Annotated in this window: 51 protein-coding genes and 1 rRNA gene; 18 read left to right on the top strand and 34 right to left on the bottom strand. The window is 72.4% G+C overall.

The features are described 5' to 3' along the window. Positions 1-33 precede the first annotated feature (33 nt). Both AB0G50_RS30165 and AB0G50_RS30170 read left to right on the top strand, forming a co-directional pair. A complete protein-coding gene (locus AB0G50_RS30165; protein ID WP_360115259.1) occupies positions 34-1,089 on the top strand; it encodes a dihydrodipicolinate synthase family protein in 1,056 nt (351 codons plus the stop codon). A gap of 38 nt (positions 1,090-1,127) precedes the next feature. Then, on the top strand, positions 1,128-1,583 hold the full coding sequence (locus tag AB0G50_RS30170; protein ID WP_360115262.1) for an SRPBCC family protein: 456 nt from the start codon (positions 1,128-1,130) through the stop codon (positions 1,581-1,583). Here the strand turns inward: AB0G50_RS30170 and AB0G50_RS30175 are convergent. Next, entirely contained in the window at positions 1,580-2,203 is a 624-nt protein-coding gene (locus AB0G50_RS30175; RefSeq protein WP_360115265.1) for a TetR/AcrR family transcriptional regulator, read from the bottom strand. The genes AB0G50_RS30170 and AB0G50_RS30175 overlap by 4 nt on opposite strands. 120 nt (positions 2,204-2,323) lie before the next feature. On the opposite strand from AB0G50_RS30175, the gene AB0G50_RS30180 reads away from it, so the two are divergent. After that, a complete protein-coding gene (locus AB0G50_RS30180; protein ID WP_360115267.1) occupies positions 2,324-3,346 on the top strand; it encodes a PHP domain-containing protein in 1,023 nt (340 codons plus the stop codon). On the opposite strand, the gene AB0G50_RS30185 is transcribed toward AB0G50_RS30180, so the two are convergent. After that, positions 3,270-4,283, bottom strand: coding sequence for a radical SAM protein (locus tag AB0G50_RS30185; RefSeq protein ID WP_360115270.1), 1,014 nt, complete (start codon positions 4,281-4,283; stop codon positions 3,270-3,272). The two genes, AB0G50_RS30180 and AB0G50_RS30185, sit on opposite strands and share 77 nt — an antisense overlap. 247 nt (positions 4,284-4,530) lie before the next feature. Between AB0G50_RS30185 and AB0G50_RS30190 the strand changes: the two genes are divergently transcribed. The 6 genes from AB0G50_RS30190 (at position 4,531) to AB0G50_RS30215 (ending at position 8,656) form a co-directional block, all read left to right on the top strand. Beyond that, the gene (locus AB0G50_RS30190) at positions 4,531-5,184 is read left to right on the top strand and encodes a response regulator transcription factor (protein ID WP_360115273.1); all 654 of its coding nucleotides are present in this window, start codon (positions 4,531-4,533) and stop codon (positions 5,182-5,184) included. 141 nt (positions 5,185-5,325) lie between these two features. Further along, on the top strand, positions 5,326-6,168 hold the full coding sequence (locus AB0G50_RS30195; protein WP_360115276.1) for a helix-turn-helix transcriptional regulator: 843 nt from the start codon (positions 5,326-5,328) through the stop codon (positions 6,166-6,168). Positions 6,169-6,172: 4 nt separating this feature from the next. After that, positions 6,173-6,346: a DUF397 domain-containing protein gene (locus AB0G50_RS30200; protein WP_360115279.1), complete on the top strand. Its 174-nt coding sequence runs from the start codon at positions 6,173-6,175 to the stop codon at positions 6,344-6,346. Positions 6,347-6,484: 138 nt separating this feature from the next. Then, a complete protein-coding gene (locus AB0G50_RS30205) occupies positions 6,485-6,844 on the top strand; it encodes an ATP-binding protein (RefSeq protein WP_360115282.1) in 360 nt (119 codons plus the stop codon). Then, a complete protein-coding gene (locus AB0G50_RS30210; RefSeq protein ID WP_360115285.1) occupies positions 6,841-7,569 on the top strand; it encodes a SigB/SigF/SigG family RNA polymerase sigma factor in 729 nt (242 codons plus the stop codon). Before AB0G50_RS30205 ends, AB0G50_RS30210 begins: the two co-directional genes overlap by 4 nt. Positions 7,570-7,729: 160 nt before the next feature. Further along, on the top strand, positions 7,730-8,656 hold the full coding sequence (locus AB0G50_RS30215; protein ID WP_360115288.1) for a hypothetical protein: 927 nt from the start codon (positions 7,730-7,732) through the stop codon (positions 8,654-8,656). A 25-nt stretch (positions 8,657-8,681) separates the two neighbouring features. Here the strand turns inward: AB0G50_RS30215 and AB0G50_RS30220 are convergent, their stop codons facing one another. Next, complete coding sequence (locus AB0G50_RS30220; protein WP_360115291.1) at positions 8,682-9,671, bottom strand: DNA topoisomerase IB; 990 nt, start codon at positions 9,669-9,671, stop codon at positions 8,682-8,684. 74 nt (positions 9,672-9,745) lie between these two features. Between AB0G50_RS30220 and AB0G50_RS30225 the strand changes: the two genes are divergently transcribed. Both AB0G50_RS30225 and AB0G50_RS30230 read left to right on the top strand, forming a co-directional pair. After that, entirely contained in the window at positions 9,746-10,831 is a 1,086-nt protein-coding gene (locus tag AB0G50_RS30225) for a glutamate--cysteine ligase (protein ID WP_360115294.1), read from the top strand. Between the two features lie 115 nt (positions 10,832-10,946). Beyond that, the gene (locus tag AB0G50_RS30230) at positions 10,947-11,303 is read left to right on the top strand and encodes an STAS domain-containing protein (protein WP_360115297.1); all 357 of its coding nucleotides are present in this window, start codon (positions 10,947-10,949) and stop codon (positions 11,301-11,303) included. Between the two features lie 257 nt (positions 11,304-11,560). Here the strand turns inward: AB0G50_RS30230 and AB0G50_RS30235 are convergent, their stop codons facing one another. Continuing rightward, positions 11,561-14,173 (bottom strand): CHAT domain-containing protein, encoded by a 2,613-nt coding sequence (locus tag AB0G50_RS30235; protein WP_360115300.1) that lies wholly within the window; start codon positions 14,171-14,173, stop codon positions 11,561-11,563. A gap of 74 nt (positions 14,174-14,247) precedes the next feature. Here AB0G50_RS30235 and AB0G50_RS30240 point away from each other — a divergent pair, with 74 nt between their 5' ends. The 4 genes from AB0G50_RS30240 to AB0G50_RS30255 all read left to right on the top strand — a co-directional run bounded on the left by AB0G50_RS30240 (position 14,248) and on the right by AB0G50_RS30255 (position 18,634). After that, positions 14,248-15,453, top strand: a complete 1,206-nt coding sequence (locus AB0G50_RS30240) for a S8 family serine peptidase (protein WP_360115303.1) — start codon at positions 14,248-14,250, stop codon at positions 15,451-15,453. A gap of 108 nt (positions 15,454-15,561) precedes the next feature. Beyond that, positions 15,562-16,179 (top strand): sigma-70 family RNA polymerase sigma factor, encoded by a 618-nt coding sequence (locus tag AB0G50_RS30245; protein ID WP_360115306.1) that lies wholly within the window; start codon positions 15,562-15,564, stop codon positions 16,177-16,179. After that, a complete protein-coding gene (locus AB0G50_RS30250; RefSeq protein ID WP_360115309.1) occupies positions 16,151-16,609 on the top strand; it encodes a hypothetical protein in 459 nt (152 codons plus the stop codon). Before AB0G50_RS30245 ends, AB0G50_RS30250 begins: the two co-directional genes overlap by 29 nt. A 135-nt stretch (positions 16,610-16,744) precedes the next feature. Next, the gene (locus tag AB0G50_RS30255) at positions 16,745-18,634 is read left to right on the top strand and encodes a diguanylate cyclase (RefSeq protein WP_360115312.1); all 1,890 of its coding nucleotides are present in this window, start codon (positions 16,745-16,747) and stop codon (positions 18,632-18,634) included. A gap of 67 nt (positions 18,635-18,701) precedes the next feature. On the opposite strand, the gene AB0G50_RS30260 is transcribed toward AB0G50_RS30255, so the two are convergent. From AB0G50_RS30260 to AB0G50_RS30275, 4 genes are all read right to left on the bottom strand, one after another. Beyond that, on the bottom strand, positions 18,702-19,283 hold the full coding sequence (locus tag AB0G50_RS30260; protein ID WP_360115315.1) for an ATP/GTP-binding protein: 582 nt from the start codon (positions 19,281-19,283) through the stop codon (positions 18,702-18,704). Positions 19,284-19,317: 34 nt separating this feature from the next. Further along, entirely contained in the window at positions 19,318-19,740 is a 423-nt protein-coding gene (locus tag AB0G50_RS30265; RefSeq protein WP_360115318.1) for a roadblock/LC7 domain-containing protein, read from the bottom strand. Further along, positions 19,737-22,718 carry a nitrate- and nitrite sensing domain-containing protein gene (locus tag AB0G50_RS30270; RefSeq protein WP_360115321.1) on the bottom strand — a complete coding sequence of 994 codons (2,982 nt, stop codon included), beginning with the start codon at positions 22,716-22,718 and terminating at the stop codon, positions 19,737-19,739. The genes AB0G50_RS30265 and AB0G50_RS30270 overlap by 4 nt, the downstream gene beginning before the upstream one ends. A gap of 416 nt (positions 22,719-23,134) precedes the next feature. After that, the gene (locus tag AB0G50_RS30275; protein ID WP_360115324.1) at positions 23,135-24,115 is read right to left on the bottom strand and encodes an ABC transporter substrate-binding protein; all 981 of its coding nucleotides are present in this window, start codon (positions 24,113-24,115) and stop codon (positions 23,135-23,137) included. A 186-nt stretch (positions 24,116-24,301) separates the two neighbouring features. Here AB0G50_RS30275 and AB0G50_RS30280 point away from each other — a divergent pair, with 186 nt between their 5' ends. Continuing rightward, positions 24,302-25,546: a 4-hydroxybenzoate 3-monooxygenase gene (locus AB0G50_RS30280; protein WP_360115327.1), complete on the top strand. Its 1,245-nt coding sequence runs from the start codon at positions 24,302-24,304 to the stop codon at positions 25,544-25,546. A gap of 87 nt (positions 25,547-25,633) precedes the next feature. Here AB0G50_RS30280 and AB0G50_RS30285 read toward each other — a convergent pair whose 3' ends face one another. The 11 genes from AB0G50_RS30285 to xerD all read right to left on the bottom strand — a co-directional run bounded on the left by AB0G50_RS30285 (position 25,634) and on the right by xerD (position 37,008). After that, positions 25,634-26,518, bottom strand: coding sequence for an ABC transporter ATP-binding protein (locus AB0G50_RS30285; RefSeq protein ID WP_360115399.1), 885 nt, complete (start codon positions 26,516-26,518; stop codon positions 25,634-25,636). A gap of 5 nt (positions 26,519-26,523) precedes the next feature. Further along, positions 26,524-27,321, bottom strand: coding sequence for an ABC transporter permease (locus AB0G50_RS30290; RefSeq protein ID WP_360115330.1), 798 nt, complete (start codon positions 27,319-27,321; stop codon positions 26,524-26,526). After that, the gene (locus tag AB0G50_RS30295) at positions 27,318-28,085 is read right to left on the bottom strand and encodes an ABC transporter permease subunit (protein ID WP_360115402.1); all 768 of its coding nucleotides are present in this window, start codon (positions 28,083-28,085) and stop codon (positions 27,318-27,320) included. Before AB0G50_RS30295 ends, AB0G50_RS30290 begins: the two co-directional genes overlap by 4 nt. Before the next feature lie 190 nt (positions 28,086-28,275). Further along, a complete protein-coding gene (locus tag AB0G50_RS30300) occupies positions 28,276-31,920 on the bottom strand; it encodes a hypothetical protein (protein ID WP_360115333.1) in 3,645 nt (1,214 codons plus the stop codon). Between the two features lie 168 nt (positions 31,921-32,088). After that, positions 32,089-32,829 carry a pseudouridine synthase gene (locus tag AB0G50_RS30305; protein WP_360115336.1) on the bottom strand — a complete coding sequence of 247 codons (741 nt, stop codon included), beginning with the start codon at positions 32,827-32,829 and terminating at the stop codon, positions 32,089-32,091. After that, entirely contained in the window at positions 32,822-33,424 is a 603-nt protein-coding gene (gene scpB, locus AB0G50_RS30310; RefSeq protein ID WP_360115405.1) for an SMC-Scp complex subunit ScpB, read from the bottom strand. The genes AB0G50_RS30305 and scpB overlap by 8 nt, the downstream gene beginning before the upstream one ends. A gap of 11 nt (positions 33,425-33,435) precedes the next feature. Next, the gene (locus tag AB0G50_RS30315; protein WP_360115339.1) at positions 33,436-34,275 is read right to left on the bottom strand and encodes a segregation/condensation protein A; all 840 of its coding nucleotides are present in this window, start codon (positions 34,273-34,275) and stop codon (positions 33,436-33,438) included. Next, complete coding sequence (locus AB0G50_RS30320; RefSeq protein ID WP_360115341.1) at positions 34,272-34,580, bottom strand: hypothetical protein; 309 nt, start codon at positions 34,578-34,580, stop codon at positions 34,272-34,274. The genes AB0G50_RS30315 and AB0G50_RS30320 overlap by 4 nt, the downstream gene beginning before the upstream one ends. After that, positions 34,577-35,551, bottom strand: coding sequence for a ParA family protein (locus tag AB0G50_RS30325; protein WP_360115344.1), 975 nt, complete (start codon positions 35,549-35,551; stop codon positions 34,577-34,579). The genes AB0G50_RS30320 and AB0G50_RS30325 overlap by 4 nt, the downstream gene beginning before the upstream one ends. Positions 35,552-35,684: 133 nt before the next feature. Beyond that, complete coding sequence (locus AB0G50_RS30330; protein ID WP_360115347.1) at positions 35,685-36,005, bottom strand: metalloregulator ArsR/SmtB family transcription factor; 321 nt, start codon at positions 36,003-36,005, stop codon at positions 35,685-35,687. A gap of 82 nt (positions 36,006-36,087) precedes the next feature. Continuing rightward, positions 36,088-37,008, bottom strand: a complete 921-nt coding sequence (gene xerD / locus AB0G50_RS30335) for a site-specific tyrosine recombinase XerD (protein ID WP_360115350.1) — start codon at positions 37,006-37,008, stop codon at positions 36,088-36,090. A 101-nt stretch (positions 37,009-37,109) separates the two neighbouring features. On the opposite strand from xerD, the gene AB0G50_RS30340 reads away from it, so the two are divergent. Then, entirely contained in the window at positions 37,110-37,715 is a 606-nt protein-coding gene (locus tag AB0G50_RS30340; RefSeq protein ID WP_360115353.1) for a DUF1707 domain-containing protein, read from the top strand. Here AB0G50_RS30340 and AB0G50_RS30345 read toward each other — a convergent pair whose 3' ends face one another. The 14 genes from AB0G50_RS30345 to AB0G50_RS30410 all read right to left on the bottom strand — a co-directional run bounded on the left by AB0G50_RS30345 (position 37,716) and on the right by AB0G50_RS30410 (position 50,222). Continuing rightward, on the bottom strand, positions 37,716-38,093 hold the full coding sequence (locus AB0G50_RS30345; protein ID WP_360115356.1) for a DUF2752 domain-containing protein: 378 nt from the start codon (positions 38,091-38,093) through the stop codon (positions 37,716-37,718). It lies immediately after the preceding gene. Between the two features lie 87 nt (positions 38,094-38,180). Further along, positions 38,181-38,798 (bottom strand): NUDIX hydrolase, encoded by a 618-nt coding sequence (locus tag AB0G50_RS30350; protein WP_360115359.1) that lies wholly within the window; start codon positions 38,796-38,798, stop codon positions 38,181-38,183. After that, positions 38,795-40,480 (bottom strand): CTP synthase, encoded by a 1,686-nt coding sequence (locus tag AB0G50_RS30355; protein WP_360115362.1) that lies wholly within the window; start codon positions 40,478-40,480, stop codon positions 38,795-38,797. The genes AB0G50_RS30350 and AB0G50_RS30355 overlap by 4 nt, the downstream gene beginning before the upstream one ends. 191 nt (positions 40,481-40,671) lie before the next feature. Continuing rightward, the gene (locus AB0G50_RS30360) at positions 40,672-41,607 is read right to left on the bottom strand and encodes a copper transporter (protein ID WP_360115364.1); all 936 of its coding nucleotides are present in this window, start codon (positions 41,605-41,607) and stop codon (positions 40,672-40,674) included. Next, positions 41,604-42,788: a putative cytokinetic ring protein SteA gene (steA, locus tag AB0G50_RS30365; protein WP_360115367.1), complete on the bottom strand. Its 1,185-nt coding sequence runs from the start codon at positions 42,786-42,788 to the stop codon at positions 41,604-41,606. Before steA ends, AB0G50_RS30360 begins: the two co-directional genes overlap by 4 nt. A gap of 73 nt (positions 42,789-42,861) precedes the next feature. Then, positions 42,862-43,533: a hypothetical protein gene (locus tag AB0G50_RS30370; RefSeq protein ID WP_360115370.1), complete on the bottom strand. Its 672-nt coding sequence runs from the start codon at positions 43,531-43,533 to the stop codon at positions 42,862-42,864. Next, a complete protein-coding gene (locus AB0G50_RS30375) occupies positions 43,530-44,303 on the bottom strand; it encodes a hypothetical protein (RefSeq protein WP_360115373.1) in 774 nt (257 codons plus the stop codon). Before AB0G50_RS30375 ends, AB0G50_RS30370 begins: the two co-directional genes overlap by 4 nt. Next, positions 44,300-44,902, bottom strand: coding sequence for a hypothetical protein (locus AB0G50_RS30380; protein WP_360115376.1), 603 nt, complete (start codon positions 44,900-44,902; stop codon positions 44,300-44,302). The genes AB0G50_RS30375 and AB0G50_RS30380 overlap by 4 nt, the downstream gene beginning before the upstream one ends. Beyond that, positions 44,899-46,680, bottom strand: coding sequence for a DNA repair protein RecN (gene recN / locus AB0G50_RS30385; protein ID WP_360115379.1), 1,782 nt, complete (start codon positions 46,678-46,680; stop codon positions 44,899-44,901). Before recN ends, AB0G50_RS30380 begins: the two co-directional genes overlap by 4 nt. A gap of 77 nt (positions 46,681-46,757) precedes the next feature. Beyond that, the gene (locus tag AB0G50_RS30390; protein WP_360115382.1) at positions 46,758-47,672 is read right to left on the bottom strand and encodes an NAD kinase; all 915 of its coding nucleotides are present in this window, start codon (positions 47,670-47,672) and stop codon (positions 46,758-46,760) included. Continuing rightward, a complete protein-coding gene (locus AB0G50_RS30395; protein WP_360115384.1) occupies positions 47,669-48,475 on the bottom strand; it encodes a TlyA family RNA methyltransferase in 807 nt (268 codons plus the stop codon). Before AB0G50_RS30395 ends, AB0G50_RS30390 begins: the two co-directional genes overlap by 4 nt. A 4-nt stretch (positions 48,476-48,479) precedes the next feature. Next, entirely contained in the window at positions 48,480-48,653 is a 174-nt protein-coding gene (locus tag AB0G50_RS30400; RefSeq protein WP_360115387.1) for a hypothetical protein, read from the bottom strand. Then, entirely contained in the window at positions 48,650-49,444 is a 795-nt protein-coding gene (locus AB0G50_RS30405; RefSeq protein ID WP_360115390.1) for an HAD-IIA family hydrolase, read from the bottom strand. Before AB0G50_RS30405 ends, AB0G50_RS30400 begins: the two co-directional genes overlap by 4 nt. Positions 49,445-49,592: 148 nt before the next feature. Next, positions 49,593-50,222, bottom strand: coding sequence for a hypothetical protein (locus AB0G50_RS30410; RefSeq protein ID WP_360115393.1), 630 nt, complete (start codon positions 50,220-50,222; stop codon positions 49,593-49,595). Between AB0G50_RS30410 and AB0G50_RS30415 the strand changes: the two genes are divergently transcribed. Continuing rightward, positions 50,151-51,989: a hypothetical protein gene (locus AB0G50_RS30415; RefSeq protein WP_360115396.1), complete on the top strand. Its 1,839-nt coding sequence runs from the start codon at positions 50,151-50,153 to the stop codon at positions 51,987-51,989. The two genes, AB0G50_RS30410 and AB0G50_RS30415, sit on opposite strands and share 72 nt — an antisense overlap. A 49-nt stretch (positions 51,990-52,038) precedes the next feature. Here AB0G50_RS30415 and rrf read toward each other — a convergent pair. Continuing rightward, a 5S ribosomal RNA gene (gene rrf / locus AB0G50_RS30420) occupies positions 52,039-52,127 on the bottom strand; the annotation flags it as partial.

The raw sequence follows: 52,127 nt of genomic DNA on the forward strand, positions 1-52,127 counted from the left end.
GCCGTTTCGTAGTTTGGCCGGCGGTAGCGCTGAATGTGCCCCCTTGACACATGCGGTTGGGCTGCGCCCAGGCCATACGGGGAGAACACGAGGCCCCAGCCTTGGGCTTGCGCGCCCTGCGGCGCTTCTGGGGCTGGGCCGGTTGGGGGATGTGGGGGTCGTTGCGGGAGTTGGATCTTCTGGTCTGCGGGGTGGCGGCTTAACGTGCTCGGGGTGCGGCGACGGGATCGGTTTGGGCGGTTGGGTGGGGTTGTGGGGGTGGTGGTGACTCCGTTTTCGGGGTCTGGGCGGGTGGATGGGGGTGGGGTTGGGGCGGTGGTCGAGCGGTTGGTTTCCGGTGGGGTGTCCGTTGTGGTGGCGGGTGGGGATTTTGGGGAGTTCTCCGGGCTTTCCGGTGGGGAGGTTCGTCAGGTTGTCGATGTTGCCGTCGACGTCGCGCGGGGGCGGGCGGTGGTGTTCGGGGCGGTGGGGGGTGATCTCGAGTCTGCGGTGGCGGCTGCTCGGTATGCCGGGTTTCGGGGGGTGGACGGGGTTTTCGTGCATCCGCCGGTCGGGGCTGTCGGGGAGGGGTGGGTGGTGTACCACCGGGTGCTTGCCGACTCCGTTCCTTCGGTCGGGGTTGTGGTGCGGGCGGATTTCGTCTCGGCTCGGGAGGTTTCGGCGTTGGTGGACGCGTGTCCCAACGTCGTCGGGGTGGTGGTCGGAGGTGGGGATCCGGTTCGGGCGGGGGTGGTGGCTCGGGACGTCGGGTTGGAGCGGGTCGTGTGGTTGAGCGGGGGTGGGGAGTTGGGGGTTCCGGGGCATTCGGTGTACGGGGTTTCCGGGTTTCTTTCCACTGTTGCCGTGGTGTTGCCCGAGTTGTCCTTGCGGTTGCACGCGGCGTTGGGGAAGGGGGACCTGCCTGGCGCGATGGCGGTGTGGGACGTGGTGCGGCCGTTGGTGGAGTTGCCCCATCCCGTTGCCGTGGTGAAGGAGGCGTTGGCGTTGTTGGGGGTGTGCGGGGCCGGTGTTCGGGCGCCCTCTCCCGTGCTGTCGGTCGAGGGGCGGGCTGTGGTGGCCTCGGTGTTGACCCGGTGGGGGTTGCGGTGAGATCCACCGTCCCTTGTGGACGTTAGTACGATGGGGTGATGATCGAGGTCGTGCGCAGTGGCTTGGTCGACGCCTCGCCGGAGCGGGTGTGGCACGTGGTGTCGCGGGGCGATCGGGTGGTCGAGTGGCTCGCGTTCGCCGACCGGGTCGAGGTGGTCGGCGGGGGTGGGTGCGGGGAGCGGCGGACGGTGTTCGGGCGGTGGCGGGGGCGGGTGTCCGAGGTCGACCAGGAGGTGGTCGAGTACCGGCGGCCCGCGGTGGTGGCGTGGCGGCACGTGGGTGAGCGGTGGGACGGGAAGGACGCGCCCCGGTTGGCGGCGCGGACCGAGTTCCGGGTGGAGTTGGAGGCGTCCGGTGATGGGACGCTCGTGCGGCTGCGGTCGCTCCAGGAGCCCGCGTCGGCCGGGAAGGGCTTGCTGATCAAGCTCTTCGGCGCGCGGGCGGTCGCGCGGGGGATGGAGAGGTCGTTGCGGGCGCTCGGGGCGCTGTTCTAGCGGCCGTACACCGAGTTCAGCCACACCCACGTCAGGGTGTCGACGAGGTCGCGGTCCTTTCGCGCCGAGCGGCGCGCGGTCGTCCTGGCCAGGAAGGCCTGTTCGTTCATGGACACCAGGACGGCGGCCAGCGAGCGCGGGTCCGGGCCGTCGGGGGCGGTGCCCTCGGCGCGTTCCAGGGCGATCTGCTGCGCGGTCGCGTCCACGAACTTCTTGCCCACGCCCGCCCAGAACGCGCGCATGCCGTCGTCCACCGCACGTGCGGCTGCACGCAGCACCGGACCGTGCGCGCGCCAGACGGCCAGGCTCGCGCCCAGCGCGCGGCGGATCGCGTCCTCCGGTGGCTCGCTGCCCCGGCGCAGCCAGGACGACGCGGCCTCGTAGAGCTCGTCCAGCACGGACGTGGCCAGCGCGTGCAGCACCGCCTCGCGCGAGGCGAAGTGGAAGTAGAAGGTGGAGCGGGAGATCCCGGCTCCCGAGGCGAGTTCGTCCACGGCGATGTCTTCCAGTGCCCGGGTGCGCAACAACCGCGTCGCGGTGTCCAGGATGGCGCGCGAGGTCAGGTCGCCTTTGCTGGGCCGCCGCCGAGACCCGACGCCGACCGGCGTGCGTGGGGACATGGCGCACATCCTGGGTTCCGCGACCACGCCTCCGCAAGACCCGGAAGTCCGATGACACCGGGTCGGCGCAGTGGCACGTCCACAGTGGACGGGGCGGGACGCCTCGGGTAGACAGGACGGGTGGACCCGGTGTGGGCGTTGCGACAGGTGGCGTTCCAATTGGAGCGCGCGGGCGAGCCCACCTACCGCGTCCGGGCGTTCCGCTCCGCCGCCGCGGTGCTCGCGGAGCTGACGGCCGACCAGATCGCCGCGCGGGCCGCGAACGGGACGCTCACCGACCTGCCCGGCATCGGCAAGTCCACCGCGGGTGTCGTGGTCGACGCGCTGGCCGGGCGCGAGCCGTCCTACCTGGCGAAGGTGCGCGCGCCGGTGTTCGGCGGGCAGGCGATGCGGGCGCGGCTCAAGGGCGACTGCCACACCCACTCGGACTGGTCGGACGGCGGCAGCCCGATCCGCGAGATGGCCGAGGCCGCGCGGTCGCTGGGGCACGAGTGGGTGGTGCTCACCGACCACTCCCCCAGGCTCACCGTGGCGAACGGGCTGTCCGCCGATCGGCTGCGCGCGCAGTGGGACGTGGTGGCCGAGCTGAACGTGGAACTGGCCCCTTTCCTGGTGCTGACGGGCATCGAGGTCGACATCCTGGACGACGGCTCGCTGGACCAGGACCCGGACCTGCTGGCGCGGCTGGACCTCGTGGTGGCGAGCGTGCACTCGAAGCTGCGGATGCCGGAGAGGGAGATGACCGAGCGGCTGCTGACCGCGGTGTCCAACCCTCGGGTGGACGTGCTGGGCCACTGCACGGGCCGGCTGGTGGTGGGCAAGGGGCGGCCGGAGTCGACGTTCGACGCGAAGGCGGTGTTCGAGGCGTGCCGGGAGCACGGCACCGCGGTGGAGATCAACTCCCGGCCGGAGCGGCGCGACCCGCCGACCAGGCTGCTGACGCTCGCGGACGAGCTGGGGTGCGAGTTCGCCATCGACAGCGACGCGCACGCGCCCGGTCAGCTGGAGTGGGTGTCCTACGGCTGCGAACGGGCCGAGGAGCTGGGCATCGGGCCCGAGCGGGTGATCAACACGAGGAGCGCGGCCGAGGTGGTGGCGCGTCGGCGCGGGACGCCCGGACCAGGTGGCCGTACCACGGGATGAGCGGTCCGGTGCGGCCGTTCACCAGGCGTTCCCAGGTGCCCCGGCACAGCGTGAGGAACGGGTCGGGGTCCCAGTCGGCGGCCAGGTCGGCCAGCGGGCGGTCGTGCACGTTGCCCAGCCAGAAGCGGCGGTCGAACCCGTAGGACACCGGCACCACCGCGCCGTTCGCCTCGACCACGAGCGGGGTCAGCCACCGGCCGAGCGGGGTGTCCGGCTCGACGGGCGCGGCCATGAACGCGCCGGGGCGGCGGGTCAGCACGGTCCGGGGCACGGCGTCCAGCTGCACGGCCAGTCCGTGCTCCTCGGCGATCCGGCCGAGTTCGACCGCCGCGTAGGCGAGTTCGACGGCGTCTGGGCGTTCACCCGGCATCAGCCGGTTCGCCGCGCCCTCGGGCTCCAGCGGGTGCACCTGGAGCAGCAGCGCGCCGGAGTCGGCCGCGGCCAGCGCCACGTCGCCGAGCTGGGTGGCGTTGCCCTGGGTCAGCGTGGTGACCACGCCGACCGGGATGCCGACCTCGACCAGCCGGCGGATGCCGGTCAGCGCCTTGTCGAAGCTCCCGGTCCGGTCCCGGATGCGGTCGTGGGTGGCCGCGTCGCCGTCCAGCGACACCGCGACCAGGTCGACCAGCCCGCGCACCAGGCCGATCCGGCGCTGGTTGAGCGCCACCGCGTTGGTCGTCACGGTGGTGCGCAGGCCCGCGTCCCGGGCGGCGCGCAGCAGCGCGGGCAGCTCGGGGTAGAGGAACGGCTCGCCGCCGGACACGTTGACCACGTCGTAGCCGAGGTCGACGGCGTCGCGCACCACCTGGCGCAGCACCGCGATGGGTATCGACTCCGCCACGTCCGGCCCGGAGCTGGAGTAGCAGTGCAGGCACCGGAGGTTGCACAGCCTGGTCGGGTGGACCTGGAGCACGGCCCGACCACCTGTCTGCCTCATACGTCCACCCTCCCGTGGCATCCGCTAACCGTATGGAGCAAAGAACGAGCGAGTTGATACGTCGTTGCGTCACCGTGTTTCCGATCGATTCCCCCTGAAGTGGGATTTCGACCGAATCGCCGAAACGGGTCGGGCGTGCGGCGCGACTTGACCTGCGGGGGTGCCTCCCGGTCGGGAGCCCCTTCCCGCCGACCTGGGGAGGCGACGTGGGCCGGAATTCGGGCGGGCGCGCGGCGTCGGGGGCGCGATGAGGGCGCTGGTCGCCGACGACCACGCGATCTTCCGCCACGGGCTGGTCGCGACGCTCCTGGAGGCGCCGGGCATCGAGCTGGTCGGCGAGGCGTGCGGAGGCGAGCAGGCCGTGGCGCTGGCCGCGGAGCTGCGCCCGGACGTGGTGGTGCTGGTGCTGAACCTGCCGGGCGCGGACGGGGTCGCGGCCGCCGCGCGGATCGTCGCGGCGCGGCCGGGCACCGGGGTGCTCGTGCTGACCACGTTCGAGGACGACGAGTCGATCTTCGCCGCGCTGCGGGCGGGCGCGCTCGGCTACCTGCTCAAGGGGTCGCGGCCGGCGCAGGTCGTGCGCGCGGTGCGGGCGGTGGGCGACGGCGAGGCGGTCCTGGGTCCGACGATCGCGGCGCGGGTGCTGGGTCGGCTCGGCGCGCCGCCGGACCGGTCCGGGGCGTTGCCGGACCTCACCGGGCGGGAGCGCCAGGTGCTCGCGCTGATGGTCGCCGGTCGTGGCGACCACGCGATCGCCCGCGCGCTCGGGTTGAGCCCGAAGACGGTGCGCAACCACGTCACCGCGATCCTGCGCAAACTGCGCGTGGCGAGCCGCGCGCAGGCCGTCGAACGGGCGGTGGGCGCCGGTGCGGTACCGCCGGGAGACCACTACGCCCGGTAGCCGCCCGCGGCAATCGGCAATTTGCATTCCGGATTTTTCGACAAAGAGAGCAATCGACACATTGAGACATTGCCGACACGTTATGCGAATAGCCCAAAGGTGTCATTGCCACCACCTATTGGGTGCCGCGAATATGTCGCCATGCCAGGGAACGCGTACACGTCGGTCCGGTCCCGCACGGTCGCGAACGCGCTGCGGCTGTACCGGGAGGAACGCAAACTCAGTTGCGAGGACGTCGGCGAGGTCCTCGGCGTGTCGGCGAGCAAGATCAGCCGCATGGAAACCGGCAAGAGCGGTCTCCAGTTCGAGGACGTGAACGCGCTGCTCGGCTACTACCGGGTCTCGCCCGCGCGCCGCAAGGAACTGCTCGACCTGGTCCGCCGGGGCGAGGACATGGGCTGGTGGGAGCGCCAGGCCGGGCTGCCGAGGTTGTGGCGCACGCTGATCGACCTCGAGGACAAGGCGACCCGCATCCAGAGCTACGAGACGATGATGGTCCCGGGGCTGCTGCAAACCGCCGAGTACTGCCAGGCGCTGCTGCGCGCGGTCGACCCCGACCTGTCCGACCGGGACGTCGACGCGCTGGTGTCCGCGCGGATGGCCAGGCAGACCATCCTCACCCGGTCCTCCGCCCCGCAGTTCCTGGCCGTGCTGCACGAGTCCGCGCTGCGCATCCGGGTCGGCGGCGAGGGCCCGATGCGCAGACAGCTCAGACAACTCGTGGACCTGGGCGAACGACCGAACATCACGGTGCTCGTGGTGCCCACCAGCGCCGGTCCGCACGTGGGCGTGCGCGGGTCGTTCACCCTGCTGGACTTCCGCCACGAGCCCACGACCGCCTTCGTGGAGAACCAGCACACCGGCCGGTTCTTCGACGACGCCGCCGACCTGGACGGCTTCCGCGGCGCACTGCGCACCATTGTCGAGGTCGCCCTGCCCCCGGAGGGCTCGGCGAACCTGATCTCGGCGCTCACGAGGGAGTGACCCCATGGTCGAACCGTGCTGGCGCAAGAGCACCCGCAGCAGCAACGTGGCCAATTGCGTGGAGGTGGCGCGGGTCGACCGCGCGGTGGCGTTCCGCGACTCGAAGAACCCCACCGGCCCGGTGCTGTCCATCCCGCTGGACACCGCGCGCACCTTCCTGACGACCCTGAAAACCTGACCGCCGGGCAATCGCCGAAAGGTCGCGGCTTTCTCGATTCGGGGCGTCCGTCCTCTGTGGACGGGGTGTAGTGCGACCACCGTTCGGGTACCTCGGGGACCCCAGCAGGCCGCGAAACCCGAGGAGCGATCACCGCACATGGATTGTTCCGAGGTGGAGTTGCGACTGGCGGCCGGGCCCGCCCACCTCTCGACGGTCCGGGCGGTGGCCGCGCAGATCGCCAGGTCCACCCCGGAACTCGCCATCGACCTCGTGATCGCCGTCGACGAGGCGTGCACCGTCCTGGTCTCCCGTGCCGCCGCGCACGCCGTACTCGCCTGCCGGTTCACCCGAGAAGGTGAATCGGTTCGGTTTCGCGCAGAGGTCCGGTCGTCGGCGGTCACCGTGCCGGACCATCAGTCGTTGTACTGGCGGGTCGTCAGCGCGGTGACCGACGCGGTCGCCACGTGGGTCGACGGGAACGGCCTACTGCACGTCGAACTGAGGTGCCGGGCATGAGCGCGCTCGACTACCAGCCACTGTTCCACGAACTCGCGGCGGCCGAGAAGGACGGCCGGCACTACCAGCGCCTGCGCGACCAGCTGGTGACCGAGCACCTGCCCCTGGCGCGGCACATCGCGGACCGCTTCGCCGAACGCGGCGAGTCGGTCGAGGACCTGCGGCAGGTCGCCGCCCTGGGGTTGATCCACGCGGTCGACCGGTTCGACGTCGCGCGGGGCATCGACTTCCTGGCCTACGCGGTGCCCACGATCACCGGCGAGGTCCGCCGCCACCTGCGCGACCAGGGCTGGGCGGTCCGGGTGCCGCGCCGGCTCAAGGAGTTGTGCGGTTCGATCGACGTGGCCCGGGTCGAGCTGTCGCGGCGCACCGGCCGCGCGCCGACGCCCAGCGAGGTCGCGAAGCACCTCGGGCTGAGCCTGGACGAGGTCTACGAGGGGCTGCACGCGGCGTCCGCGCACCGGCTGGTGTCGTTGGACGAGGAGGACCTGACCGACGTGCTGGTGGCCGAGGACCAGGCGTTGGAGGTCGTGGAGCTGCACCACGCGCTGGACCCGATGCTGCGGGGGCTGCCCAAGCGGGAGCGGCGGATCGTGGTGCTGCGCTTCTTCCGGAACATGACGCAGAGCCAGATCGCGGACTCGGTCGGGGTGTCGCAGATGCACGTGTCGCGGCTGTTGAGCCGGTCGCTGGCGCGGATGCGGGATCTGTTGGTGGAGGGGTGAAGGCCGTGGTGGGGCTGCGGTGAGGGCCGCTTCGTCGTGGGGTGACCCGCTGTTGTGCGGGGTGACTCGCGGATCGTCTTGTGGGTGGCCCGGTGTCGACGCGCGGTTCCGGTGACCGCACAGCGGGTAACCACCGGGGACAGCTACCGGGAGGACTTGAATGCGCACCTGCGGCCTGCACCGGGTGGCCGAAGCGGACGGACCGTTCGTCTCGGTGTACTTCGACGTGACCCAGCACGCACTGCTGCGCTGGCGGGCGATGCGCGACCAGTTGGAGGCGCACGGCGCCGGCGAGGAGTTGTTGCGGCCGGTGGACGAGTCGGTGTTCGCCGACGACGCGCCGCCGCGCGGGTTGGCCGGGCGGGCGCTGGTCGTGTGCCGGGAGGGCATCCTGGTCGACCGCTACCTGCCCGTGCCGCCGACCGGGTACACCGCGCGGTTGGGCGCGCTGCCGTACCTGCTGCCGCTGGTCGAGCTGTCCGAACCGCTCGTGCCGCACGTCGTGGTGCGGGTGGACGAGCACGGTGCGGACCTGCGGGGCGTCGACAGCACCGGGCGGCCGGTCGCGGTCGCCACGGTCGGCGCGCGGCGGCCCGAGCAGCGGCTGGACCCGGTGGAGTTGGCCGACGTGGCGCGCGAGGCGACCTCGCTGGTGGACCGGCTCGGCGCGCCGTTGCTGGTGCTGGCCGGGCCGCTGTCGTGCCGGCGGTCGCTGCGGGTCGCGCTGCCCGACCGGTACCACCACCTGGTCGTCGAGGTCGACGGCTCGCCGGACCGGGAGGTGCCGCACCTCGCGGGGCGGGCGGACCGGGAGGGGCGGCGGGCGGTCGTGCGGCGGTTCCGGGACGAGACGACGCGGATGGCGGGCGGCGCCGTGCACGGGGTCGCGGACGTGCTGGCGGCGTTGGAGGAGGGGCGGGTGGAGACCGTGCTGCTGAGCGAGCCCCTCGTGGGCGGGCGCGAGGTGGACGGGGTGCGGGTGGACGAGTTGGTGCCGTTGCGGGCCGTGGAGCAGCGGGCCGACGTGGTGCTGGTCGGTGGGGCCGTGCGGTTGCACGAGGATGTGGGGGCGTTGCTCGTGCCCTGAGGGTGCGGGTGGGGTGGCCCGGTCTTCACCCGTCTTGGGAGAGCAGGCGGATCACCTCGCGTTCCGCCTTGGTGCGGTCGGTGCACTTCTTGAGGGTGCGGCCGGTGCACTTCTTGATCACCTCGCCGCGGTGGAACGCCTCGACCACCCGAGGGTCCACATAGGACTTCCGGGCGACGGCCGGTGTGTTGCCGAGCAGTTCGGACACCTCGCGGATCACCTCGGCCTCCAGGCGTTTGCGCGCCCGGGCCGAGCTCGGGCGGTCCGCCCGGGCGAACGCGACCGCCGCCGAGACCGTCGCGTGCCAGGTGCGCAGGTCCTTCACCGTGTGCTCGTCGCCGACCAGTTCCTTGAAGCGGGCGTTGACCTCGTCCGACGCGACCTCGTGGCCGGTCGAGTCGGTGAGCAGGCGCTCGTCCGGGTGGCCGGCGCGCTTGAGGGCGGCGACCGCGCGGGCCAGGTCGGGGTGCTCCAGCGTGGTGGTGAACTCGATGCCGCCCTTGGCCGGGTAGCGGAAGTCCACCTCGGACCCATGCACGGTGACGTGCGAGCACAGCAGCGTCGCGACGCCGTGGGTGCCGTTGTCCTCGGCGTAGGAGTCGCCGCCGACCCGGAACACGCCGCGGTCCAGAGTGGCCAGTGCGACCGCGAGCACGCGGGCCCGGCCCCTCCCCCGGCGGCGCAGGTCGGCGGTGATCGCGCGGCGGAACGCGGGCAGCGCGGGCGCCAGGGTCAGCACCCGGTCGTGCTTCTCCTCGTCCCGGTTCTGCCGCCAGCGCTCGTGGTAGAGGTACTGGCGGCGGCCGGCCGCGTCGGTGCCCACGGCCTGGATGTGGCCGTTGGGGTGCGGCGACACCCACACGTCGCGCCACGCGGGCGGGATCACCAGCGCCTTGATCCGGGCCACCGCGTCGGGTGGCAGGGGCGCGCCGTCGGCGTCGGTGTAGCCGAAGCCCCGGCCGCGGGCCCGACGCCGCCATCCGGGTGACGCGGGGTCGCTTCGTCGCAGTCTCACCAGGCCGGGGTGCCCGGTTCGAAAAGTGGTCAACCCGAGGGTTGAACCGAGCACCCATCGGGTATGAGAGCGCCATGACGAAGCCGTGGACCGTCGGGGTGGAGCAGGAGTTCCTCCTGGTCGACCCCGAGACACGCCGTCCGGTCCCGGCGGCGGAGTCGGTCGCGCAGCACGCCGGGTCGGAACTCGACGTGCAGCGGGAGTTGACGCCGTTCCAGATCGAGGTCGCGACGCCGGTGTGCGCCACCCACGAGGAGTTGGTCGAGCAGGTGCGGCTGGGGCGCAGGCACCTGGCCGACGCGGCGTTCGCGGCCGGGGCTCGGCTGATGGCGTCGGGCGTGCCGCCGCTGGGCGAGTCCGGACCGCCGCACATCACCGACGAGGCGCGGTACCGGAGGATGGCGTACTCGCACCGCAAGATGCTCGGCGGTCAGGGCGTGTGCGGGATGCACGTGCACGTCGGGGTGCCGGACCGGGACGTCGCGGTGCGGATCTCGAACGCGCTGCGGCCGTGGCTGCCGACGTTGTTGGCGTTGAGCGCGAACTCGCCGATCGAGCAGGCCGAGGACACCGGGTACGCGAGCTGGCGGTCCATCGTGTGGTCGCGCTGGCCGGTCGGTGGTCCGCCGCCGCACCTGGAGTCGGCCGCGCACTACGACCGGTTGGTCGGGGCACTGGTGGAGACCGAGGTGTTGCTGGATCCGGGGATGGTCTACTGGGACGTGCGACCGTCGTCGCACGTGCCGACGGTCGAGGTCCGGGTCGCGGACATCCCGTTGACCACTCGGGACGCGGTGGTGATCGCCGAGGTCATCCGGGCCTTCGCGCGGACCGCCGCGTCGTCCGGGGAGGCCGAGGTGGTGGACGACGTGCTGCTGCGGGCGGCGCACTGGCGGGCCGCCCGGGACGGGTTGGAGGGGTTGGGGGTCGACCCTCGGACCGGTGGGCTGGTTCCCGCCCGGGAGTTGGTGGCGGAGTTGGTCGGGATCGCCGAGGCCGCGTTGGACGACGCCGGGGCGTTGGGTGTGGTTCGGGAGTACCTGGAGTGGACTCGGACCGGGGGCAGCGGGGCGGCTCGGCAGCGGCGCGGGCTTGGACGGTCGGCCGATGCCCGGGATCTCGTGGATCTGGTGTTGGCCGAGACCGTTGGGGATGGGTGAGTCGCGTGGCTCGGGTGTGAGTCGGGGTGGCTCGGGTCGGGGTGGCTCGGGTTGATGGGGATTACCGTGGAGAGTGCGTCGCAGTCGGTGCGGCGTCTAGTGAGAGGAGACCGGCGTGCCTGATCCCGCGGCGACACTTGCTTCCGTTCGGGTGGAGCGACCGGCGGAGGACGTCGTGGTCTTGCACGTGTCCGGTGAGCTGGACACGACCAGTGCCGAGGAGTTGGCTCGGCCGTTGCGGACCGAGGTGGTCGAGGGGGTGCGCCTGGTCGTCGTCGACCTCGGTGGCGTGCGGTTCCTCGGGTCGGCCGGGTTGGAGGCGTTGGTGGTCGGGAGTCACCGGGCTCGGGACGTGGGGGTGCGGTTGGTGTTGGCCGCGTCCACTCGGGCCGTTCGGCGGCCGATCGAGGCCACCGGGTTGGACTCCGTCTTCACGCTTGCCGAGTCTGTGGATGAGGCGTTGGGGAGCTGAGTGCGGTTCTCGTCGGGGCGGCTGGAAAAGCGTAAAAGCGTCCTCGCCGGACGGGCAGCGCCTCCGGGGAGGAAGGGCGTCGTGTTCTCCCCGTATGGCCTGCCTGAGGCAACCACATGCGTCAAGGGGGCCGTTGTCGACTTTGGCCGGCGGTAGCGCTTGATGTGCCCCCTTGACACATGCGGTTGGGCTTCGCCCAGGCCATACGGGGAGAACACGAGGCCCCTGGCTTGGTCGGCGCGACCGTTGCGCTCGGGTCAGGCGCCGAAGGTCAGGAAGCCTACGCTTGCGGCGAATTCCGTGTCGCCCCTTGCCATGTAGGCCGCTTGGGCGTCCGCCAGGGCTTGGGCCGGGGTTGTCGCCGTGGGTAGGCGGCGGTGTAGGTCGATCATCAGTGGGGTTGTCACCTCTGCCGGGACTGGGACCACCGGGGCTATCAGGGTTCTTGTGCCCAGTCCCAGCAGGGCGGCGGTGAAGCCCATCAGTTCGTTGCCCGGGCGTACCGCGGAGAGGCCTGAGTCGCAGGCCGACAGGACGACCTTGGCCGGCGGGACCTGGAGGCGTTCCAGGTCGAAGACGGTCAGGGGGCCGTCTGCCAGTTCCAGGGCGGAGAACAAGGGGTTGTCCGCTCGGAAGGAGCCGTGGGCGGCCACGTGGGCCAAGGGGGCGCCGTCCATTGCCGCCGCCACGGCGTCGACCGTGGCCGCCTCGTCCACCAGGATCGTCGCCTTGGTGGTCAGGGTGGCTATCGCGCCGATTTCCGTCGGGGCTGCGGGGAGTCTGGGGCCTGCGGCCAGTAGTGGGCGGTCGTGGGGGACGAGGGACGACGTTGCCGCCCTGAGCCAGACCGAGGCTGACGGTGCCACGGTGACCGGGCGGCCTCGCAGAGCCGGCAGTGCTGCCCACGGGAGGCCGCCCAGGAGGCCGGTGGGGGCCAGGACCAGGGGGCGGTCGGCTGTTCTTCGGTGGAGTGGGGCCAGGAGTCTTGATTCCAGGAGGGTGGCCGCGTGTTCCGCGCCGGCTCGGACCGCGGCCCGGTCCAGGTGTTCCGGGAGGGTGACCAGGCGGTGCAGGGCGAAGCGGAGGAGGCGGATTTCCCTCACCGCGGCGTCGGCCGGGCCCAGGCGGTGCAGGGAGGCTCGGCCGCCGGCTACCACTACTGCGAGTAGTGAGCCCTCGAAGTCGACGTACTCCACCAGGGCCGCCTCGCCCAGTGCCCACGCCAGGTCGGGGACGGCCGGGGGTTTGCGGACCGAGCCGCCGCCGCTGGTTCGGCGGGTCAGGTCGCGGACCCGTTGTTCGGCTCGGACCTGGCGTTGGCGCAGCGCGGTGGTCGGTCTGCCCTCGGAGAGGGCGTACTCCAGGTCTGCCGTGGTGGCGCGGAGTTCGGCCAGGGCGTCGGCGAGGCCCGAGTCCTCCGGCGGGCGGGCCGGGGTCATGCGGAGGGCGCCCGCGCGCCAGCTCTCGGCCCAGGACAGCACCTTCGCGGCGTGGCCGCCCGCCACCGCGGTGCGCAGGCCCTCCAGGGCCAGGGCTTTGCCCTGCGCCCCGCTCAACGCCCGCAGTTCGGCCGCGCCCAGCGACACCCGGTACTCGTCGAGCAGCACGAGCCCGCGACGCAGCGCTATCTGGGCGCCGCGGGCGTTGCCCGCCAGGTCGCGGGCCACCGCCTCGGCGTACCAGCCCTGGACGCGGGACGCGGCGGTGCCGCCACGTCTGGCCGCGCCGGCCACGGCCAGTTCGCGCAGCGCGGTGCGGTGGTCGCCGAGGTCGCGGGCGATCAGGGCCGCGTCGACGCGGGCCTCCAGGGCGGCGACGCGCCAGCCGAGGGCGTCCAGGCGGTCGGCGACCTTGGTCATCGCGGTGGACAGCCGGCGGGAGCGCCGGCCGCTCAGGTAGGCCGCACGCAGTTCCACGTGCCGGGCGCCCGCTTCCCAGACCTCGCGCTTCTCGCGGCGGAAGCCCTTCTGGGCGGAGATCGCCATCGTCTCGGCCAGGTCCAGGTCGCCCTCGAGCAGCGCGATCCGGGCGCGGTGGAACAGGGCTTCGGAGCGGGCCAGGACCAGGTCGCCGCCGAGGTCCTCCAGGGCTCGGTCGGCCGCGGCGCGGGCCTCCTCCAGCAGCGGCACCGAAACCAGCAGTTCCAGGCGGTTGATCAGCAGCGCCGGCCGCGGCACGTCCAGTCGGCGGTACTCGCGCTCGGCTTCGGCGAACATGGTCAGGGCGCGGGGGACGTCGCCCGCCCGCGACGCCGAGATGCCCGCGTTCCAGCGCACGTCCGCCACCGCGAGTTCCTGGTCCAGCTCCAGGTAGAGGGCGGCCGCGCGGTCGAAGTCCTCGTCGGCGGCGCGCAGGCCGCCGGTGTAGGCGCGCAGCAGGCCGCGGTTGTTCAGCGCGCGGGCCTCGACCAGGCGTTCGCCGGACCGGCGGACGACCTCGATCGCGGCGTTGTACTCGCGCAGCGCCTCGTCGTAGCGGCACAGGTAGTGCAGGACCAGACCCCGTTGCATGCGGCCGCTGCCCGCGTCCGCGCCGCGCAGGTCGGGCAGCGCGGCGTTGACCGCGCGCAGCGCCGCCTGGTGCCTGCCGGTGTTCGACAGGACGAACGCGAGGCTCATCCGGGCGAGCGCGGCCAACCGCGCGGAGCCGGCTCGTTCCGCCGATCGGATGGATTTTCGCAAATGTCGAAGGGCACCCTCGAAATCGTGCAGTTCGCGCAACGACAACCCGATCGCGCGCTCCGCGATCGAAGCCTCGTGCGCGTCTCCCGCCGCCCGGGCCGCCTTCAGCGCCGAACGGCCCATCTCGATCGCCGCGCGCGGGTCCCGTTGCCGGGCGTCCAGCGCTGCGGCGGCGGAAACCACGGCCACGAAGCCACCTTATTACCACGTCCGCTGTGGTAGCTTGATCTTCACCCTGTCGACGACGCTGCTGTGAGGCCGTGGTGTCCGAACCCCCGAATCGCGCGGAGCTTTACCAGGAAGCGTTCCTCAAGTCGATCAGGGAACACCAGGACTTCCGCCTGTACGCGGAAAGGGGGCGGGAGTTCCTCTTCGTCGCCCGGGAGCTGTTGACGATTCCCGAGGACGTCGCACGGGTGGCCGCCAAACTCACCCGGAACGGCATCGCCAACGAGCGCGGCAAGGATTTCGGGGGAATGTCCCGGCTGGTGCTGCCGCGCAATTCGGACGACATCCCGGACATCGTCCGGCTGCTGCGCGATCCCGCCCAATGGCCCAACGAGCGCGTCCCCTACGTGCAGCCGCACCACGTGGCGGTCGGCCACGGCGGCAACATGCACGGCAACCCGGGTCAGCCGCCGAAGGTCGCCGGACCGCTGGCGAACCCCACCTCCGCGCAGCTCGCGCTGGGCCGGGGCGTGACGGTCGCGGTGGTCGACACGGGCATCTCGCAGAGCGCGCAGAGCGACCACCCGACGTGGCTCGGCGGCTCGTACGCGCCCAGGTCGGACGAGGTGGACGCGGCCTACGCGTACGGCGACTACTTCGCCCTGGAGGGCGGACACGGCACGTTCGTCGCCGGTGTCGTCCGGCAGGCCGCGGCGGGCGTGCGGCTGGACCCGGAGCGCGCACTGGACCCGTGGGGGCTGGGCACCGAGGAGGACTTCGTCCGGGCGCTGGCGTCGTTCGACGAGCGCCCGGTGCACGTCGTGAACATCTCGCTCGGCTGCTTCACCCAGGACGACGTGTGCTCCGAGCCGATCCGCCGCGCGGTCGAGAAGCTGTCGAAGGACGTCGTGGTGGTGGCGTCCGCGGGCAACGCGGGCACCACCCGGCCGAGCTGGCCCGCCGCGCTGCCGTCGGTGACGGCGGTGGCCGCGGTGGCGCAGGAGCTGGACGGCAGCCGGGCGCCGGCGTGCTACAGCAACCACGGCTACTGGGTGGACGCGTGCGCGGTGGGCAACCGGACGTCGACCTACCTGCGCGGGCGCTGGCAGCTCGCGGGCGACCCGACCGTGGACGTCTACGACCGGTTCGCCTACTGGCTCGGCACCTCGTTCGCCGCGCCGCACGTGGCCGGCCGGATCGCGGCGCTGATGACCACGGCGAACCTGTCCGCGGTGGCGGCGCGCAACCAGCTGCTGGCCGGCGCGCCGTTCTTCCCGGGCTACGGCGTGTACGTCGGATAGGCGTATCTGGCGGAGTCGCCCGGACTCCGTAGTGTGTGGCAGCGAAAACACCCCGGTCCGGCACCCGGCCCCACGCGGCGAGTCACGCCCTGGACAAGAGGAGGGGACGTGACCCCTGCATCCCCGGTCGCGGCGCTCGTGCGCGCGGCGGCGGCGGGCGACCAGCGGGCGTGGAACGACATCGTCGACCGCTACACGCCGCTGGTGCTGGCGGTGATCTACCGGCACCGCCTGCGCCCGGCCGACGCGGCGGACGTCAACCAGACGCTGTGGTTGCGGCTGGTCGAGCAGATCGGCCGGTTGCGCGACCCGGACGCGCTGCCCGGCTGGATCGCGACGACCACGCGCAACGAGTGCCTGCGGATGCTGCGGCTCCAGCAGCGCACCCAGCCGTTCGACCCGCTGGCGGACGAGGAGCCGGCCGGGCCGGACGGTCCCGACCTGGCCGACGAGCTGCTGGCCGCGGAACGGCGGCAGGCGGTGCGCGACGGCTTCCGCGAGCTGACCGAGCAGTGCCGGGTGCTGCTGACCAGGCTGCTGGAGGACCCGCCGCCCTCGTACGCGCTGGTGAGCGAGGAGTTGGCGATGCCGGTCGGCAGCATCGGCCCGACCCGCATCCGGTGCCTGGAGAAACTGCGCAGGACGCCGTCGGTGCTCCGGTTCCTGGAGCCGCGGTCGGAGGACGGAGGTGTGCTGGATGAGCGTTCCGGGGTGGGAAAGCGATGAGGCCCTGCTGCGGGAGCTGGCACAGGCGTTGACCGAGGCGAACGAGGTGCCGCCGGGGTACGCGGAGGCCGCGCGCGCCGCGTACACCTGGCGCACGGTCGACGCCGAGCTGATGCTGCTGACCAGCTACGACTCGGTCCTGGACGCGGAGTTGGCCGGCCGGGCCCGCGCGTCGGTGACGGCAAGGCAGCTGGTGTTCGACGCGGAGGGCGTGTCGGTGCAGGTCGAGGTGACCGAGGCGGGGATCGCGGGCCAGGTGCTGCCGGCCGGACCCGGTCGGGTGGAGCTCTCCACCGCGAGCGGTCCGGTCGAGGAGGCGGAGCTCGACGAGCTGGGGTGCTTCCTGCTCGGTCCGCCGCCGCCCGGTCCGGTGCGGCTGCGCTGCCACGTCGGCGGCACGACCGTGGTGACCGACTGGGTGTGCGTGTAGCCCCGTCGCGGGTTTTCCGCCTGCGACGGGGCACTCACCGTCCGGGAGGGAACGAGTCGGCCCCAAACCTTGACGCGAAGGATTCGACTCCGCCAGAGTTGCGGTTCTGATCTTCCTCCGCCGCATGAAAAGACGATGACCAAGCCGTCGAGATCTCCGCGCGCCCCGGGTGCCGCTCCCGAGGCTCGTCCCGCACGTGCCGAACTCGCCGAACGCTGGACCACCGCCCTGACGAGATCCGCGCAACCCAAGGCGCGGGCCAAGATCAGGGACCAGCTGGTCCGGCACGTCGGCGCGCTGCTGACCGCGTTGACCGACCCGAAGCCGCGGGCCCGGGAGGCGAACGCGGTCGGCGAGTGGCTGGTGTCCGCCCGGTTCACCGGCCGCGCCTGCCTGCGCCGCACCCTGGAGGTGCTGGGCGCCGGGTTGCCCGCGCTCGTGCCGGAGTCGGCCGACCGGGTGCCGGTGCTGCTGGGCGCGCTGGCCGCCGGGTACACCGAGGCGATGCGCCGCGAGGTCGAGTCGCTGCGCGAGCAGGTGCGCGACGGCGAGTCCCGGTTCCGCAGCGTGTTCGAGGCGGCCACGGTCGGTGTCGCGCTGTTCGACGCCGACGGTCGGCTGGTCGAGACGAACCCCGCGCTGCGGGAGGCGTTCGGCGGCGAGTTCACCGCCGAGGACGCCGAGCAGTTGGCCGCCGAGTGGCGGTGGATGCGCGACGCGGGTCGGGTCGCGGCACGGGTGGAGCGGCAGTTCACCAACCACGCGGGCGACCCGCTGTGGACGAACGTGGCGCTGTCGCTGGTGTGCGATCAGGACGGCGCGGTGCGCCACCACGTGGCGGTCGTGGAGGACGTGACCGACCAGCGCGTGCTGCGGGACTGGTTGCGGCACCAGGCGTTGCACGACGTGCTGACCGGGTTGCCCAACCGGCAGAGCTTCCTGCCCAGGCTCGAGGAGGCGCTGGGCCGGCCGGGTTCGATCACGTTGTGCTACCTGGACGTGGACAGCGTCGCGATCGTCAACGACGGCCTCGGCTACGAGTCGGGCGACGAGCTGCTCAAGGTCGTGGCGCAGCGGCTGCTGGCCGTGGTGGCGGACGAGGCGGCGGTGGTCGCGCGGATCGGCGGCGACGAGTTCGTGGTGCTGATCGAGGACTCGCCGTCCACCCCGGGCATCTCGGCGCTGGCGGACGCGATCGACACCGCGCTGTCCGAGCCGGTGTACCTCGCGGCCGGGCACGGTGTGGGCGTGTCGGCGGGCATGGGTTTCGTGCGGACCGCGTCGCACGGCCTGGACGCGATGGGGTTGCTGCGGCAGGCGCACAGCACGTTGCGGCGCGCCGAGCACTCGGGCAAGGGCCAGTGGGGCATCTACGACGCGGGCGAGGACGAGCGGGACCGGTCGCGGCTGTCGCTGATCGCGACCATGCCCGGCGCGCTGGAGAACGGCGACATCGCGATCGACTACCGGCCCGTGGAGCGGGACGGCGAGGTGGTCGCGGTGGCGGCCCGGTTGCGCTGGCACGACCCGGAGTTCGGCCCGGTGTCGCACCGCGAGTGCCTGGACTTCGCCGACGAGCTGGGGTTGAGCAGGCACCTGTGCGAGTGGCTGCTGGACGAGGCGTGCTCGTTCGCGGCGGTGGAGGAGCTGCCGGTCGTGGTGCGGCTGTCCGCCGAGCAGTCCCGCGACCCGGACCTGACCGCGCCGGTGTCCGCGGCGCTGCGCGAGTCCGGCCTGGCGCCGGGGAACCTGTGGCTGAGCCTGGATTCCCGAGGCCTCGCCGAACCCGGCGTCGAGGACAACCTGACCGTCCTCGCCGACATGGGCGTCCGCCGCCTGCTGCACGACTTCGACTTCGCGCTCGCCGAGCTCGCCGCGGTGCAGCGCCACGGGATCCACGCGGTGGAGCCGAACCCGCTGCCCGACACCTCGCTGCCGGCCGAGGCGCTGGCCGTCCTGCTCCCCCTGCTGCACGCCGCGGGCGCGCTGGTCCTGGGTCCGACCGGCGACCTCGTCACCAACTAGAAACGCTTGGCGCACAAGCGAAACCCTCCACCCCGGCAGTTCGGGGTGGAGGGTTTCGCCGGCGGGCTCACGCGAAGGTCGGCTGGCGCAACGCGTGTTCGACCAGGGTGATCAGGGTCTGCTTGGTGGACTGGCGGTTGCGCGCGTCGCACGGCACGATCGGCACCGCCGGGTCGATGGTCAGCGCTTCCCTGATGTCCTCGATGCGGTGGTGCAGCAGGCCGTCGAAGCAGTTCACGCCCACCACGTACGGCAGTTCGCGGTCCTCGAAGAAGTCGATCGAGGCGAACGCGTCGGACAGCCGGCGGGTGTCCACCAGCACGACCGCGCCGATCGCGCCGCGCACCAGGTCGTCCCACATGAACCAGAACCGGTGCTGGCCGGGCGTGCCGAACAGGTACAGGATCAGGTCCCGGTCCAGCGAGACTCGACCGAAGTCCATCGCGACCGTCGTGGTCATCTTGTTCGGCGTGCTCGACAGGTCGTCGACGCCGACGCTCGCCTCGGTCATCACCGCCTCGGTGGTCAGCGGCACGATCTCCGACACCGAACCGACGAACGTCGTCTTGCCGACGCCGAAGCCACCGGCCACCACGATCTTGGTCGACGTCACGGAGAGGTTCGCCCCGCCGGACCCAGGACCGTTCATGTTGCTTCTGCTTTCCCTAGTAGAAAATAACGCGTCAGCCGCGCATCGCGACGTGGAGCTGGGAGCGGATCTCGGGCGTCAGCTGCACGCCGACGCGCTCCACCAGACGGGTCATCGCGTACCCGATCAGGCCGATGTCGCAGTTCGGCGCGGCCAGCACGGCCAGGCACGAACCGTCCGAAATGGACATCAGGAACAGGTAGCCCCGCTCCATCTCCACCACGGTCTGCTTGACGTCACCGGCCTCGAAGCAGCGCGCCGCGCCGAGGTTCAGGCTGACCAGCCCGGACGCCACGGCGGCGAGCTGCTCGGCGCGGTCCAGTGGCAACCGCTCCGAGGAGGCGAGCAACAGTCCGTCCGCGGAGACCACTATCGCGTGCGCCACACCCGCGACCCGGCTCACGAAGTCGTCGACCAGCCAACTGAAGTTGTCCAGTTCTTCAACTGCGGTGGTCACTTCTGCTCCTTGTCTGCGTTGCTGCCGAGCGGCAGCCCTTCCCATGGCAAGCCGTCGCCGTCCGCGGACTCACGTCCGAGCTGCACGCCCCGCTGGTAGGTGGCGAACCTCTGGCGCAGCCGGTCGGCCGACCGGCGCGGTGGTGCCGCGGTGGCCACGCCCGAGGGCGACGAGCCGTTCGCGGCCGGCTGCGGCGACGGTGCCGCGGCGGGACGGGGCGCGGGTCCGCCGAGCGAGCCCGGCATCAAGCGCGCCTTGGGCACGCGCTTGGGCAGGCCGACGGACGTCGTCTCGTCCACAGTGGACTTCAGCAGGTTCGACGCGGCCGACCAGCCGTCGTCGGCGGAACCCCACCCGGGCCCGCTGCTCGGGATCGCCGACGGCGCGGGCTCGCGCTTGGGCAGACCACCGGGCACGGCGGCGGGCTTGGCGGGTGGCGGCGGCGGAACGCGGGTGAACTCGGTCGGCGCGTCGTGCTCGGACTCCGGGCCCATCAGCTCGGCCCGGTCGGCGAACATGGTGCGCTCGTTGACCGTCTCCGGAGGCGCGGCGCGCGGCGGCGCGGGCGGTGCCGGCGACACGGCGGCGTGCACCGCGTGCTCGGCGGTCAGCTCCCCCTGCACCGGCGCCTCGGACGACTCGTTGCCCTGGAACCAGCGGGACAGCACGTCCTCGTAGATCGGCAGCCGCTGGGTGGCCGAGGCGTCGTCCTCGTGGTGGTGCGCGACGGGTTCCGGCTCGGGCTCCGGCTCGTCCTCGTACACCGGCGCCGCGCGCAGCGACGGCGGGTAGGTGTAGTCCGGCACGTCGGCGCCGGGCGGCGGCGCGGTCTCGGTCACCGAGGCGGTGAACAGGTCCGCGGCGGAGGTCTGCTCCAGCTCGAACGGCTCGAACGCGGACCCGGTCGCGGGCTCCGCCTCGTGGTGGTGCACGGCGTTCGGGAACGGGGCGGGCGTCGCGTCCGGCCGGTCGAACGGCGGCGTCGCCTCCGGCGTCCACTTCGGCACGCCGGAGAGCACGCCGACACCGCTGTCCTCGACGGACAGGTCTGCCTGGCGCGGCGGCAGCGGGGCGGGGCGCTGCGAGGGCGCGGGCGCGTCGGCGCCGCGGTGCAGCAACGAGACCGGCAGCACGACCTGCGCGGTCACACCACCCTCTATGTCGTCGTTGTTGCTCAGCGTCACCCGGATCTCGTGGCGCTTGGCCAGCTGGCCGACCACGTACAGGCCCATCTCGCGGGCCACCGACACGTCGACCTCGGGCGGCTCGGCCAGCTTGTGGTTGGCCTCGAGGACGTCCTGCTCCTGCATGCCGACGCCGCGGTCGTGGATGCGGATGGACACCTCGCCGCGCCGCGTCTCGATCGCCCGCACCGTGACCTTGGTGGTGGGCTTGGAGAACGCGGTCGCGTTGTCCAGCAGCTCGGCGATGAGGTGCGCGAGGTCGTTGACCACGCGGCCCTGGACCTTGAGCTCCGGCGCGGGCGCGATCTGCACGCGGGCGTACTTCTCGACCTCGGACACCGCCGCGCCGAGCACCTCGTTGATCGGCACCGGTCGGGTGACCCGACGGGTGACCGTGGTGCCGGAGAGCACCAGCAGGTTCTCGCTGTTGCGCCGCATCTGGGTGGCGAGGTGGTCGAGCTCGAACAGCGACGCCAGCTGGTCGGGGTCCTGCTCGTCCTGCTCCAGCCGGTCGATGACCGCGATCTGCCGCTCCACCAGCGCCTGGCTGCGGCGCGACAGGTTGATGAACATGTCGTTGACGTTCGCGCGCAGCGCCACCTGCTCGACCGCGAGGCGGATCGCCTCGCGCTGCACGGCGTCGAACGCGCGGGCCACCTGGCCGACCTCTTCGGTCGTCTGGATCGGCACCGGCACCAGGGCCTCTTCCGCGGCCCGCTCGGGGTCGCGGTGCGTCCGGATCCTCTTGATCGCCTCGGGCAGCCGGTTGCGGGCCACGTCCATGGCGCTGCGGCGCAGCACGCGCAGCGGCGTCAGCATCGAGCGGGCCACGAACGCCATCAGGGCGAACGCGATCACCAGGGCGAACGCGACCAGCGCCGCGTCGCGCCAGGCGCCCGTGCTGGCCTCGGCGGCCAACCGCTGCACCGTGTCGTCGGCCTGCTTCTCGATGTCCACCGACACCTGGCGGATCAGCTTCGCGGTCTCCTCGCCGGCCTTGAGCACGTCGGCGTCCGGGATGGACACCTCGCCCTGGTCGGCCTGCTGCACCAGCGCCAGCTGCACGAACTGGCTGCGCGCGTCGACCGCGGAGCCGGAGACGATGTCGGAGTAGCGCTGCCGGTTCTCCGGGCTCGCGGTGTTCGCGAACTCGGTGAGCGCCGCGTCCAGTCGGGACTGCGCGGCGCGCAGCGCGACCTCCTGGTTCGGGCCGAACCCGTGCTTCTTCGCGGTGGCGACCAGGATCGCGTTCTGGAGCGACAGCTGCTCCTTCGCGCTGTAGAGCGCGAGGTTCGCGCCGGACAGCGGCGTCAGGTCCTGGTTGCTCAGGCTGCTCGCGGTCACGCGGTGGACCTGGGCCAGCGCGCTCAGGATCTGGGTGTACGCGCTCGCGACCGAGGAGTCCGGGTAGAGGGTCCCCTGCGTGGTGTTGCGCAGGGCGTTGAGCCCGTCGAGGGCCTGCAACGACTTCTGGAACGCCTCGCGCACGGGCTGGTCGATGCCCGAGGTGGACCCGGTGACGTCGCGCAGCCTGCTGACCTGGCCGTCGACCTCGCTGGACCGCTTCGTCCACTCCGCGGCGTCGCGCCGCTCGCCGGCGACGAAGGCCACCGCGGCGTCGCGTTCGAGCTGCAACGCGTCGGACACCGACGCGACCTGCGCGGACAGCTCGAGTTCGCGCTGCACCTTGCCGAACAGCTCGACGTCGCCGAGCTGCGTGTTCAACCTCAGGCCCGCCAGGGCCAACGTGCTCAGCGCGGGCACCAGCAGCACCACGGCGAGCTTGCTGCGCAAGCGCCAGTTCCGCAGGCGCCACCGGGAAATACCCCGGTCGGCGGGTGCGGTGGTGCCAGTGGCGGGACCCGAGTCGGGTGTCCCGCTCTCGGCACCCGCGTCGAGTTCAATCCGCTCCGGTTCCCCGGAGGCGTGGTCGTCGTGACCGCGCACCGTCAGCACACTCCCCAGCCCCCCAGCCAGTTAACGACAGATCCCTGCAAACGCGGTGGATCTTGGAGGATATTTCCTGATTCTCATACCGCCGTTCGGACGCCGAACGCGGTAGTTGGCAAATCAACCATTGTGACCCGGGCCCTACCGCTGCGAGCTAAACGATCGCTAACCCGGGTTCACGGTTTTTTCACGCTGCCGACCCGACCTGGAAACGGGCGGGTGGGAGAAGCACGGCGTGACCTCCCACCCGCCCGTCACGATCAACTGCCGGAACCGGTGACGAGCATCGGCTTGACGTCGAAGTCCTTGTCGAGCAAGCCGTAGGTCCGCATCAGCGTAGCGACCCGCTGCAAGCGCGTCGCGTCCAGGGAAGTGGGGAACTCGCCGAAGTGGACAAGGCTCGCGGTTTCCTTGTCGACCTTCGCGTACTCCACCAGCAGCGGCTCGACCGTGGGGCGGTCGGCCGCGTCGCGCTGACCCTTCGCCATCGCGCGCTGGAACGCGGCGACCGTGTTCGGGTTCTCCTTGGCGAACTTCCCGGTGGTGCCGTAGCCGGCGACGGGGATGCCGTCGGTCGGGCCGGAGGCCGCGTCGAGCACGGTGACCGCGCCGATCGAGCGCTGGGCCTTGGTGATGAACGGCTCGACCATGAAGGCCGCGTCGACCGTGCCGTTCTTGACCGCCGCCTCCATCTCCGGGAACGGGAACTCCTTGAAGGTGACCGACTTCGGGTCGACGTCGTTGGCCTGCAACGTCGCCTTCGCGGTCAGCTCCGCGATGTTCTTGAAGGTGTTGATCGCGATCGTCTTCCCGGCCAGGTCCTTGGGGGTCTTCACGGCCGAGTCGGGCTTGGTGACGATCAGGAACATCTCGGGTTTGGCCTGGTAGCCGTCGTTGATCAGCTTGAGGCCGTCGACCTTGGACGCGGTGCCCTTGGCCTCGGCGGCGTAGAACGACACCCAGTTGCCGAAGGTGATGTCGAGGTCGCCGCTGATCAGACCAGGGATGGCCGCGGCGCCACCGGTGATCGTGACGGGCTCGACCTCGAGACCCTCCTCCTTGAAGTAACCCTTCTTGATCGCGACGTGCACCGACGCGACGTCGAGGATCGGGAGGAGACCGAGCTTGATCTTCGACTTCTCGACCTTGCCCGGAGCTGCGGCCTCGTTGGACGGCTTGTCCTCGGAACCGCCGAGCAGACCACAGCCGGAGACCACGGCGAGCATCGCGACTGCGGACACGACGCCGAGGATCCTTCTGGCCGTGCGGCCGACTCTTGGAGTCATGGGGGGCATCTCCTGTTGGAGTGGCGACATTGCGGGGGCAGGATGCACGGTCGACCGGGGTTGCAACGCCACACACGGTGACGTGCGAGGTTCGACAAGTACCCGGTAGACCGACACTCGAAGGCTGATCCACTACCTTCGGTGAGCATCTTTGCACAGGCTGTCCAGAGGCAGGGGTACGCGGTGAGCGATCGTCACAGCGAATGGTCCGTACAGAGCAATGAACGGTCGGTCGGCATCGTCGGCGCGGGACCGGCGGGGTTGACCCTCGCCAACCTGCTCCGCGAGGCCGGAATCCCTTGCGTGGTACTGGAAAAGGGGACCCGTGAGCACATCGAGACCCGACCCCGCGCAGGGGTGATCGAACATCGGGCCGTCCAGATGCTGAGCAGTCACGGGCTCGCCGACCGACTGCTGCGCGAGGCCGACCGGCACGGCGCCTGTGAATTCCGGGTGAACGGCCGGGCCCACGAGGTCGACTACTCGGCGTTGTACGGCGGGCAGACCCACTACGTCTACCCCCAGCAGGAGGTCGTCAAGGACCTGGTGGGCCACTACATCGCGAGCGGAGGGGACATCCGGTTCGGCGTCACCGACGTACAGGTACATGAAATCTCGTCGTCGACACCACGCCTGACCTGGACATCCGCCACCGGCGAGGCGCAGCGGCTGGACTGCTCGTTCATCGCCGGCGCGGACGGCTTCCACGGCGTGACCAGGCGCAGCATCCCCGCCGGCGCCATCCAGGAGTACTCCCACCAGCACGGCATCGAGTGGCTGTCGGTGCTCGCCGAGGCGCCCCCGTCGACCCACAAGGTGATTTACGCGCTGCACCCGGACGGATTCGCGGGCCACATGCTCCGTAGTTCTACGGTTTCGCGCTACTACCTCCAGGTGCCCGTGGCCGACTCGGTGGACAACTGGCCCGACGAACGGGTATGGGCGGAGTTGCGCAAGCGGCTCGCGCTGACCGACTCGGACTGGAAGTTGACCGAGGGTCGCATCGTGGAGAAGCGCATCCTGGACATGCGCAGTCATGTGGTTGAACCAATGAACCACGGCAACCTGTACCTTCTCGGCGACGCGGCCCACATCATCACGCCCGTGGGCGCGAAGGGAATGAACCTCGCGTTGCACGACGCCGAGGTCCTGGCCGCTGCTCTGATCGAGTATCACCGATCGGGGGATGACAACGGGCTCCGGACGTACTCCGAGATCTGTTTGCGGCGGGTCTGGCGTGCCCAGGAGTTCTCGCAGTGGATGGTGTTCATGATCCACCGATCGCCGGAGCCCTTCCTGAGCCGTTTGGGCGAAGCCCGGCTGGAACACCTGATCGCCTCCGGCGCCTCGGCCGGTTATTTCGCGCAGAACTACGTCGGCCCCTGAAGCGGAAGAGGGCTTTGCGCGTCCTCCGCGCAAAGCCCTCACCGATGACCGGACAGCACCCACCCCGAAAATACCGGGTGTTTTTCCCTACTGCGTCGCGGCGCGTTCCTGCGCTTCGGTCCGACCGGCCTCCGCGCGTTCCGCCTCCGCCCACCGGGCGGCCTGCTGTTCGTTCTGCGCCCGCTTGGCGCGCAATTCCTTCGACGTCTTGCCGACGTTCAGCAATCGGGCCACCTCACCGCGCAGCGCGACGAAGGCATCCGATTCCCGGGTGGTGATCTGGTCCCGCTGCGCGGGCAGGTCGACTTTCAGGTCGGCGACCACCGACGCGGGCGAGCCGGAGAGCACCAGAATGCGGTCGCCCAGGTACACGCTTTCGTCGATGTCGTGCGTCACGACGAGAACCGTGGTGTCGTGCTCGGCCTTCACCCGCAGCAGCAGGTCCTCCAATTCGAACCGGGTCTGCGCGTCCACCGACGCGAACGGCTCGTCCATGAGCAGCAGGGCCGGCCGGTAGGCCAGGGCGCGGGCGATCGCCACCCGCTGCTGCATGCCGCCCGAGAGCTGCCACGGGTACTTCCGCGCCGCGCCGGTCAACCCGACCCACTCCAGCGCCTCCGCGACCCGCGCGCGCCGCTGCGACCGGCCCAGCAGGCGCTTGAGCGGGAACTCGACGTTCTTCTGCACCGACAGCCACGGGAACAGCGAGCGGCTGTAGTCCTGGAACACCACGGCCAGGTCCTCCGGCACGCCGCGCACCGCGTCGCCGTGCAGGCTGACCTCGCCCCGGCTCGGCCGGATCAGGCCGGAGATGGTGCGCAGCAGCGTGGACTTGCCGCAGCCGGAGGGTCCGACCACGCAGACCAGCTCTCCGGCGCCGACGGTGAACGACAGGTCGGCGATCGCGGTGTGCGCGCCGTCCTTCGCCTGGTAGGTGTGGCCGAGGTCGGCCACTTCGAGCATCGCGGTCATGTCCGTCATTCCTCCACCGTCGCGGGGGTGCGCTCCCGGCGCGGCTGCCACGCGAGGGCACGGCGCTCGAAGGCCAGGAGCACGGTGTTGAGGGCGTAGCCGAGAACTCCCAGCAGGACGATCCCGGCCCACATGTGGGCGAAGTCGAACTCCCGTTGTGCCACCAGGAGTTGCGACCCGATCCCGTTGTCGGTGCCGACCAGTTCGGACACCACCATCAGGACCAGGGACAGCGACAGGCTGACCCGGAGCCCGGCGAAGATCTTCGGCGCCGCCGCGGGGAGCACGACACCGAGGACCCACTGCCACTTCGGGATCCGGAACACCGCCGAGGTCTCGTACTTCGTCGCGTCGACGGAGCGGGCGCCGTCGACGCTGTTGAGCAGGATCGGCCACAGCACGCCGAAGACGATCGTGGCGAGCTGCATCTGCGTGCCGACGTTGAACAGCAGCAGGAACACCGGCACCAGGGCGGGCGGCGGTATCGAGCGCAGGAACGTCAGCAGCGGACCGGCGTACTGCATGGCCGTCGCGGAACGGCCGAGCGCCACGCCGAGCGAAACGCCGATCAGGGCGGCGATGCCCCAACCGGCCAGCAGTCGACCGATGCTGGGGAACACGTGGTCGAAGACCACGTCGGTCAGGTAGAACGTCGAGGCCGGACCGTCGAACCACAGTTCGCGCGCCGCCTCGGCGATCTCGGTGGGCCGGGGGAAGAACGGGTCGTCGGCGAACCACGTCAGCAGTTCCCACACCACGACCAGCCCGACGAACACGCCCCACCGCTGGACGAACCGCGTCACGACCTGCCTCCGGTGACCGAGCTCCAGGCGACCCAGCGGCGTTGCGCGCGTTCCAGCCCCTCGTTGAGGAGGTAGCCGATGACGCCCGCGACCACGGTCCCGGCGAGGACCAGGTCCATCCGCCCGCCGCCGCCGCGGGCCTCCATGATGAACTGACCGATGCCGCGGGCCCCGCCCGCCAGCAGCTCGACGCTGACCAGCACGACCAGGCAGGTCGTCGCGGCGAGCCGGATGCCGGTCAGCACGAACGGCAGCGCGCTGGGCAGCGCGACCGACGAGAGCACCCGCACCCGGCCGGTGCCGAACACCCGCGCGGTTTCCACGAGCAGCGGGTCGAGCTCGTCCAGCGCGTAGATCGTGTTGAACAGGATGGGCCAGATCGCCGCGTACACCGCGAGGGTGATCTTGGTTTCCGGCCCGACGCCCAGCAGCAGGATGGCCAACGGGATCAACGCGACCGAGGGGATCGGCCGCAGGAACTCGACCACCGCGCGGGTCGCGTGCCGCACCGCGGGAACGCTGCCCAGCACCAGTCCCAGCGGGACGGCGATCGCGACCGACACCGCGACCGCGATGACCAGCGCGAGCACCGTGGCGATGACGTCGCGTAAGAACGACTCGTCCCCCAACAGCGTGACGAGTTGGACCCCGACCGCCGACGGCGGTGGCAGGTACTCGGCCGGCACCAGACCCGACCGACTGAACAGCTCCCAGACGACGAGGAACCCGGCCACACCGAGCAGCCCTCGGGTGAGCGCACGCACGCGCAACGCCTACTTCCCAGATGATCACACCGGACAACCGGGCTCAATCTAGAGAGTCACCCCGCACCGCCACAATGCGTGGTCGACAAATCACAGGACGAATTCCTCTCGCCGTCTGCAACTTGCTCTCAGCCGCCACTGACGCTATAGAGCCCCTAGTCTGGGCACTCCCCCGCGGCTCGTCCCCTGGTCAGCCGCACGGCGGCGCGTACGGCACCCCCGGCAGGTACCGCTCCCACTCCGCCCGGCTCACCGCGCGCGGCGCGACCCGGCACACCCGGTCCCGCACCGCGCCGAGATCGGTGTCCCAGAACCGCACCGCCGCGCCCGAGGCGCCGACCAGCGTCCGCCCGTCCGGGTCGAACGCGATCGCGGTGACGTCGACGCCGCCCGCGCCGAACACCGCCACCTCCCGCGCGTCCGGCCAGGACAGGTCGCGCAGGTGCACCGCGCCGTCCGTGCCGATCACCGCGAGCTTCCGGTCCCGCACGGCGAACGCGCGCGCGCCGGTGGCGACGTCGACCCGCCGCCCGTCCCGCCACCAGCGGACCTCGCCGCCGCGCTCCATGGTCAGCAACGAGTCGCCCGGGCCGTACGCGAGGGCGACCACCGGGGTCGTCGGACCCGCGACGGTGCCGTACGGCGAGTGCAGCGAGGACCCCGCCAGTTCCCACCGCGCCAGCCCGCCGACCGGCATCGGCGCGGCGAGGCGCCGGCCGTCGAACGCCAGCGCGGCGAGCGTCGCCTCCCGCATCGGTCCGGGCAACCGCGCCACCTCGCGCACGGGCTCGGCGTCCCACACCACGACCTGCCCGTCGACCCCGCCGACCACCACCCGGCGCCCGGTCCACCCGAACGCCGCCGAGTACCCGCGACCCAGGTCCGCGACGAGGTCCGGGTTGGCCGGGTTCGCGGTGCGCCACAACCGGACCGAGCCGTCCACCGCCACCGTGAGCAGCAGTTCGCCGTCCGGGCTCAGGTCGGCCGACCGGATCGCGCCGGGATGCGCGCGCATCGGCCACAACCGGCGCGGACCGCCCGGCCAGGAGATGTCGGCCAACCTGAGCACGCCCTCCAGGTCGACCGTCGCCACCAGGTCGCGCTCGCGGGCGACCGAGATCGACTCGGCCGGCACCGACTGGGCGGGCGACAGGTCGGCGACCTCCACCAGCCGCGCGGTGTCGTCCTCGCCGACCGTCACGATCCGGTCGCCGGCACCGGTGAACGCCACCGAGCGCACCCCGCCGAGGTGCCCGGCCAGCGTCGCGACCGGCACCGGCGCGGCGAGGTCGGTCGTGTCCCAGACCCGGGCGGTCCGGTCGGTGCTCGCGGTGACCAGCATCCGGCCGTCCGGGCTGAACGCGAGCGCGGTCGTGCCGTCGACGTGCGGCCGCAGCGAGGACAACCGCGCGGGCCGCCGCGGCTCGGCGAAGTCCCACAGCACGAGTTCCCGGTCCGGTCCCGCCGTCGCCGCCGTGCGCCCCTCCGGTCCGATCGCGACCGCCGACGCCGGACCCGCCACGTCGACCACCTCGCCGCCCACGTCCCACACCGACGTCCGGTCGCCGCCGGACACGAGGAATAGGTGGTCGCGCAGGTGCGCCACGTCCCGCGCCGCGCCGCCGGGCATCACGAGCCGCGTCGCGCCGCCGTCGGTCAGCCGCCACGCCGTCGGCGGCTCGTCCGCGAACCCGGCCACGAGCCACTCGCCGTCGGACGAGAACGCCAGCGAGGTCGCGGCCACCCCCACCCGGAACCGCGCGACCGGCCGCGCCGGCACGGACATCCGCGACAGCTGCACGTCGCCGCCGGCCGAGGTGGCCACCCACCCCCGAGCCGGGTCCACCTCGACCGCCCGCAGCACACCGACGTCGTCGACCACCGCGCCGAGGTCCACCGGGGACCGGCGCGGGCCGGGCACCCGCAGCAGGGTCGCCCGCGATCCGTCGGCCGACACCAGGACCACGTCGTCCCCGCCGACCGCCGCGGCCCGGACGCCGTCGACCTTGGTCGCGTAGGGCGAGTCGAAGGCGCCGAACAGCGCGTCCCGGGTTTCCGGCCGGTCCACCAGCCGGTACGCGGCCAGCGTCAGCTGCACGGACAACCCGGGATCGGTGTCGCGCAACGCCTCCGCGTCGCGCAGCACCTTGAGCGCCAGCGCGTTGTTGCGCGCCTCGGTCGCCTCGCGGCCGGCCGCCACCGCGTACCAGGCGGCCGACGCGGCCAGCAGGAACAGCACCGACATCAGGACCACCAGCCGGCGTAATCGCCGGGTTCGCCCGCGCTCGGCGCGGGCGACCGCGTCCTCACCCGCCGCCGACGCGTCCAGGAACTCCCGCTCCGGCGCGGTGAGGTCCGCCCGCGGCACCCGGTCGCGGGCCACGGCCAGGTTCACGCCGCGGTACAGCGCGCCCGGATCCCGGTCGACCGCCTCCCACGCCGTCGCCGCCTCGGTGACCTTCCGCAGCACCCGCAGCGCCTCGCGGTCCGCGGTCACCCAGTCGCGCAGCCTCGGCCACCCCCTGATCAGCGCCTCGTGCGCGAGTTCCACGGTGTCCTCGTGCAGCACCACCAGCCGTGCCTCGGCCAGCGCCTCCAGCACGTCCGGGTGATCGACCTCGGCGCGCGGCGACCGGCGCTTCGCGTCCTCGGTGCCGTCACCGATCGCGATCAGTCGCAGGAACACCCGTCTGGCTGCCACCCGACCGTGGCGGTCCAACGTGCTGTAGACCTGCTCGGCGGTCCGGGCCACGGCGTGCTCGAGCCCGCCCGCCTCCTCGTACCCGGCCAGCGTCAACGTCATCCCGCGCTTGCGCCGCCACGTCTCCAGCAGCGCGTGCGACACCAGCGGCAACGCCGCCGGCTGGTGCGCCGCGTCCGCCACCAGCCGCGTGACCAGCGCGTTCTCCACCTTGCAGCCGACCGTGCCGGCCGGTTCCACGATCGCCTCGCGCAGTTCCCGCGCCGTCATCGGGCCGATCAGCAGCTGACCTCCGCGCAGCGCGTCGACCAGACCGGCGTGCCGGCCGCAGTGCCCCAGGAAGTCGGCCCGCACCCCGAGCACCACCCGCGTCCGCGAGTTCGGGTGACCGGCGGCGGTGACCAGCGCGTCCAGGAACGCGGTCCGCTCGGCGTCGTCGTGGCACAGCGAGAAGACCTCCTCGAACTGGTCCACGACCAGCAGCAGCTCCGCGTCGCCGCCGATCAGCGCCTGCCGCACCCGCAGGTGCGCGTTCTCCCGGTACGCCCGGAACTCCGCGGCGAGCGACGCCGGGTCCCGCCCGGTGACCACGCCCAGGTGCGCGGCCAGTTCGTCCACCGGCGACACCGTCGGCGTGAGCACCACCGCCGGATCGCGCCGGGCGGCCAACCCGGCCCGCAGCAGCGACGACTTGCCCGACCCGGACGCGCCGAACACCCCGACCAGACGCCGCCGGTCCACCAGCGCGTCGAGTTCGCCGAGCAGCCGGTCCCGCCCGAAGAACCGCGCCGAGTCCGCGACCTGGAACGCGGCCAACCCCGCGTACGGCGGATCACCCGGCTCGACCGGCACGGGCTCGGCCGCGAGCGAGCGCCACCGCCGTTCCCACGCACCGACGTCGCCGCCGCACGCCCGCACGTAGGCGAGCGTCACCGCGAGACTCGGCAACCGCCGGCCGTTCGCCGCCTCCGACAACGCCGCGGCCGAGTAGTGCGCCGTGCGCGCCAGCACCCGGTAGGTCGGCGCGCCGGCGTGCGCCCGCAGCTCGCGCAACCCCCGCGCGAACAGCGCCAACTCCTCCGAGCCCGCCTCCAGCGGATCTTCCCGTCGCCCCACGACCGCCCCCTCCGTCACCGGGGGCGATTGTTCAGAGAAGCCTGTTCAGGGTCCACCGGCCGACACTGAACAACCCCGGACCAGTAGAAGTGGTGGCGGGGCAAGGGGAGTGCCCCACGTCCGGGGGGACAGGGGCGTCCGGTCGGTTTGGGGGAGTCGACCGGACGCCCCGCACGACGAGGGGATCTACAGCCCGACGGCCTTGTACAGCGAGCCGACTTCCTGTCGGTTGAGCACGCGCATCGAGCCGGGGCGCTGGTTGCCCAGCCGGACCTCGCCGACGGCGGTGCGCACCAGGCTCTGCACCGGGTAGCCGACGTGCTCCAGCAGCCGGCGCACGATGTGCTTGCGGCCCTCGTGCAGCACGACCTCCACCAGCGCCTTGCCCGGCATCGAGGAGATCAGCTTGAACGAGTCGACCCGCACCGGGCCGTCCTCCAGCTCGATGCCCGCCTTCAACTCCTTGCCGACGCCCTTGGCCACCGGCCCGGGCACCTCGGCGAGGTAGGTCTTGGACACCTCGTAGGACGGGTGCATCAACCGGTGCGCGAGGTCGCCGTCGTTGGTCAGCAGCAGCAGACCCTCGGTGTCCGCGTCGAGCCGGCCCACGTGGAACAGCCGCTCCTTGCGGTTCACCAGGTAGTCGCCGACGCACGGCCGGTGCGTCTCGTCGTGCATCGTGGACAGCACGCCGCGCGGCTTGTTCATCACCAGCGTGATGACGTCGTCCTTGAGCACCACCCGCACGCCGTCGACGTGCACGATCGCGTTTTCCGGGTCGATCCGGCGGCCCTGCTCGCGCACGACCTCGCCGTCCACCTGCACCCGGCCGAGCTCGATCAACTCCTCGGCGACGCGCCGCGAGGCGATTCCCGCCTTGGCGAGCACCTTCTGGAGTCGGATCCCTTCCGGGTTCTGGTCAGACATCGTCGATCGCATCCACTTCGGGCAGCAGGGGAGCGATCGGCGGCAGGTCGTCCAGGGACGACAGTCCCAACCGCTCCAGGAACAGTTCGGTCGTTCGGTAAAGGATGCCACCCGTGTCCGAGTCCGTGCCCGTCTCGGCGATGAGCCCGCGCGCGACGAGCGTGCGGATCACCCCGTCGACGTTCACGCCGCGCACCGCGGCGATCCGGGCCCTGGTCACGGGCTGCCGGTAGGCGATGACCGCGAGTGTCTCCAGCGCGGCCCGGGTGAGCTTGGCGCGCTGCCCGTCGAGCAGCAGCTTCTCCACGAATGGCGCGTAGCGGTCCCGTGTGTAGAACCGCCAGCCGTCGCCGATTCTACGCAGGTCGACGCCGCTTCCCGACTCGGTGTAGCGCGCGCTCATCCGCTTGAGGGTCGCGGTGACCCTGCGCACCGGCTGACCGAGCACCCCGGACAGCTGGTCCTCGGCGATCGGCGAGTCCACCACGAGCAGGATCGACTCCAGCGCGCCCTCGAACTCGAGGTCCGACGACAGGTCCGGCAGGCCCTCGACGACCTCGTCCGACCCGGCACCGTCCGGCTCTTCCAGCGGCAGCGGCTGGTCGGTCACCCGTACTCCTCGTCCTCGTCACGGGCCTGCGCCCGCGCGTCCTCCACGTCGCCGCCGACCCACGTCACGGTCAGCTCGCCCAGCGGGTCCGGCTGCTCGAACGCGAGCGACCGCTCCCGGTACAGCTCCAGCAGCGCCAGGAACCGGGCGACGACCTGCATCACCTCGGTGCACTCGGCCACGATCTCGGCGAACGTCAGCGTGCCGCGCGCGGAGATCAGCTCCCGCAGCTCGTCGGCGTGCTCGCGCACCGACACCCGGTGCTGGTGCACGTGCGAGGTGGAGATCGTGCGCACCGGCCGAGGCCGGAACACGGTGGCCGCGAGCAGCGCGAACTTCCCCGCGTCGACGCCCAGCATCACCTCGGGCATCAGGCCCTCGTAGCGCACCTCCAGCGCCACCGACCGCGGGTACCGCCGGTACGCGCCCTGCTCCAGCTCCCCGAACAGGGCCGCGACCTGCTTGTACGCCCGGTACTGGAGCAACCGCGCGAACAGCAGGTCCCGCGCCTCCAGCAGCGCCAGGTCCTCCTCGTCCTCCACGTCGCCCTGCGGCAGCAGCCTCGCCGCCTTCAGGTCGAGCAGGGTCGCCGCGATCACCAGGAACTCGGTGGTCTCGTCCAGGTCCCACTGGTCGCCCAGCGCCCGGATGTAGGCGATGAAGTCGTCGGTGACCGTGTGCAGCGCCACCTCGGTCACGTCCAGGGTGTGCTGCGAGATCAGCTGGAGCAGCAGGTCGAACGGACCCTCGAAGTTCGTCAGCCGGACCTTGAACCGTCCGTCGGGCACCTCGGCGGCGGCGGGCTCGGCGACGGGTTCGTCGCTCGCCACGCTCACCGCTCGCGCAACCTGCGCACGAGCAGCGAGTCCTCGCCGAGCGCCTCCAGGTCGTCCAGCACGATCGCGACGGCCTCGCGCACCACCCGGCCGCGGTCCACCGCCAACCCGTGCCCGGCGCGCAGGTCCAGCCGGGCGTGCTCCAGCGCGAGCAGCTCCTCGTCGGACACGTACACGGTGATCTTCGTCGGGTGCTTCTCCCGCCCGGTGCCGCGACGCGTCGGCGCGACGTCCTCGGGCACGGCGGGTGAGGCGGTGCGGCGGAAGAGCTCGGACGCGCCCGGCAGCGTGGGGCGACGCGTCACCGGGCGATCACCTCGCGGGCCAGCGCGCGGTAGGCCTTCGCGCCGGCCGAGCGCGGCGCCCAGCGGGTGATCGGCTCGCCGGCGACCGTGGTCTCCGGGAACCGGACGGTGCGGTTGATCACCGTGTCGAACACGACGTCGCCGAACGCCTCGACCACCCGCGCCATCACCTCGCGGGAGTGCAGGGTGCGCGGGTCGTACATGGTGGCGAGGATGCCGGTGATCTCGAGCTTCGGGTTCAACCTCTCCCTGACCTTCTCGATGGTGTCGATGAGCAGCGCGACCCCGCGCAGGCTGAAGAACTCGCACTCCAGCGGGATCAGCACGCCGTCGGCCGCGGCCAGCGCGTTGACCGTGAGCAGGCCGAGCGAGGGCTGGCAGTCCACCAGCACGTAGTCGTACTGGTCGATGACCGGCCGCAGGGTGCGCACCAGGGTGTGCTCGCGGCCGACCTCGGACACCAGCTGGATCTCGGCCGCCGACAGGTCGATGTTGCTGGGCAGCAGGTCCATGTCCTCGACGGAGGTCTGCATGATCACGTCGCCGACGCCGACGTCCCGCTCCATGATCACGTTGTAGATCGTCTGGTCGAGCTGGTGCGGGTGCACGCCGAGGCCGACCGACAGCGCGCCCTGGGGGTCGAAGTCGACCAGCAGCACCCGGCGGCCGTACTCGCACAGCGCGGCGCCGAGGTTGATCGTGGACGTCGTCTTGCCGACGCCGCCCTTCTGGTTGCAGACCGCGAGGATCTTCGCCGGGCCGTGCCTGGCGACCAGCGGCGGATCCGGCGTGTACCGCAGCGGGCGGCCGGTCGGTCCGATGTCGCCGGCGACCTGCTCGGTCGCGTCCTCGTCCTGCGGGGCGGCGTGTGGCGCGAGGCTGAGTTCGACGGACGCCCGCGGCACACCGGTCGGCTGCGGTCGGGGCGGGGGGTTACCCCACATCCCGCCGGCGTGCTCCGGTGTCGACATCGTTTCCCGATTCCTAGTCCTCTGCCTGGGCGCAGCCTAAGCACACCCGGGACAGCAGGCAACGCGCCTCGCCGAGGACACGACCCCGTTCTATCAAGGTCCGATCGAGTGGTGTTGGGCCGAACGGCCGCTCCTACAGTGCGACGGACGTCCGATCCGCCGCTCTGAGCACCACGTCGAGCAACCCCGGGAACACCGCGTCCAGGTCGTCGCGGCGCAACGACACCCACCGCTGGTTGCCGCACGCCCTGGTCCTGGTCAACCCCGCCTCGCGCAGCACCCGCAGGTGCTGGGACAGCGTCGACTTCGCCACGTCCACGACCAGCGTGCCGCAGCACCGCTCGCCGTCGGCCTCGATCTGCCGGACGACCGCGAGCCTGGTCGGGTCGCTCAGCGCGTGCAGCACCGCGCCCAGCTCGATCTCGGTGGGTTCGGGCTCGTCGATGGTCGGCACGCGGGGTCACCTCCGCCTGGGGTGTCGGTTCCGGCAACTCGGATCGGGCGACTCGGGACGGGCAACTCGGATCGGGCACACGTTACCCGTGCGGGGACCCGGGTCCACCAGTCGAGCGAGGATGCGCGACCGCGTAGACCTCGCGCAGGGTCGTCACGGTGACCAGTGTGTAAACCTGAGTCGTCGTCACCGACGCGTGGCCCAGCAGCTCCTGCACCACCCGGACGTCCGCGCCGCCCTCGAGCAGGTGGGTCGCGAACGAGTGGCGCAACGTGTGCGGCGAGACCTCGGCGGTGATCCCGGCCCGCTCGGCCGCGGTCTTGAGCACCTGCCACGCGCTCTGCCGGGACAGCCGGCCACCCCGGACGTTGAGGAACAGCGCCGGGTTCGCCCGCTTGGCGAACGTCGGGCGCGCGCGCACCAGGTAGGCGTCGAGCGCGGCGAGCGCGGGCCTGCCCACGGGCACCAGCCGCTGCTTGCCGCCCTTGCCGTCCAGCAGCACGGTCCGCTCGACGGCGTCCACGTCGTCCACGTCCAGCCCGACGACCTCCGAGATCCGCGCGCCGCTGGAGTAGAGCAGTTCGAGCAGCGCCCGGTCGCGCAGCGCGGCGGGGGTGTCGCCGGGCGTGTCGAGCAGCCGCAGCACGTCGTCCACCGGCAACGCCTTGGGCAACCTCCTGGGCGGTGCCGGCGGGTGCACCTCGCGCGCCGGGTCGTGCCCGACCAACCCCTCCCGGTGGGCGAACCGGTGCAGCCCGCGCACCGCGACCAGCGTCCGCGCGGCCGAGGAGGCGGCCAGGCCCTCCTCGCGCAACGACGCCAGGAAGTCGCCGACCAGCGCCTCGGTGACGTCGTCGAGCCGACCGACGCCCTCGGCCTCCAGGTGCGCGGCGTACCGGCGCAGGTCGCGGCGGTACGACTCGAGCGTGTTGCGCGCGGTGCCGCGCTCCACCGCGAGGTGGTCCAGGTAGGCGGTCATGACCTCGTGCACGCCGTCGATCATCACACCCGGAACGCCGCCGCGTGCGCCGAGCCGGTGACCCGACCTGGGCGAGTGCGCCGTAGGACGCCTGGCCGGTGCCGCCATCGGCTAGCGTCTCGGTCGTGTCAGAACCACACCAGGTGCGCATCGGCAACCAGCAGCGGGAAGAAGCCATCACGGCGCTCAACGACCACTTCGCGGCCGGGCGCCTGGAGATCGAGGAGTACCAGCAGCGGGTCGACTACGCGACCGCCGCCCAGTCCGCCCAGGAACTGGCCGCGCTGTTCCACGACCTGCCCCACCCCCGCCCGAACTTCCTGCCGCCGCCGTCCTACTCGGCACCGCCGCCCCAGGACCCGCCGCCGTACGCGCAGCCGAGCACGGGCTACGCCCAGCCCGGCTACGCCCAGCCCGGCTACACCCAGCCGGGGTACGCCCAACCCGGGTACCCGCCGCCGACGGCCTACGGCCACCCGACCCCGCACTTCGCCCCGTACGGCGTGGACCCGCTGACGGGCTACCCGCTGTCGGACAAGTCGAAGATCGTGGCGGGCCTGCTCCAGCTGTTCCTGCCGTTCGGCGTCGGCCGCTTCTACATCGGCGACACGGGCATCGGCATCGCCCAGCTCCTGACCTGCGGCGGCTGCGGCGTGTGGTCCCTGGTCGACGGCATCATCCTGCTCGTCAACGGCGGCACCGACGGCCAGGGCCGCCGGTTGCGCGACTGACTAGGACACCAGGTTCCGCGCGAGCATCCAGACCACCGCGGCCACGACGACGGGTACCCCGACCTTCCGCGACACGGGAGGGTTGGGCCGTCCGGCCCGGGCGGCCAGGAACCACCGCGCCCACAACCACGCGAGCAGCGGCAACCCGACCACCAGCATGACCGCGTTGTAGTGCCAGGCGCCCGCGAGATCACCGTGGATCAACGAGTACACCATCCGCGTGGACCCGCACGCCGGGCACTGGATCCCGGTGAGGAAGTACAGCGGGCACGGCGGCAGGAACGACCCGGGCCTGGTGGGGTCGACGAACACCAGCACCCCGCACCCGGCCACCGCCACCGCGGCCGCCACCACCGGCCGCACCACCCGTGCCACCACCACCGACACCTCCACGAAAGCGTTCGCCGGCCCTTCCGAACGGACGAACCCGCGCCCACCCACCACGGGCGGGCGCGGGTCCCGATCTCAGTCCCGGCGGGCCGCGAACCGCGTCGGGCGGTCGGCGAACGGCGCGTCGGCCGGACGTGCCGGAGCACGACCCGCCAGCACCGCCTGCGCCGCCAGCAACCCCGACACCGCCGCGCCGTTCACGATCTCACCGCGCAGCACCATCCCCACCGCCTGGTCCAGCGGCACGCGACGGGCCTCGAGGTCGGCTTCCTCCTCGCCCATCAGCTCGCGCTCCACCTCGGTCAGCCCGCGCGCCAGGAACACGCGCACCACCTCGTCGGTGAACCCGGGCGACGCGGCCACGTCGACCAGCGTCGACCAGTCCACCGCCGCGAGCCCGACCTCCTCGACCAGTTCGCGCCGCGCCGCCTCCAGCGGGTGCTCCCCCGCCGAGTCGAGCAGCCCGGCCGGCAGTTCCCACAGCCGCTTGCCCAGCGGGTGCCGGTACTGGTGGATCAACGTCACCAGCCCGTCCGCGTCCACCGCCACCACGGCCACCGCGCCCAGGTGCTCCACGACCTCGCGCGAGGCCACCGCGCCACCGGGCATCACCACGTCGTCCACCCGCAGCCCGACGACGCGCCCGATGTGCACGTCCCGCGTGCCGACCACGGAGAACTCGTGCCGCGTCACTGCGCGGCCCCGGCGGGCAGCGGCAGCCGGTCGGCGAGCCGGTAGTCCAGCGCGGCCTTCACGAACGCCGAGAACAGCGGGTGCGGACGCGTCGGCCGCGACTTGAGCTCGGGGTGGGCCTGCGTCGCCACGAAGAACGGGTGCACGTCGGCCGGCAGCTCGACGAACTCCACCAGCCGCCCGTCGGGCGACGTGCCGGAGAACACCAGCCCGGCGGCCGAGAGCCGGTCGCGGTAGGCGTTGTTCACCTCGTAGCGGTGCCGGTGCCGCTCGGACACCTCGGGCGAGCCGTACGCCAGCGCCACCTGCGACCCCGGCACGAGCGCCGCCGGGTACGCGCCCAGGCGCATCGTGCCGCCCATGTCGCGCTGCCCGGAGACCACGTCCTCCTGGTCGGCCATGGTGCTGATCACCGGCGACCCGGTCTCCTCGAACTCCGCCGAGTTCGCGTCCTCGATGCCCGCGAGGTTCCGCGCCGCCTCGATGACCAGGCACTGGAGGCCCAGGCACAGCCCCAGCAGCGGGATGCCGCGGGTCCGGGCGTGGGTGATCGCGCCGATCTTGCCCTCGATGCCGCGCACCCCGAACCCGCCGGGGATCAGCACGGCGTCCAACCCGGCCAGCGCGTGCGCCGCGCCCGACGGGGTCTGGCACTCGTCCGACGGCACCCACACGACCTCGACCTTGGCGCGGTGCGCGAACCCGCCGGCCCGCAGCGCCTCGGTCACCGAGAGGTAGGCGTCCGGCAGGTCGACGTACTTGCCGACGAGCCCGATCCGCACCTTCTCGGACGGGTTGTGCACGCGGTCGAGCAGGTCGCCCCACACGGTCCAGTCGACGTCGCGGAACGGCAGGCCGAGCCGGCGCACCACGTACGCGTCGAGCCCCTCGCCGTGCAGCACCTTGGGGATGTCGTAGATCGACGGCGCGTCCACGGCCGCCACCACGGCGTCGGTGTCGACGTCGCACATGAGGCCGATCTTGCGCTTGAGCGAGTCCGGGATCTCCCGGTCGGCCCGGCACACGATCGCGTCGGGCTGGATGCCGATGTTGCGCAGCGCGGCCACCGAGTGCTGGGTGGGCTTGGTCTTGAGCTCACCGCTGGGCGCCAGGTACGGGACCAGCGACACGTGCAGGAAGAACACGTTGTCGCGGCCGACGTCGTGGCGCACCTGCCGGGCGGCCTCGAGGAACGGCAGCGACTCGATGTCGCCGACCGTGCCGCCGACCTCGGTGATCACCACGTCCGGGATCTGGCCGTTGGCGTCGGGCTCGGCCATCGCCCGGATCCGGCGCTTGATCTCGTCGGTGATGTGCGGGATCACCTGGACCGTGTCGCCCAGGTACTCGCCGCGCCGCTCCTTGGCGATCACCTCGGAGTACACCTGACCCGTGGTCACGTTGGCCTCGCCGGACAGGTCACGGGCGAGGAACCGCTCGTAGTGACCGATGTCGAGGTCGGTTTCCGCTCCGTCGTCGGTGACGAACACCTCACCGTGCTGGAACGGGTTCATCGTGCCCGGGTCGACGTTCAGGTACGGGTCCAGCTTCTGCATGGTCACCCGCAGACCACGGGAGGTCAGGAGCTGGCCCAGGCTGCTGGCGGTGAGTCCTTTGCCGAGCGAGGACGCGACGCCCCCGGTGACGAAAACGTGCTTGGTCGTGCGTGCCTGAAGCACCAACGAGGCTCCCGTGGTCGAAATGTTCCTGCCCAGGGCTTCAGCCCTGTCCACGGGCCCTAACGCTAACACGCCGTCGGGGCGGTGCCGGCCGGTCCGGGCGGGGCGGGTCGTCCGGGGTTCACCGGGCGTCCACCCGGAGCGGGTTCCCGGGCGTCCTCGACGGACGGGCCGACGACCGCGGACGGTGCCGGTCAGCCTGCCGCGCCCGGTGCCGGCGCCTCGGCGTTGCCCGCCGTGCCGTAGCGGCCCGCCTTGCCGTCCAGCTGTTCCCGCAACGACAGCACCACCACGATCCGCCCCGCCGCCGTGCCCACGTCGTCCACGGTCGTCAGCACCGACGTCGCCGCCGTGTCCGCCCGCACCACGCCCAGCGCGCCGGTCCCGTTCGCCGACCCTTCGCCACCCGCGAGCACCACCCCGGCCCCCGAGCGGTCCAGTTGGGTCGCGAACCTCGCCACCACCGCCGCGCGGTCGCCCGCGGAGTCGCCCGACGCCGCGCCGCCGGTCAGCACCACGGCCAACTGCGCCGGCCGCAACCCCTGACCCGGCTTCACGAAGCCGGCGCTGGTCAACCCGGCCAGGGCGGCCGCCGACTCGGCCTCGGAGGCCTGCGGCTGGTTGTCCTTGTTCAGCAGCAGCAACGCGCCCAGCAGACCACCCGCCCGGGTGCCCGGGTCGGAGCCCGTCGGCAGCTGCACGCCCGCCGGTTGGAGGCGGGCCACCAGGTCCCGGAGCTGGTCGGCCTTGTTCGGGTCGACGAACGAGTCCGTCAGCTGTAGTTCGCCGGAGACCGACGCGCCGGACGCGCGCAGGAGTTCCGCCACCGCGTCGCGGTCGTTCGGCCGGGCGTCGGCCGTGGTGACGAGGACGACCGTGCGGTCGGTCAGCTGGCCGCGCACGGCGAGCGGGCCGACGGAGGTGGCGAAGCTGTCGGCGTCGGTGAGCTTGGCGTTGAGCGCGTTGCGCTCGGACTGGAGGCCCGCGACCTCGCGGCCCAGCGCGCTGTTGTCGTCGGTCAGGCCGGACAGCAGTCGGCCGCTGATCGCGGTCGAGCCCAGGACGACGCCGACGGCCAGCGACAGGAAGACCGCCGTGATCGACACGATGTGGTAGCGCAGCGAGATCACGCGAAGAACCCCTTCACCCAGTCGACCGCGGTCCGGAACCAGTCCACGACCACGTCCACGTACACCTGACCCACACCGGACACCGCGAGCGCCGCGACCATCGCCACGACCGCCGCCAGCACCAGCGAGAGGATCACCCCGAACGACACCCGGCTGCGGTGCAGGGTCGCGACCGCCTCGCCGTCCACCAGCTTGCTGCCGAGCTTCAACCGGGTCAGGAAGGTCGACGGGTTGGAACCCGAGTGACCCCGGTCGAGGAACTCGCGCAGGCCCGCCCGCAGGCCGACCGTCACCACCAGCGACGCGCCGTGCGCCTCGGCGAGCAGCAGCGCCAGGTCCTCCGCGTTGCCCGACGCCGGGAAGGTCACCGCGCCGATGCCCAGGTCCTGGATCCGCTCCAGGCCGGGCGCGTGGCCGTCGGCCTGCGCCGGCACGACCACCTCGGCGCCGGCGCGCAACGCCTCGGTGCCGATGCCGTCCGGGTCGCCGACGATGATGTCCGGCTTGTAGCCCGCGTCGAACAGCGTGTCCGCGCCCGTCTCGACGCCCACCAGCACCGGCCGGTACTCCCGGATGTACTTGCGCAGCCGCCGCAGCTCCTCGGCGTGCCGCGGCCCGCCCGCGACCACCAGCACCTGCCGGTCGCGCACCGGCACGTACACCTCGGGCACGCCCACCCCGTCGAGCACCAGCGCGCGTTCCCGCCGGAGGAACTCGATCGTGTTGGCGGAGAACGCCTCCAGCTGCGCCGCCATGCCGGCCTTCGCCTCGATCAGCGCGTCCGCGACGGACTCGGCGGTCTGCTCGACGCCGCGCGCGACCTCCTTGTCGCCGACGAACACGCCGCCCTCGTGCAGGCGCAGCTTCACGCCCTCCTTGAGCTCGCGCAGCACGCCGGTGCCGACACCGTCCACGAGCGGGATGCCGGACTCGATCAGCACCTCCGGCCCGAGGTTGGGGAACCGCCCGGAGATCGACGGCGACGCGTTGACCACGCCCACCACCCCGGACGCGACCAGCGCCTCCGCCGTGCGCCGGTCCAGGTCGACGTGGTCGAGGACGGCGACGTCACCGGGGCCGAGCCGACGCAGCAGGTCGCCCGAGCGGCGGTCGACCCGCGCGGTGCCCACGGCGCCGGGCAGCGCCTGGTTCGTGCGGCTGAGCAACCCGGGAAGCTTCATGACCCGATGGTGACCCACCACGCCCGCGCACGCGGGCACAACACGCCGAGCCGATCCGGGCTGGTCAGGAACCTCACTGATCCACAGTGGACGCCGGGGGCGCGGCGGTCGCGGAACCGACCGCCGTACTACCCCCCGTGGAGTGATCGGGTTCACCCAGAGGGATGCCGAATGGTGGCGTGGCGTCGTCGTCCTCGCCGTCCACCCGGTAGACGGCGGTACCGGTGAGCCGTGGTCGTGCCGCCGCGTCGGCCGGGTCGACCCGCTGCTGCGCCAGGACCGCGCCGGTGATCGCGAGCACGGCGGCGAGCGCCAACAGCCACACCGCGTCGCCGATGGACCGGCGGTAGCCGGTGTCGGAGACGATCGCGCCCTGGAACGTGCCGTCCGCGGTCGCCCACACCGCCCACGCGGTCGCCGCCTGCGCGCCCGCCGCGGCCATCGCGACCAACCGCCCGATCGCGCCGACCCGTCCGCCCCGCGACACCAGGATCGCGCCGAGGACGAGCAGCGTCGCGGCGGCGAGCAGTCCGTAGCCGTGGACGGGGCCGGTCGGCAGCGGGACGTCGGAGGACGAGGCGTTCTGCGTCGCCGCCTGGTAACCCCACCCGGTCAGGCTCAGGGTCGTCTCCGCCTCCGCGCCCATCGGCGGGGCGATCAGGCTGACGACGGGTTGGAACGATCCCGCCACGCCGAGCACCGCGGCGGCGACCAGCAGGCCCGCGCCCACCGTCCTGCGGATCACTCCGCCTCCCGTTCGCGAGGAGATGGCGACGTCGGGTCCGCGGAAGGGGCCGACGCCGGTTCTCGGAGCGCTGCGGCGGCAGGGTCTCGAGGTGTCGGGGACGGTGGCGGAGTCGGAACCTCCGCTGTGGCCTCGTCCGCGATCTCGGGCTCGGCCGTCTCGGGTTCCGGGATCTCGGGCTCGGCCGTCTCGGGTTCCGCGGTCTCGGGCTCGGCCGTCCCGGGTTCCGAGGTCTCGGGTTCGACTCCGACCGCGGGGGCGGGCTCGGCCGCGAGGGCGGGTCGTGGTCGGGGTGGCCACACCTGGACCAGGACCGCGCCGGTCAGGGCCACGGCGCTCGCGGCCGCCAGGGTCCAGGTGCCGACGCCCACGTAGCGCTCCACGCCGTTGTCGCCCTCGGGCAGGGGGGCGCGGAACACGCTTTCGACCACCGTCGCGGCGGTTCCGGTCGTGCCGGCCAGCACGGCCGCGCCCAGCGCGGAGGTCAAGCGGCCCGTCGCGCCCCAGCGGCCTCGGGTGAAGGCGAGGGCGACGCCGATCAGCAGGAGTCCGGCGCCGGCCACCACCGGCACGCCGAAGAACGGGCTCGTGCCGCGGGCTTCCAGGCCCGTGCCGCCGGGCGCGGTGCTCGCGTCCGACCAGGAGGTGATCACGTACTCGTAGCCGGGACCGATGTGGTCGACCAGGCCGTAGAGCGGGAAGAACGTGCCGACCGCGCCCAGGACCGCGCCGACCACCAGCAGCGCGCCGCCGAACGCCCGGAGTTTCACGGCTTCTCCTCGCCCGGGGACGACTCCGGCAGCACCACCACGTCGGGTCGGGAGACCGCGATCCCGAACGGCGGCGTCGAGGTGTCGTCGTCGTCCAGGTCGTCCAGCACGTGCACCACCGGGCCGCTGCCCGCGACCGCGCGCGGCGCGTGGATCAGCACGGTGCCGAAGCCCGCGACCACCGGCGCGAGCAGCAGGACCCACAGCCCGACCTCGAACGACCGGCCGGCCAGCTGGTCCCCGCCGTCCGACACGAACTCGACCGCGACCGCCAGCACCGACGCCACCGCGCCCAGCAGCAACCCCGTGCCGCCGACCGCCGCGTACCGGGCCGCCGACCGCTGGTGCTCGGGGAGCGCCACCAGTCCCGCCGCGGCGGCCAGCACCAGGGCGGCCACCACCAGCGGCACGCCGAGTTGGGGTGTCGAGCCGATGCCGTCCGCCGGGGGCGACACGGTCACCTCCCACGCCGTCACCGAGACGGAGAACCCCCCGCTCGGGTCCAGGCCGACCGCGCGGTACTCCGGCAGGAACGAGCCGAGCACCGCCAGGACGCCGGACACGGCCAGCAGGACCGCGCCGAGGACGCGCCTGCTCACTTCTTCTTCGCCTTGCGCCGCACCACGGGAACGCTCTCCTTGTCCGCCTTCGCCGCCGCCAGCAACTCCTCGGCGTGCGCGCGGCCGGTGTCGGTCGAGTCCATGCCCGCGAGCATCCGGGCCAGCTCGACCACCCGCTGCGACTCGTCGAGCCGCCGCACACCGCTGCGCGTCAGCACGCCGTCCGCGGTCTTGTCCACCACCAGGTGCCGATCCGCGAACGCCGCCACCTGCGGCAGGTGCGTCACCACGATGACCTGGTGGCTGCGCGCCAGCCGGGCGAGCCTGCGGCCGACCTCGACCGCCGCCCGACCGCCGACACCGGCGTCGACCTCGTCGAACACCAGCGTCGGCACCGGGTCGGAGTGCGACAGCACGACCTCCAGCGCCAGCATCACGCGCGACAACTCGCCACCGGACGCGCCCTTGTGCACGGGCAGCGCCGGCGCGCCGGGGTGCGCGATCAGCCGCAGCTCCACGTCGTCCACGCCGCTCGCGCCCGCGTGCAGCGACCGACCGGCCACCTCCAGCGCCTGCGCGTCACCCTGCTCGGCGACCCGCGGCCGCACCGCGACCTCGACGTTCGCGTGCGGCATGGCGAGTCCGGTCAACTCCTCGGACACCGCCTTGCCCAGCTCGACCGCCGCGTCCACCCGCGCCGCCGTGACGCGCTGCGCGAAGTCCGCCAGCTCGACCGCCAGCTTGTCCCGGCGCGTGGCGAGCGCGGCCAGGGCCTCGTCGGAGGTGTCCAGGCCGGCCAACCGCGAGGACGCGTCCTGCGCCCACGCGATCACCCCGTCGACGTCGGCGGCGTACTTGCGGGTCAACGACTTCAGCTCGGCCTGCCTGGCCAGCACCTGCTCCAGCCGCGCCGGGTCGGCGTCGAGCTGCTCCAGGTAGGAGTTGATCTCCGCGCCGACGTCGGCCAGCAGCGTCTCGGCCTCGACCAGCCGCGGTTCCAGCTCGCGCAGCTTCGGGTCCTCGGACGTGCCGAGCCGCCGCCGCGCCTCGCCGATCAGGCCGAGCGCGCCGGGGTTGTCCGGGTCGCCGTCGGGTGAGCCCGACACCGCGTACCCGGCGCCCGACGCCGACTCGCGCAACTGGTCCGCGTCGGCGAGCCGGCGCGCCTCGTCCACGAGTTCGGTGTCCTCGCCCGGTTTCGGCGCCACCGCGGTGATCTCGGCGAGGCCGTGCCGCAGCAGTTCCGCCTCGCGGGCCAGCTCGCGCGCCCGGCCGGTGCGCTCCACCAGCTCGGTCGCGACGCGCAGCCACTCGTCGCGGATCTTGCGGTACTCCCGCAGCGGGCCGCCGACCTCGTCGCCCGCGAACCGGTCGAGGACCGTGCGCTGCTCGGTGGGTCGCAACAGCCGCAGCTGGTCGTTCTGCCCGTGCACGGCCAGCAGCTGCTCGGCCAGTTCGCCGAGCACACCGACCGGCACCGACCGGCCGCCCAGGTGCGCCCGCGACCGGCCGTCCGACCCGACGGTGCGGATCGCGATCACGCTGCCGTCGTCGTCCGGCTCGCCGCCCACCTCCTCGGCGACCTTGGCGGCGGGGCTGCCGGCGGGCGCGTGGAACCGCCCCTCGACCACCGCCCGCTCCGCGCCGTTGCGCACGCGGGACGCTTCGGCCCGGCCACCACCCAGGAGGTGGAGACCGGTCACGACCATGGTCTTGCCCGCACCGGTCTCGCCGGTGACGACCGTGAAACCCGGGTCGAGTTCAAGGGTGGCCTCGTCGATCACACCGAGGCCCTGGATGCGCATCTCGGCCAGCACAGCGGAAACACTACTGGGCTACACCGACGGAGTGCGGTTTCGGGGGCGGGTGTCCGCCGAAAACCTCGGCCGCGCCTTCAGTCGGCGACCGGGCCGCGCCACCCCTGCACCGGCAGCGAGAACTTCTCCACCAGGCGGTCGGTGAACGGTCCCTCGCGCAACCTGATCAGCCGGATCGGCGTGCTGCTCCCGGCCACCTCGACCCGCGCGCCCGGCGGCAGCTCCACGGTCCGCCGCCCGTCGGCGCACAGCACCGCCGGGTGCCCGCCGGGGTCGACCTCCAGCGCCACGACCGACGCCGGCGACACCACCAGGGGCCGGGCGAACAGCGCGTGCGCGTTGCTCGGCACCACCAGCAGCGCGTGCACGTCCGGCCACACCACCGGTCCGCCCGCGGAGAACGCGTACGCGGTGGACCCGGTCGGCGTCGCCACCAGCACGCCGTCGCAGCCGAACGACGACACCGGGCGACTGTCCACCTCGACCACCACGTCCAGGATGCGCTCGCGCATGCTCTTCTCGACGCTGGCCTCGTTCAACGCCCACGTGCTCGCCAGCAGTTCGCCGTCGAGCGTCGCGGTGACGTCCAGCGTCATCCGCTCCTCGACCCGGTACGTGCGCTCCACGACGTGGTTGATCGCCTCGTACAACGCGTCCGAGTCGGCCTCCGCGAGGAACCCGACGCGCCCGAGGTTCACGCCCAGCACCGGGACACCGGCCGGCCGCGCCACCTCGGCGGCGCGCAGCAGCGTGCCGTCGCCGCCCAGCACGAACACCAACTCGGTGCCCTCGGCGGCTTTCTCGTCCACCGGCACGACGGCGGCGTAGCACGACGGGTCCAGGTCGGACGCCTCGTCCTCCAGCACCCGCAACCGGATGCCGCCCGCCGCGAACCGCGCCGCGACCTCCTGCGCCACCAGGACGTTGCTGCGCCGTCCGGTGTGGACGACCAGCAGGATCTCCCGGGCGCCCGACTCCGGCCCGCGGCTCATCGGGGTCCTTCCGCGACGGCCGTGCGCACCAGTTCCGCCGCGGTGGCGCGGTCGAGCGGCTCGCCGCGGCGCAACCACGCGAAGAACTCGACGTTGCCGGACGGACCGGGCAGCGGGCTCGCGGTCACCCCGTGCAGCCGCAACCCGATGCCGGCCGCGGAGTCCACCACGTCCAGCACCGCCTCGGCGCGCAACTCCGGGTCCCGCACCACACCGCCGGAACCCAACCGCTCCTTGCCGACCTCGAACTGCGGTTTCACCATCGGCACCAGATCGCCCTCCTCGTCGAGGCACGCGGCCAGCGCGGGGAGCACCAGCCTCAACGAGATGAACGAGAGATCGGCCACGACCAGTTCGACGGGACCGCCGATGTCCTCGGGCGTGAGCGACCGGACGTTGGTCCGGTCCTTCACCACGACCCGGTCGTCGGTGCGCAGCCGCCAGTCCAACAACCCGCGGCCGACGTCGGCGGCCACGACCTGGCGCGCGCCGGCGCGCAGCAGCACGTCGGTGAACCCGCCGGTGGACGCGCCCGCGTCGAGGCAGCGCCTGCCCTCGACGGCGATCGCGTCGAACGCCTCCAGCGCGCCCACCAGCTTGTGCGCGCCCCGGGAGGCGTAGTTCGGGTCGTCGGTCTCGCGGACGACCAGCGCGGTGTCGAGTTCGACGGCGGTGGCGGGTTTGGTGGCGACCGTGCCGCGCACCGTCACCCGGCCCTCCGCGACCAGTTGGCTGGCGTGCTCGCGGGAGCGGGCCAGACCGCGGCGGACGAGTTCGGCGTCGAGACGAGCCCTTCGCGGCACCGGCTCACACCTTGTCGATGCCGGCCAGCGCGGCGGTCAGGGCCGTGTGCACGTGGTCGAACACCGGCACGTGCTCGGCCACGTCCACCGCCTCGAGCCCGGCCAACCCGGCGAGCGCGTCGTCAACACCCGCCACCGGATCGCGGGGCGGACCGGGCAGGGGAACCTCGAAGCTCACGGGTTCAAAGGTAGCCGATCGAGCGTGGACAGGTCCGGCGCGACGTGGGTGGGTCGCCACCGCTGAGGCAGCGCCGCCGCCTCGGCCTCGGTCGACACGCCGGTGAGCACCAGCAGCGAATCCATGCCCGCGTTCACCGCGCCCGCGATGTCGGTGTCCAGCCGGTCGCCGACGACCAGGGGTCGCTGCGCGCCCAACGACTTCGCGGCCTGCTCGAGCAGCGGCGTCGCGGGTTTGCCCGCCACCAGCGGCTCGGCGCCGGTCGCCGTGCGCAGCGCCGCGACCAGCGACCCGTTGCCGGGCAGCAGCCCGCGTTCGGTGGGCAGGGTCGCGTCCACGTTGCACGCGATCCACCGCGCGCCGTCCCGGATCGCCACGCACGCCTCGGCCAGTTCGCGCCACCCGAGGTCCTGCGACAACCCCTGCACGACGGCGCGCGCGTCACCTGCCTCGCGAACCGGCTCGAACCCCCGCGACCGCACCTCGTCGGCCAGCGCGGAGGTGCCCAGCACCAGCACCGGCGCGCCGTCCTCGACCAGGCCGACCAGCATCCGCGCGGCGGCCTGCGCGGACGTGGACACCTCTTCGAGCGTCGCTCCGAAGCCGAGTTCGGCCAGGTGGTCGGCGACCTCCTGGGGCGCGCGCGAGGCGTTGTTGGTGACGAACCTGATCCCGAGGCCCGCGCTCCGGGCCTTCGCGACCGCCTCGACCGCGCCGGGCACCGCCTCCCGTCCCCGGTAGACGGTGCCGTCGAGGTCGAGCAGTAGGGCGTCGTAGTCGAAGTTGCGCACGGCTTTCCCCCGGGTGGTCGCGGCGTGTCCGCCCCAGTCTCCCCGACCGCGCCGCCGTGCTCCGGACAAGCCCCCTCAACGACGAATCGCCCGCCCACCGGGGTTTTCCGGTGGACGGGCGATCCGAGGTGTTGCCGAGCGGTCCGGCTCAGTCCTGCGGGCTCAGGTCGAACGCCCGCTCGGCCGCGTCGGTCTCGTTGTCGTCGTCGGCCTGGGCGGCGTTGAGGAACCAGGTCACGGCTTCCTCGGTGCGCCCGGCCGCGGCCAGGTTGTCGGCGTAGGCGTAGAACAGCCTGGCGCTCCACGGGTCCTTGCGCTTCGGGTCGAGGTCGTCACCCTGGAGCGCGACCACGGCCGCGTCCAGCTGACCCATGTCCCGCCGGGCGCCGGCCGCGACGATCCGCAGCTCGACCGCCTCGTCCGGATCGGTCACCGACCCCTGCGACTCCTTGGCGAGGTCGAGCGCCCGCTCGGGCCGACCCAGCGCCCGCTCGCAGTCGGCCATGATCGCGAAGTGCCCGTTGCCGGTCATCCGCCGCGCCGCGCGCAGTTCGGACAGCGCCTCGGCCCACTCGCCCGCGAAGTACGCGGTCAACCCGGCCGCCTCGCGCACCACACCGACCCGCGCCGCCTTGGTACGCGCGTACCGCGCGTGCTCCAGCGCCAACTCGGGCTCGGCGTCGATGAGCAGGCCGGCCGCCGCCAGGTGCCGACCGACGATCTCGGCCAACCCCTTGGGCAACCCGCGCAACTCCTGCTTGACCTCGGGGTCCAACAACGAGATGTCGGCCTCCTCGGGCAACTCGGGCGTCCGCCCGCGCACCGGCTCGAACCGCTCGGCGACGTCGTCCACGACCGCGTCCGAAGACCCGGCGTCGCCCGAAGACTCGACCTCGTCCTCTTCGTCTTCTTCGTCGTCGTCATCGGACTCGTCGTCCGAGTCCTCGAGGTCGTCCTCGTCCTCGAGGTCGTCGTCCCGGTCGTCCTCTTCGGACGCCGAAACGCCACCGCCGGTCACCGAGTCGACAGCCACGACCTCGGCGCCCTCGACGCCCGCGGGGACGTCGACCGCGTCGACACCGTCCACGACCGCGTCGGCGGCCTGCTCGTTCGCGGTCTCGTCCACGTTCGCGACCCGGTCCTGGAACCGCGCGGCCCGCTCACGGCTGCGCTCGTCGCGCCGGTCGTCACGCGGCCGGTCCTCACGAGGACGCTCGTCCCGCCGGTCGTAGCGCGGCCGGTCGTCCCGACGCGGGTACCCGCCACCGGTCCGCTTGTCGTCCCGCTTCGGGTAGCCGGTGCGCTCGCCGGAAGACCGCCCGGCCGAAGCCGGCCGATCCTCGCGAGGCCGGTACTCCCGACGCTCACCACCGCGGTCGTCACGGCGCTGGTAACCACCGCGGTCACCGCCGGACGAGGAACGGTCGTCCCGACGGAACCCACCGCGGTCACCCGACGGCCGGTCGTCCCGACGCGGGTAACCACCGCGATCGGTGCCCCGGTCGTCGCGCGGCCGGTACTCGCGCCGCTCGCCACCCCGGTCGTCCCGACGCGGGTATCCGCCGCGGTCGCCACCGGAGGACGGCCGAGCGTCGTCCCGACGCGGGTAACTCCCACGCTCACCGCCACGGCTGTCGTCACGCGGCCGGAATTCCCGACGCTCGCCACCGCGGTCATCGCGCCGCTGGTACCCACCACGGCTGTCATCACGCTTCGGGTACCCACCGCGGTCACCGGAAGGCCGGTCGTCGCGTCGCTGGTAACCACCGCGGTCACCCGAGGAAGGCCGGTCGTCCCGACGGAACCCACCGCGGTCACCCGACGGCCGGTCGTCACGGCGCTGGTAACCACCGCGGTCACCGCCGGACGAGGAACGGTCGTCACGACGGAACCCGCCACGGTCACCGGAAGGCCGGTCGTCCCGACGCTGGTAACCACCGCGGTCGCCCGACGAGGTCCGATCGTCCCGACGGAACCCACCGCGGTCGCCACCGCGATCACCGCGGCTGTCGTCACGCGGCCGGAATTCCCGACGCTCGCCACCACGATCGTCCCGACGCTGGTACCCGCCGCGGCTGTCGTCACGCGGGCGGTCTTCACGGGGTCGATCGTCACGGCGCTCGAAACGCGGCCGATCACCGGTCCGCTGCGGACGGTCCGAAGACCGGTCGTCACGACGCTCGAAACGCGGACGGTCGTCCCGGCGGTCGGGCTTGGCCCGGTCGTCCCGACGCGGGTAACCACCGGTGCCACCACTGCTGTCGTCCCGGCGCGGGTACCCGGTGCGGTTGTCATCCCGACGGTTGTCGTCACGTCGAGGCCCGTCGCGCCGGTCGTCCCGACGCGGATATCCACCGGACCGCTCGCCACCGCGAGAGTCCCGACCACCACTGCTGCTGCTCTGCTTGCGATCACCCTGGGGGCGGCCACCGTCGGATCGGCGCGGTCGGTCTCCCTGGCCACGCTGACGGTCGCCGCCGGGATTGTCTCCGAACCTCGGCACCTGAAATCCTCTCACATATGGACACGCCGAAAGGGCTTGTGATTTGAGCACATCTGCTGTGCCCCCATCACAAGCCCTTTCAGGGAAGTATGTTCGGCGGCGTCCTACTCTCCCACACCCTCACGAGTGCAGTACCATCGGCGCTGGAAGGCTTAACTACCGGGTTCGGAATGGGACCGG

The organism is Actinosynnema sp. NPDC020468, assembly GCF_040642015.1.
Taxonomy (GTDB): Bacteria; Actinomycetota; Actinomycetes; order Mycobacteriales; family Pseudonocardiaceae; genus Actinosynnema.

Excerpts from the sequence above, each read along its gene's own strand:
- AB0G50_RS30250 (WP_360115309.1), top strand. The coding sequence starts at position 16,151 with ATGAGCGTTCCGGGGTGGGAAAGCGATGAGGCCCTGCTGCGGGAGCTG.
- steA (WP_360115367.1), bottom strand. The coding sequence starts at position 42,788 with ATGAAGCTTCCCGGGTTGCTCAGCCGCACGAACCAGGCGCTGCCCGGC.
- AB0G50_RS30305 (WP_360115336.1), bottom strand. The coding sequence starts at position 32,829 with ATGTCTGACCAGAACCCGGAAGGGATCCGACTCCAGAAGGTGCTCGCC.
- AB0G50_RS30390 (WP_360115382.1), bottom strand. The coding sequence starts at position 47,672 with ATGAGCCGCGGGCCGGAGTCGGGCGCCCGGGAGATCCTGCTGGTCGTC.
- xerD (WP_360115350.1), bottom strand. The coding sequence starts at position 37,008 with ATGATCGACGGCGTGCACGAGGTCATGACCGCCTACCTGGACCACCTC.
- AB0G50_RS30260 (WP_360115315.1), bottom strand. The coding sequence starts at position 19,283 with ATGAACGGTCCTGGGTCCGGCGGGGCGAACCTCTCCGTGACGTCGACC.
- AB0G50_RS30205 (WP_360115282.1), top strand. The coding sequence starts at position 6,485 with ATGGATTGTTCCGAGGTGGAGTTGCGACTGGCGGCCGGGCCCGCCCAC.
- AB0G50_RS30200 (WP_360115279.1), top strand. The coding sequence starts at position 6,173 with ATGGTCGAACCGTGCTGGCGCAAGAGCACCCGCAGCAGCAACGTGGCC.
- AB0G50_RS30255 (WP_360115312.1), top strand. The coding sequence starts at position 16,745 with ATGACCAAGCCGTCGAGATCTCCGCGCGCCCCGGGTGCCGCTCCCGAG.
- AB0G50_RS30325 (WP_360115344.1), bottom strand. The coding sequence starts at position 35,551 with ATGTCGACACCGGAGCACGCCGGCGGGATGTGGGGTAACCCCCCGCCC.
- AB0G50_RS30190 (WP_360115273.1), top strand. The coding sequence starts at position 4,531 with ATGAGGGCGCTGGTCGCCGACGACCACGCGATCTTCCGCCACGGGCTG.
- AB0G50_RS30165 (WP_360115259.1), top strand. The coding sequence starts at position 34 with ATGTGCCCCCTTGACACATGCGGTTGGGCTGCGCCCAGGCCATACGGG.
- AB0G50_RS30175 (WP_360115265.1), bottom strand. The coding sequence starts at position 2,203 with ATGTCCCCACGCACGCCGGTCGGCGTCGGGTCTCGGCGGCGGCCCAGC.
- AB0G50_RS30225 (WP_360115294.1), top strand. The coding sequence starts at position 9,746 with ATGACGAAGCCGTGGACCGTCGGGGTGGAGCAGGAGTTCCTCCTGGTC.
- AB0G50_RS30210 (WP_360115285.1), top strand. The coding sequence starts at position 6,841 with ATGAGCGCGCTCGACTACCAGCCACTGTTCCACGAACTCGCGGCGGCC.
- AB0G50_RS30195 (WP_360115276.1), top strand. The coding sequence starts at position 5,326 with ATGCCAGGGAACGCGTACACGTCGGTCCGGTCCCGCACGGTCGCGAAC.
- AB0G50_RS30215 (WP_360115288.1), top strand. The coding sequence starts at position 7,730 with ATGCGCACCTGCGGCCTGCACCGGGTGGCCGAAGCGGACGGACCGTTC.
- AB0G50_RS30285 (WP_360115399.1), bottom strand. The coding sequence starts at position 26,518 with ATGACCGCGATGCTCGAAGTGGCCGACCTCGGCCACACCTACCAGGCG.
- AB0G50_RS30170 (WP_360115262.1), top strand. The coding sequence starts at position 1,128 with ATGATCGAGGTCGTGCGCAGTGGCTTGGTCGACGCCTCGCCGGAGCGG.
- AB0G50_RS30185 (WP_360115270.1), bottom strand. The coding sequence starts at position 4,283 with ATGAGGCAGACAGGTGGTCGGGCCGTGCTCCAGGTCCACCCGACCAGG.